This is a genomic window from Streptomyces sp. NPDC085931, assembly GCF_044540565.1.
In the GTDB taxonomy this organism is placed as follows: Bacteria; Actinomycetota; Actinomycetes; order Streptomycetales; family Streptomycetaceae; genus Streptomyces.
Genome location: NZ_JBITSK010000004.1, coordinates 395,122 through 452,792 on the forward strand (window position 1 = coordinate 395,122; position 57,671 = coordinate 452,792).

Here is a 57,671-nt window from a genome sequence, read left to right on the forward strand (position 1 = left end):
AGCGCAGGCGTCCCAGGGCCGCTTCGAGGGGGCCGCCGAGCCACCAGAGGCTGAGCATGTTGAACGCGATGTGCCAGATCTCCTGGTGCGTGAAGACCGACGTGACCATGCGGTACCACTCGCCTCCCGCCACACCCTGGGTGGGGGTGAAGGGAGCGGGCGGCCAGGCGCCGAGCAGGACGAGGTCGCCGAGGAGCGACTCGTGGACCTTGACGGCGATGAAGACGGCCAGGTTGATCCCGATGAGGATCTTCGTGAGCAGGCGGGGATCGGCGGCGATGCTGCCGCCCGCCAGCGTCCGGGGCATCGAGGCCGAGGGGGCGTGCCCGGTGCCGGAGCCGGTGCGGACGCACTCGGGGCACTGGAAACCGACGGAGGCGTCGACCATGCACTCGGGGCAGATCGGGCGCTCGCAGCGGGTGCAGCGGATGCCCGTCTCACGGTCCGGGTGGCGGTAGCACATGGGGACGCTGTGGGCGTCCTGCGGGCTGCCCGCAGCCTGCTCGTCCATGGGTTTCCCCTCGGTCGTGGTGAAAAAGCCCGCCCTGCTCATCCCTACGGATGAGCAGGGCGATTGGTTCCCTGCCAGGGCCTCGGTAGGTGCCTCAGCGGGTCTCGATCACGACGGACTCGATCACCACGTCGTTGACCGGGCGGTCGGTGCGCGGGTTCGTCTGGGTGGTGGCGATGGTGTCCACCACCTTCTGGCTGGCCGCGTCGGTGACCTCACCGAAGATGGTGTGCTTGCGGTTCAGCCACGCCGTCGGGGAGACGGTGATGAAGAACTGCGAGCCGTTGGTGCCCGGACCGGCGTTGGCCATCGCCAGCAGGTAGGGCTTGTCGAAGCGCAGGTCCGGGTGGAACTCGTCCTCGAACTGGTAGCCGGGGCCGCCGGTGCCGTTGCCCAGCGGGTCACCGCCCTGGATCATGAAGCCGCTGATCACCCGGTGGAAGACCGTGCCGTCGTAGAGCCTGTCCGTGGACTTCTGGCCCGTCTCCGGGTGCGTCCACTCCCGCTCGCCCTGGGCGAGCTCGACGAAGTTCTTGACCGTCTTGGGGGCGTGGTTCGGCAGCAGCCGGACCTCGATGTCGCCGTGGTTGGTCTTCAGGGTGGCGTAGAGCTGCTCAGCCACGATCTGCCTTCCGTTGTCTTTCTGTGACTCCCTGATCCTCGCATGGACGGGCCGCCGCGTCGCCCGACCTCCGCGCAGCGGGGGGAAACCCTCGGCGGGCGGTCGCGGAAAAGCGGTCGAGTCGTCGCGGGGCAGGGGCGCGCGGCGCCGATCCGTGGCATTGTCGACCACAAGCTCCCGTTGCCCCTTGTTCATCCGCTCTTGCACACGATCGGCACTGGATGCCGGTTTTTCCGTGACCCGGATGCCCTCCCACGCATGCCTGGTAGGGCACCCGGAGGCATGATCCGTAAAAGGGTGGAAAGTCGAAATACCGTACGCCACCGAGGAGGAGGAACCCGTGACCCGCATCGACAGCGTGCGCGCCGCGACCGGTTCGGCGAAGGACAGCGTGCTGCACGCCGCGGAAGTGGTGGCGCCCTACGCCGACACGGCCAAGGACAGGGCCGCGCACTACGCACACGAGGCGCGCGTACGGCTGGCGCCCAAGGTGACGCAGGCCGCCGGGCAGGCACGTGTCCAGTACGGCGCCCATGTGCAGCCTTATCTGGAGCAGGCCCGCTCCCATGTACCGCCGAACGTCGACCAGGCCGCCCGCGAGGCCGCCGTCCGCACGCGCAAGGCCGCCCGTCAGGCGGCGGAGTACTCCCGGCCGAAGCTGGAGCAGGCGATGGCCGCGGCCGTGCCCGTGACGACCGAGGCCGCGGCCCGCAGCGCGGCCGCGATGGCCGCGCTGCGCGGTCAGGTCTCGTCCAAGGAGATCCAGAAGCTGGTCCGCCGGCAGGAACGGCGGGCGAGGGCCGGCAAGGCCGTGAAGACACTGGTGATCCTCGGCGCCGTGGCCGGTGGTGCCTTCGCCGCCTGGAAGTGGTGGGACAAGCAGGCCAACCCGGACTGGCTGGTCGAGCCGCCCGCCGCGACCGAGGTCCCGGAGTCGGGCCGGCTGTCCGCCGTGGACGGCAGCGGCCAGTCGGCGCTGGACCCCGAGGTCCAGGCCAAGGAAGCCGAGGAGGAGGCCGCTCAGCGCGACGACCGTTCCTGAGCGTCGCCGATATCAACAGTGCGGCGGGGCGGGAGACTTGAGGGCGATCCTCGGCGTCTCCCGCCCCGCCGCACTGTTTCACGTGAAACACCCGCCGCCCTGTCGGCGAAGGCGCACGAAAAAACGCCCTCCGTGTCTGCTTTTCCGCAGCTCGGAGGGCGTTTCGAGGTGGAGCCTAGGGGAGTCGAACCCCTGACATCTGCCATGCAAAGACAGCGCTCTACCAACTGAGCTAAGGCCCCGAAGAAGACGTCCGGCCGGAGAAACCGCGTCCGGGCGGGCGTCGGAGACCAGAGTACCGGGTCACCCCCGTGGTTCCGCAAAAAGATAGGGGGTCCCCGTCGACGACCACTCTCCGTAAGATGCTCGGCGTGGTTCGCTACCGCGAACCGCCGTACTCGGGGAAGCGATGGGGAGACGCAATGGACGCCGCACAGCAGGAAGCCACCGCAAGAGCGCGGGAACTGCAGCGGAACTGGTACGGGGAGCCGCTGGGGGCGCTCTTCCGCAAGCTCATCGACGATCTTGGTCTCAACCAGGCTCGTCTCGCGGGGGTGCTGGGACTGTCGGCGCCGATGCTGTCCCAGCTGATGAGCGGTCAGCGGGCGAAGATCGGCAACCCGGCCGTGGTGCAGCGGGTGCAGCTGCTGCAGGACCTGGCGGGGCAGGTCGCGGACGGCAGCGTCAGCGCGGCCGAGGCGACCGAGCGCATGGAGGAGATCAAGAAGTCGCAGGGGGGCTCGGTGCTCAGCAACACCACGCAGACGACGAGCAGTTCGGGGGCTCCCACGGTCAAGCGGGTCGTGCGCGAGATCCAGTCGCTGCTGCGCTCGGTGGCCGCCGCGGGCGACATCATCGATGCCGCGGACACCCTCGCCCCGACCCACCCGGAGCTGGCAGAGTTCCTCCGGGTCTACGGCGCCGGCCGTACCTCGGACGCGGTCGCGCACTACCAGTCCCACCAGAGCTGATCCCGCCGCCCGGCCGCCGAAGGGGGTTCGGTAGCGGGCCCGGGGGTGAAGTGACGGGGGTGCGTCACGGTACGGACGGACACGTGGGGGCGTGTCCCGTACGGGGGACCGGCCGACGCGAAGGGGTGCAACGTCCCTCGGGAGTCCGGGACGGGGACGGCCGGAGGGGCCGGGGGAGTCTTTCGCCCGTCGAGGAGTCTTTCGCCCGTCGGGGAGTCGCAGCACTCGCCGAGGGGGAGGCAAGGGGGGAGACCACAGGGGGAGGAGCGACGTACAGCCATGGGTGAGGTGTTCGCCGGCCGGTACGAACTGGTCGACCCGATCGGACGCGGAGGCGTCGGCGCGGTCTGGCGCGCCTGGGACCACCGTCGCCGTCGCTATGTGGCCGCCAAGGTCCTGCTGCAGAGCGACGCGCACGCGCTGCTGCGTTTCGTCCGCGAGCAGGCCCTGCGGATCGACCATCCCCATGTGCTCGCCCCCACCAGCTGGGCCGCCGACGACGACAAGGTCCTGTTCACGATGGACCTGGTCGCCGGGGGTTCCCTGGTGCATCTCGTCGGGGACTACGGCCCTCTGCCGCCGGCGTTCGTCTGCACCCTGCTCGACCAGCTGCTGGCCGGGCTGGCCGCGGTGCACGCGGAGGGCGTGGTGCACCGGGACGTGAAGCCCGCCAACGTGCTGCTGGAGGCCACCGGCACCGGCCGGCCGCGCCTGCGGCTGGGCGACTTCGGCATCGCGATGCGGCTGGGCGAGCCCCGGCTGACCGAGACCAACCTGGTCGTCGGGACGCCCGGCTATCTCGCGCCCGAGCAGCTGATGGGCGCCGAGCCGGACTTCCCCGCCGACCTGTTCGCCGTGGGCCTGGTCGCGCTGTACCTGCTGGAGGGCGCGAAGCCGGACAGCAAGGCGCTGATCCAGTACTTCGCCGAGCACGGCACGCCGGGAGCGCCCAAGGGCATCCCCGAGCCGTTGTGGCAGGTGGTCGCCACCCTGTTGCAGCCCGACCCGGAGGCACGCTTCCGTACGGCGACGGGGGCCCGCAAGGCGCTCGCGGCCGCGGCGGAGCTGCTCCCCGAGCCGGGCCCGGACGACGAGCTGATCGAGATCTTCGACCAACTCGGGCCTCTGCCGAAGGGGTTCGCACCCGAGGGGCCGCTGGAACGAGCACGCGGGCTGGGGCCGGGACCGGGGGAGGACGGGCCAGGGCCCGAGGCGCGGACGAACGGCAGTTCGTCCGGCTCGCGAGCCGGGGCGGCACCGGCGAGACCGCGGCGGGAATCCCCCACGCCGTCGGGAACGGCGTCCACTGGGGCCCGGCGGCGTGCCGGCGCTCCCGGCACTCCCGGCGCAGCGAACGGCCGGCCCGCCCCGGGCGCGGAGCCCTCACAGCATGATCCCCGGCAGGCACCCGACCCGACGCCCACGCCCACTCCGCAGCCCTCCATGTCGGACACGGGCAGCTTCCACCTGCCGCCTCCGCAGCCCACGGTCACCTCCTCCCCCGCGCCGGGAGCACCCCACCAGGCACAGCCTCAACTCCCTTACCAGCAGCCCCGGTTCTCCCCCCACGACGTCACACGGCCCCGGCCCGTCGCCCAGCCGCTCCCCCCGGCCTACCCGGGCCCGCAGCCGCCTCCGGCCGACCCGCCCCGCGCCCACGCCGTCACCGCCTCGTACACCGCCCACTCCCCCCAGGCCCCGCCGGCCACGGGCGGCCAGCCCGCGTCCCGGCACCGGGCACCGCGCCCGTCCCGCCCCGGCCCTCCGGCCAAGGTGGCCGTCCCCCTGCTCCTTCTGGCTCTGGCCTGCTACGCCGTGGGCTTCTGGGCGCTGACCCGCATCTGACGCCCCGGCACGGCTACGCGGCGTTCCTGCGCCGGGCCACCAGGGTCCACACCCCCAGCCCCACGAGCACCGCGCTCCCGGTGCCGATGCCGCCCACGGCGATCACCCGCATCGCGGTGTCATCGCCCGACGCGGGCACGCCCTCCGCCGCCGCCTCCCGGTCCCGCTCCGAGACGTCGAAGACGCCCTCCGGCCGCGACTCCCCCGTGTATTCGGGCCCGCCGCGGGGCTCGCCGCCGACCTGCACGCGCAGGGTCATCCGGAACGGCCCGTTCCCGAAGCTGCCGGCGACGTCCCGCGCGAGGTGGGCGACGAGGTAGTAGGAGCCGGCGAAGCGCATCGCGTTGACCTGGGCGAGGGCGCCGTAGCGGTTGGCACGGTCGACCGGCGGCAGCGGCGGCAGGCTGCCGGAGTTCTGGTCGCCGTCGTAGCCGACGCTCACGACCGCGGCGCGGCCGCGCGCGGGGTTGTAGAGGGCCAGGTCGAGGGCGCCGGCCGCGTACCCGGTGCCGCCGGAGTCGGAGCTGCCCAGGTCGGCCGTCACCGCCAGCTGCTGGCCCCAGTCGACCGGCACCTCGTAGAAGAGCGTCTGGCCGGGCCGCATGTCGTCGCGCCAGACCCCTTGGTCGAGGGGGGTCGCCCGGGCGAAGCCGGCCCCGCCGCGGCGGCGTTCGGGTTCGCCCTGGAGCGGCTGGGGGGTGGCCGAGTTCCACACCTGGGGCGCGCTGGTGGCGCCGGTCTTCGCCGTCGGCGGCTCGGTCGTGGTGAACAGTTCCAGGTCCCAGGCGTCGGACGAGGAGCCCTCGGGGTCGGCGCGCTCGACGGACACGTAGTAGGCGCCGGCCTGCTGGCACAGCGACCTGGTGGGCGAGATCTCGCGCATGCCCCAGGCGGCGATCGGATGGGGGCTGCGAGCGGCGCCGAAGCTCGCGGTGTCGGAGGAGCAGGAGTTGCCCTCGGCGTCCTGCACGGACACCTTGAGCCCGTCGACGACCGACACGGTGCTGCCGGGGGAGGGAACGGCGGTGACGGAGACGTACGCGCTGGACGTGGCGTCGAGCACGAGACGGTAGTTGACCTTGCCGCTGCCCGGCAGGGAGCTGCGGTAGGTGGTGCCGGGCGTCAGGCGTACGGCGTCGGCGGTGCTGCGCGCTCCCTCGACGCTGCGGGCGCCTTCGGCGAAGGCGTACGGGCTCGGCGTGGCCGCCCGGGCGGAGTCACCGGCGGCCCATGCGGCCGGTACCGGTCCCACGGCGGCCGTCGTCCCCAGTACCACGGCCACGGCGCCCAGGCGCACGGCCGTCGACGACCGGCCGCACCGCGCCCCCGCACGCCGCTCGCGCGCCGTACACCACCGTCCCCTCACGCGCCACCTCTCACCGTCGCCGGACCTCGGAACCGTGAACCGGGGCCCATCCTGCCTCGCCGCGCGGGCTCACGACCGGCCCTCGGCACACAAAACCCCGACCGCGAGGCGGCCGGGGTGTGCTCGAAAGGGGTTGTCGTGACTCACGAACCCGTGGGCACGGAGTCAGTCGCCTCCGTCCACAGATCCTGCTCGGCGCGATCCGCCTGGATCTGGCGGTACACGAGGAGCCCGCCGATGGCGGCCAGTGCGACCAGGAGAAGCTTCTTCACCGCGCGACCTCGTCTTTCCTTGACGTAGGGGACCTCTGGCGCCCGACTATACACACCGACCGATACCGATCGGTGACCTGCTCCGGCTGTCAACTCCCGTCCCGGACACCGGGATAGAAGCGGAGTTCACCGCTCCGATCGGAGGGTGATCACACCCCGACGGATAGTTACTTCGACCGCTCTCCTCCCCTCTTCTGGCGTTTTCGGCCCTCTTGCGCCCATCCGGGTGGTGTTCATCGGAACATCGCCGCGCCACGAGCAGAGGTCCACCACTTCTCGCCCCCCATACACATCATGAGGAAAGTACGCAAATCGCCCAACCCGAAAGTGAGGGGCCATGGCCCGGAACAAGGTCATGAAGCTGTGGACCGCGATCGTCACCGCCTTCCTCGCCCTGTGCACGGCGCTCGGATTCATCACCACGACCGCCGCGGCGGCGGTACCGCAGACCGAGCAGAAGCGCAACGGCGAGCGCGTCCCGCACCAGCGGACGGCGCCGGCGGCCGCCCCCTGGTCCCAGGCGAGGGCCCTGCCCCCCACGATGAAGCAGCGCATCCGCGCCGAGGCCCACGGCAAGTCCCCCCGCTGCCGCCACCGCTCCCTCACGGACTCGACGGCGCCGACCACGCCCGACTGCCCCGACGACGACACGGACGACGAGGGCGACCCCGCCGCCCACCGCCTGACGCCCCTCACGCGCTGACCGCCCGGTCCCTGGTACGTCCTGGCGATCTTGCGTACCCCACGACCCACCAGAGACCCCGAAGACCCCGGCCACTCCCGGCCGGGGTCTTCGCCTGTCCCGATCACTGCGACAGCGCGGTGAGCACCACGGTGACCGCCGCGAGCACGCTGGATCCGGCAGCCGTGGCCACCGCGATCCTGGCGGCGATGGCCTGGGTAGGCCCGATCAGGGAGGGCGGATCCCGCCGTTCCAGCTTCGTGTTGCTGAGCGAGGCCCGCAGCCCGATCGACGGGCCGGCTCCGTCCACGAGAAGCACGTACGTCAGCGTCTGCCCCTTGTGGAAGGGCGTGTCCGCCGAGACGGTCACCGTGTGGTCGTCCTCACGCGCGGGAAGCACCCGCTGCGTCGCGGGCTTCGAACTGCTCTGCAGGACCGAGAGCACACGCGCGCTGGAGGTGATCTCCAGCGGCTGACCGTGGAAGTGCGCGGGCTCCAGGTCCTTGTTCCCCACGTTGCTCAGCTGCACCTCGACGATGTGCGGCCGGTCCAGCCGCTGCCCGGTGAAGGAGATGGTCAGCCGTTCCGTGTGCGCGGCGCCGTGGCTCATCAGAGGGCTGACACGGACCGACCACCGAACCCTGCGCCTCGGCCACACGGCCCGGTAGGCCAGCCACCCCACACCGATGGCCGTGGGCACGGCGAGCACCGCCGCCATGGCCCCCAGCGCCGTCCAGAACGTCTCGTCCACCGCAGCCGCCATGATGGTCATCACGGCACCAATACAGCACCCCTGCAGGGCTTCCGTCCCCTGGATACCGAAAGACCCCCGGCCCACAGGACCGGGGGTCTCTTCGCTGGTGGGGCTAACAGGATTTGAACCTGTGGCCTCATCCTTATCAGGTCGATCACAGCGTCTCTGGGGCATGGAAGGATCCGTGCTCCCCGCAGGGGTGAGGTTCGGTGGGAGTCGCCCTCGTCCGGCCCGATCCGTCGGTGTTGGTGTCAGACGCTGATGTCAGACATCACTCGCGGACTTGACAGTCCTGAAAGTCCTCAACGACTGCGACCCCGGCGGCAAGCATCCTCGCCACTACAAGCTCAGACAGTTCGTCATCACAGATGACCTCGGCCATAGGCGGATCACCCCTGCGTATCGGCAGATAGCCCATGTCGCTTCGGAAGAGGGCCCACCGTCCCCGCTCGGTGGTCCACATTTCTTCATACTCAGACAGATCTCGCTCGCTCATGAACACCCCCTGGGCGGCAGATTAGCTCGCTACCTCAACACACCACCCTCCCCAGCTCCCATCCCGTCCGCCGTCGACCCACACACCGTGGAGCGGGCGTGGTTCAGGGGCGTCAAGGTGGAGCGCGCCACTGTACGAACGACCTTGACGCCCCTGGGCCGCGTCTGCTCGGCTCTGCCTGGGTCGACGGCGGACGGGATGGGAGCTCCCCACGCACGCCACTACGGACCTGCGGGCGGAAACGGCGCCCCCTCCATCCCGGTGCCGGCCGATCCCCCGCCGGAGGCATTGCCTTGACCGGGAGCCGCTCTGTGCGGTGATCGACTCATGGCCACCGGCCCTATCCACACGTGGGCGCGCGTCGGCGCAGCGCGGGCGGAGCGGGCCGAAGGCAGGAGCGGCGCCCGCAGCGGAGCCGGGAAGCGCGCCCGGCGGAGCGGAGCGCAGCCGGGGCTTGATGAGGTAGAGAAACCTGTAACAGCTCTCGCTCTTGCCCGGGTCAAGCCGAAGGCGCGTCGGTGGTCAGGAGTCGGCTCGTGAATCCGGCTTGGCGCAGGCGCTCGTATGCCTCGCGCACGTCGGCGGGTACCGGTTGGCTGATCATGAATCCCTGCTCGGGGTAGATCATCAGTCGTTGAAGCGCACCGACCAGCATGTCGATCACCAGACGGGCGTCACCGATGGAGTCGACGTACTGGTCGAGCGTCATAGGAGTGGAAGCGCTGACGACCTCGACTTCGGGCCAGAGCTTGCGCGCGGTGGCATACGCCCGCCGCTCCTCATACGGCTTGCTGATCAGGAGTACCGAGGACACCTCGATCCCCCCCTCTTCCAACAGCTCTCGCGAGAAGCGGATGTTCTCGCCCGTGTTGCGGGCTCGCGGCTCCACGAGAACGGCCGTACTGGGGACGCCGAGCTCCAGTGCCCGTTCCCGGTAGTGGACGGCTTCACCGCGGGGCATGCGTTCCCGCGTCGTGGGGCTGGTGGCACCGGTGAACAGGAGCAGCGGGGCCATGCCGCGCTTGTACAGGTCCACTGCCGTGTCGGCCACGCCCAGGTCGTGGCTGCCGAGTCCGATGGCAACCGAGCACGGCCGGGGTGAGTGGCCCATCTGGTGGTACTCCCACACGCGCCGGGCGTCTGCCCAATCCTGCGTCGAGATCACTGCTGACCTTCCCTATCCTTCGCCGAGTCGGGCACCTTGAAGTCGTACTCCCATGCGAAGCGCGATGCCGCGTGTACCCCGATGGCGAACTCCACGACGGTGCCGTCGGCCGTGTAGGTCGTCCGATGCAGCTCGACGACCGGTTCGCCCGGCGGCAGCTGGAGCTGCTTCACCTCGTCCGGTGTGGCGGCACGGGCGAACAGTCGCTCCTTCATGTGATCGATCTCGTAACCCGCGTCGTACAGCACGCGAAATCCACCGCCGCGGCCGGCGGGCCCCGGCGTGGGGTCCACCAGTCGCGTACCTTCCACGTGCTCGGGCCGGTAGTAGCTGGTCAGCGTGTGGGTCGGCTGGTCCCCTTCCTTGACCAGTCGCGCGCGGGCGTAGACCTCGGCGCCTTCCGGTAGCCCGTGTGCGGCTGCCGCCTCCGGTGGCGCCACGACGCGACTGACCGTCTGGGTCTGCTCGTTCCGGCGGTACCCCCGGCCCGAAGCCACGCGGTCCGCGATGAAGGCGACCTCGTCGCCGTCCCGCCACTTGGCCTTGTCGTACCGGGCGATGCCCAAGCGCTTGAGGGGAACTTGCTGGCGCACGACCGTGCCGTGGCCGCGCGACGAGGTGACCAGACCTTCGGCTTCCAGCGCCTTGTAGGCGGCATGCACGGTGGCCTTGGAGCCTTCGCCTGCCTCGACAAGCTCTCTGATGTGCGGCAGTCGCTGGCCGGGGGCGTAATCACCCCTCCTGATCTGCTCGGCCAGCTTGTCTGCCAGCTCCCGCCACTTGGGCGCCATCTCGAACCCCTCTCGACAAGGTCCAGTGAAACATAGTCCTAGGACTGTTGACAGTCCTAGGACTGCGGTGCACTATCTCTCTCGGCGGCTCGCAGTCCTAGGACAGCGAGCGTCATGCAGTCCGGTTTGGGCTGCCTCGTCTTCAACGCTGGGAGAACTGATGCCGTCCTTCAAGATCGACACTTCGACTGCTGTGGTGTTCGTGGCGACCGCGCCGGTGCCGAAGCTGGCCAACGCCAAAACCGGGGAGCGGGCGATGGACCGGGAGACCGGGGCTCCGCTGTCGACGGTGGGCCTGCTGGTCTCGGACGAGGGGGAGGGGAACCTCTACCAGGTGACCATCCCGGAGACGGGCCTGCCGGAAGGGCTCCAGCCGGGCATGCCGGTGCGGGTCGTCGGGCTCAAGGCGCGGGACTGGGAGAACGAGTTCAACGGCCAGAAGCGGCACGGGATCTCCTTCCGCGCGGTCGCGATCACCCCGGCGGCCTGACCATGAGCGACTGGACGTTGTGGCTGGAGGCCACGGGGGCGTTAGCGGGGGCCGGCGGTGTCGGCTACGCCAAGGCTCGGGCTCCGCGCGTGTACTGGTCGACGGTGGGTCTGCCGCTGACGTGGGGCCGCTTCGCCTGGTCCTACCGGTCCACGATGGAGGTGTGCGGGCTGACCGTGCAGCCGACGGGGCTGCGGGCGTTCATGACCCGCAACCTGGCCCGGCGTGAGGTCCGGCCCGTCGCGCCGAAGGTCCGCCGCATCCGCCCGACCTCGACGGGCCTGCGGGTGACGCTGCGGCTGCCGGCCGGTCTGGAGCCGGTCGACGTGGCGGCGTCCTCGGAGCGGCTGCGGCACGCCTTCGGGGTGCAGTCGGTGACCGTGGCGGAGACCAAGCCGGGCTATGTCGAGCTGCGGATGACGGGCTACGACGTGCTGCGCCGGGTGCGTCTGCCGCGCAAGGCCCGGCCGCGTGACCTGGTGGTGCCGGTGGCGCTGCGGGAGGACGGCACGGTCTTCGAGCGGGACTACCGCAAGATGCCGCACGCCCTGACCCTGGGGGCGAACTCGTCGGGGAAGTCCATGTACCAGCGCAACCTGGTGATGGGCCTGGCGAAGCTCCCGGTCGGCCTGGTGGGGATCGACTGCAAGCGCGGTGTCGAGCACAGCCGGTACCTGCCCCGCCTGTCGGCGCTGGCCACCGATCCGGACATGGCCGGCCGTCTGATAGACGCGCTGGTGCTGGAGATGAGCGAACGGTTCGATCTCCTCGCCCTGCACGGGGTCTCCGACCTGTGGGACCTGCCCGAGAAGCTGCGGCCGGTGCCGCTGGTCGTCCTGGTCGACGAGGTGGCAGAGCTGTTCTTCGTCACCTCCAAGAAGGACGAAGCGGCGCGGGACCGGACCGTCATGCAGCTCGTGCGGCTGGGGCAGATGGCCCGCGCGGTCGGGATCTACCTGGAGGTGTGCGGACAGCGCTTCGGCTCCGACCTCGGCCGCGGTGCGACCGCGCTGCGGGCTCAACTCACCGGCCGTGTGGTGCACCGCGTCAACGACAAGCAGACGGCAGAGATGGGCCTGGGTGACATCGCCCCTGAGGCGGTCGTGTCCGCGACCTCGATCCGGGTGGACCGTCCCGGTGTCGCGGTGGCCGGTGACACCTCCGGTGGCTGGTCGCGCATCCGCACCCCCGAGACCACGCCGGCGCAAGCGGCGGCCGTCTGCCGGGAGTACGCCCACCTGACCCCGGACCTGCCCTTCCTGGCCTCGTTCCGCCCGCCCGTAGCGGTGCCGCCGATGCCCACCACACCGCCGTCCGTCCCGCAGCCCTAACCACTGAGGGGAGGTGAGGACGTGTTCCGCTCGATCCGCATCGATGCCGTGCTCATTCAGGCCGTGATCGCCGGTGCTCTGTCCTTCGCCCACCTGCACGACCTCGCCGAAGCGGCCGGACAGTCCGGCTGGAAGGCGTGGGCCTACCCGGTCTCCGTCGACCTGCTGTTGGTAGCGGCCTGGCGCCGACTGCGCGGCGCCCGACGGGACCGCTCGGCCTGGACGTGGTTCGTCATCGCCCTGGTCGCCTCCCTCGGCGCGAACGTCGCGACCGCCGGACTCCTCGACCTCGACCACGTACCGGCCTGGTTGCGCATCCTCGTCGCTGGCTGGCCCGCGCTGGCCTTCCTCGGCGGAACCCTCCTCGTCCACCAGCCCACCGAACCCACACCAACAGCGGCACCCGCGCCCGCGGCTTCTGCCGATCCCGCGCCGGTCATCGACCGCCCCGACGTTGCGGACGACGGACCGGAGATCGCCCCGGCCAAACCGGTCCCGGCTCTGCCGGAAGCCCCGGCCTCGGTGCCGGTGGTGCCCCCGGCTCTGGTCGACCACGCACGCAAGGTCGCCACCGAGCACCGCACCCGCACCGGGACCGACATCGACACCGCCACCCTGCGCGCTCGCCTCGGCATCCCGGAAGACCTCGCCGGCGCGATCGTCGCCCAACTCGCCTGAAAGGAGGTGGCCAGGTGCGCCCGAACCGCTTCTACGACGTGATCCGCATCGGACCCGTGAGGGTCGGCACGTTCAACAACGGCCGTGGCCAGACCCGTCACACCGCCGCCTGCACCGCCCCAGAGTGCGGCTTCTCCACCGAACACCGCGACCGCTCGGCGGCCGAACTCGCCGCCCGCACCCACCGCTGCACCTGAGAGGAGGACACCGCCATGCAGTTCCCTGAGGACCAGCTCCGCGCCGGACACATCCCCGCTGACGTCTACCGGCGGCTCCCGCCCGGCACCGTTGTGCGACGTGTCGTGATCGTGCAGGAAGCACCCCGCTCCTACACAGGGCCGATCGTGCTGACGCTCGTCGTCGTCACCGGGTCGATCGCGGTGCTGCTGGTCATCGCCTTCGTCGCCCAGGTCGTGGCCGGTGCCGCCGTCGCGGTCCTGTCGGCCACCAGCGGACTCACCTACTCGATCAACCGCGCGGCCAAGCGCCGCGCTGTCAGCAAGTAACGCCCTCCGGGGCGGCCTCGGTCGCCAAACTTCCGCCGCCCCGGACGGCTCCACCCATCCAGATCCAACGGACCCGAAAGGGAAGCCACATCATGCCCCAGCACGCCCAGAACACGCGTGTCTGCCGCGACTGCGACGGCTTCGCCACCGCCGCGATCACCACTGGAGTCCCCCGCCCGGACGGCTCTCGCGCCACTCTCCGCGTCACCTGCCCGACGTGCAAGGGCACTGGCACCGCCCGCCGTGTGCGCTCGCTGGGGGCGGTGATCAAGTGACCGACACCGCCACGATGGCGGGCCTGGACCCGGCCACCCTCACCGACGTGCTGAGGCTGGCCGGGTCTCCCGGCTTCGACCGCATCCAGGACCAGATCCGCCGTACCGGCGGCTGCACCGACCCAATCCGCCTGACCGGCTCGACCGTCACCCGCGACGCAGCCACGGGACAGGTGCTGCACTCCTACTCCACCGACACCGAGCCCGGTGGGGTCCTGCGCGTCGCCTGCGGCAACCGCCGCGCCTCCCGCTGCCCGGCCTGCGCCTGGACCTACGCGGGCGACACCTACCACCTGATCCGCGCCGGCCTCGTCGGCGACCCCGCCAAGGGCACCCCGGAGACGATCCGGGATCACCCTCGGGTGTTCGCCACGCTGACCGCGCCGTCATTCGGACCGGTCCACAACCGGCCCGGCAACCGGCCCTGTCGCTGCGGTACCTGGCACGCGGAGGACGCCCCCGAGCTGGGCACTCCGCTCGACCCGGACGCCTACGACTACGCGGGCTCGGTGCTGTGGAACAACCACGCCTCCGAGCTGTGGCGCTACTTCACGATCTACCTGCGCCGGGAGATCGCCAAGCGGGCCGGACTCACGCAGAAGGCCGCACGCGAGCAGTCGCGGGTGTCGTTCGGGAAGGTTGCCGAATACCAGAAGCGCGGGGCGGTGCACTTCCATGCCGTGATCCGCTTCGACGGCCCGGCCGGCCCCGACGACCCGCCCCCGGCGTGGGCCACCCTCGACCTGCTCACCGACGCCATTCATGCCTCTACCGCCCGCGTGAAAGTCGACGTACCCCCGTCCGGGGACCAACCGGCCCGGACCCTGCGATGGGGCACCCAGCTCGACGTACGCCCGATCCGCGCCTTCGGCGACGGCGAGGACATCACCGAGCAGGCGGTCGCCTCCTACGTCGCCAAGTACGCCACCAAAGCAGCCGAGACCACCGGCACCGTGGACCGCCGCATCGGCAACAAGGAAGCCCTGGTCCTGCTCGACGTCCCCGAGCACCCGGCCCGGCTCATCGCCGCCTGCCTCGACCTCCACCCGCTCTACCCGGACCGCAAGCTCCGCGACTGGGCCCACATGCTCGGCTTCCGCGGCCACTTCTCCACCAAGTCCCGCCGCTACTCCACCACCCTCGGCGAACTGCGCCAGGCGCGCGCCGACTACCGCGCCGCCCAGCAACGCGCCGCCCTCGGCCTGCCCGACCCCGACGACGAGGAAGCCACCACGCTCACCCTCGCCCACTGGGCCTACGCCGGCCACGGCCACACCCCCGGCGAATCCTGGCTCGCCACCAACATCCGCCGGGACATCCAGCACAACCGCGACACCGCCCGCGAGGAGCTACCCGCCTTGCTCGACCTGGAAGGAGCTGCCGCATGACCACCGCTGCTCCGGAGCTGTTGACCGTGCCCGAAGTCATGGCGCGGCTGAAAATGGGCCGGACCAAGGTCTACGACCTGATCCGCACCCATCGCCTCGTGTCCATCAAGGTCGACGGATGCCGCCGCATCCCGGACCACGCCGTCCGCGACTTCATCGCCGGGCAGAACGGGGAGGCTGCCTGATGGCCAAGCGTCGGCCCAATGGCGGTGGCACGATCACGAAGCGGTCCGATGGCCGGTACCAGGGGGCCGCCTACGTGACCGACACGGACGGCAACCGGGTGCGCAAGTACGTGTACGGCCGGACGTGGGACGAGGCGAACGAGAAGCTCGGCAAGCTCCAGGACCAGGAGCGCAACGGCATCCCGGTGCCTTCTCGGTCCTGGACGCTCGGCGTGTGGCTGGCCTACTGGTTGGAACACATCGTCAAGCCGGAACGCGAGCACAACACGTACGTGAAGTACGAGTCCAAGGTGCGGCTGTACCTGCTGCCGCATCTCGGCAAGAAGCCGCTGGTCAAGCTCACCCCGGCGCAGATCCGGGCCTTCATGGCCACGCTGGCCCGGGAGAAGGTCGGCGCCTCGGCTCGCTTCGAGGTCCTCCGCGTCCTCCGCAACGCCCTGAACCGGGCCATGCGCGAGGAGCTGGTCACGCGCAACGTCGCGCTCCTGGTCGACATGCCCAAGGTCATCAAGGACAGGGGCACGGCATGGAACGCCAGGGAAGCCATCGCCTTCCTGCGGTCGGTCCGCGCCCACCGGCTCTACGCGGCCTGCGTCCTCGTCCTGGTCCTCGGGCTCCGTCGCAGTGAGGTGCTCGGCCTGCGCTGGCAGGACATCGACTTCGAGGCCGGCCGCTTCACCCCGGTCAAGCAGGTCCAGCGGGTCAAGGGCGTCGGCCTGGTCCTCAAGGACCTCAAGACGGAGTCCTCACAAGCCGTGCTCCCGCTTCCCGAGTTCTGCGCCCGTGTCCTGGAGGAGCGGCGCGAGCTGCAAGCCCTGGAACGGAAGATCGCCGGTGAGCACTGGTCCCAGGCGCCGGATCAGGACTTGATCTTCTCCTCGGAGCACGGCGGCATGATCGACCCGGTCGGCTTCTCCCGCACCTTCGATCGGCTCGTCAAGCGCGCCGGCGTCCGCCGGATCACCGTCCGCCTCGCCCGGCACACCTGCGGGACCCTGCTCGCCTTCCTGAAGGTGCACCCCAAGGTCGCCCAGGCGATCCTCCGGCACAGCCAGATCAGCATGACCATGGACGTCTACACGCACGTGGTCGGCGACAGTGAGCGGGAAGCGGTCGGCATGCTCGCCGAGCTTCTGGAAGATCCGCTCATCGGCTGATGTCAGCCATGGATGTCAAAGACCCCCAGCCGATATCGACTGGGGGTCTTTACGCTGGTGGGGCTAACAGGATTTGAACCTGTGGCCTCATCCTTATCAGGGATGCGCTCTAACCAACTGAGCTATAGCCCCGCCGCGCTCTGCGGTGTGTGTCCCGCGCGCTGACTCCTGAAGATTAGCGCACGACATGGGCAGTCCCAAAATCGGTTGTGGGGGCGGCCACCGAGGGGCGTCACTCGTCCTCGGCGAGCGTCAGTTCCACACCGCCCACGAAGCCCGCGGACAGGTTGTAGATGAACGCGCCGAGCGTCGCGAGGGCCGTCGCGAGGACGACGTCGATGACCGCGATGATCGACGTGAACAGCAGGACGTTGGGCAGCGACAGGAAGGCCTGCAGGTCGAAGCCGTTGGACTCGTTGGAGCCGGTGGCCTCGGAGATCGTGCCGCCGACCGTCGAGAACACGCCCATCGCGTCCATGACCATCCACAGCACCGCGGCCGCGACGATCGTGCAGATGCCCAGCGCGATGGAGAGCAGGAAGCTGACCTTCATCACCGACCACGGGTCGGCCTTCGCCACCCGCAGACGCGCCTTGCGGACCCGCGGCGTGGTGCGCGCCCCCGTGCGCGGCCGCCGCACCGCTGCCGCGGCCCCCGCGTCGGCCCCGGCCGCCGCCCCCTGCTGCGCCGGATAGGCCTGCGGCGGGTGGTACGGCCCGGCCGGCTGCTGCGTCTGCCGTTCCCCCGGCAGCGGCGACGCCGGCTGCGCGGCGGCGGCCGGGTCCTGGGCGGCCGGCTGCGGCTGCGCCGGTGCGCCCGTGGCGGCCGGGCCCGCCCCGGGCTTCTGCCGGGTCCGCGAACCCCGCGTGTCCGTCACAGTTCCCCCCTGTGATCCATGCGTGTCAGGCGAGGGCGCGTCCTTGGCCGGGGACTTGATCGCCTTCAGGTTGGTCGTGTGCGGATCCGCCGCACGCGCGGCGGAGCCACGGCCGCCGCCGTCCGTCTCCGTACCCTTGGAGGTACCGGCCGGTCCGGCGCCCGTGGCTCCGCTCACGCTGACTCACTCCTCGTCCTACTCGGCCGAGGGCGCCTCACCCTCGTCCGTGCCGGTGGTCCCGGGACCCTCGGCGGTGTCGTCGACGACCACGTCGCCGTCGACCTCCTCCGCCTCGCGTCCCGCCTCGGCGTTACGAGCGATGCCCACGACGGCATCGCGCTTGCCCAGATTGATCAGTTGGACGCCCATGGTGTCACGGCCGGTTTCCCTGATCTCGTTGACTCGCGTACGAATCACACCGCCCGACAGCGTGATGGCGAGGATCTCGTCGGTCTCCTCGACCACCAGCGCGCCGACGAGGGAACCACGGTCCTCGACGATCTTGGCGGCCTTGATGCCGAGGCCGCCGCGACCCTGGACGCGGTACTCGTCGACGGCGGTCCGCTTCGCGTACCCGCCGTCTGTGGCAGTGAACACGAACGTACCGGGTCGAACAACATTCATCGAGAGCAGCTCGTCGCCCTCGCGGAAGCTCATGCCCTTGACACCCGAGGTGGCACGGCCCATGGGGCGGAGGGTGTCGTCCGATGCGGTGAACCTGATCGACTGGGCCTTCTTGCTGATCAGAAGCAGATCGTCATCGGCCGAGACGAGTTCGGCACCGATCAGTTCGTCGTCCGAGCCGTCCTCCATCGACCGGAGGTTGATCGCGATCACACCGCCGGAACGGGGCGAATCGTAATCCTTCAGAGGCGTCTTCTTCACCAGTCCCGCCTTGGTGGCGAGCACCAGGTACGGAACGGCCTCGTAGTCGCGGATCGCCAGGATCTCGGCGATGGCCTCGTCCGGCTGGAAGGCGAGCAGGTTCGCCACGTGCTGGCCGCGCGCGTCCCGGCCGGCGTCCGGCAGCTCGTAGCCCTTCACGCGGTAGACGCGGCCCTTGTTCGTGAAGAACAGCAGCCAGTGGTGCGTGGTGGACACGAAGAAGTGGTCGACGATGTCGTCTTCCTTGAGCTTCGCGCCGCGCACGCCCTTGCCGCCGCGCTTCTGGGCGCGGTAGTCGTCGGTCTTGGTGCGCTTGATGTAGCCGCCCCGGGTGACCGTGACGACGATGTCCTCCTCGGCGATCAGGTCCTCGATGGACATGTCGCCCTCGTACGGGATCAGCTTGGTCTTGCGGTCGTCGCCGTACTTCTCGACGATCGCGGCCAGCTCCGCGCTGACGATGCCCCGCTGGCGGACCGGGGAGGCCAGGATCTCGTTGTACTCGTTGATCTTCGCCTGGAGCTCGTCGTGCTCCTGGACGATCTTCTGGCGCTCCAGGGCGGCCAGCCGGCGCAGCTGCATCTCCAGGATGGCGTTGGCCTGGATCTCGTCGATCTCCAGCAGGCTCATCAGGCCGCCGCGGGCGATCTCGACGGTGTCGCTGCGCCGGATCAGCGCGATGACCTCGTCGATGGCGTCCAGGGCCTTCAGCAGGCCGCGCAGAATGTGCGCCCGCTCCTCGGCCTTGCGCAGCCGGAAGCGCGTGCGGCGGACGATGACCTCGATCTGGTGCGTCACCCAGTGGCGGATGAACGCGTCCAGCGACAGCGTGCGCGGCACGCCGTCCACCAGCGCCAGCATGTTGGCGCCGAAGTTCGTCTGCAGGTCGGTGTGCTTGTACAGGTTGTTCAGGACGACCTTGGCGACCGCGTCCCGCTTGAGCACGATCACCAGCCGCTGGCCCGTGCGGGAGGACGTCTCGTCGCGGACGTCCGCGATGCCGCCGATCTTGCCGTCCTTGACGAGGTCGGCGATCTTCTGCGCCAGGTTGTCCGGGTTCACCTGGTAGGGCAGCTCGGTGACGACCAGGCACTGGCGGCCCTGGATCTCCTCGACCTCGACCACCGCGCGCATGGTGATGGAGCCGCGGCCGGTGCGGTACGCCTCCTCGATGCCCTTGCGGCCGACGACGAGCGCGCCGGTCGGGAAGTCCGGGCCCTTGATGCGCTCCAGGAGGGCGTCCAACAGCTCCTCGTGCGAGACCTCGGGGTTCTCCAGGTACCACTGGGCGCCGGCCGCGACCTCGCGCAGGTTGTGCGGCGGGATGTTGGTCGCCATGCCGACCGCGATGCCGGCTGAGCCGTTGATCAGCAGGTTCGGGAAGCGGGCCGGCAGGACGGTCGGCTCCTGGGAGCGGCCGTCGTAGTTGTCCGTGAAGTCGACGGTCTCCTCGTCGATGTCGCGGACCATCTCCATCGACAGCGGCGCCATCTTGCACTCGGTGTACCGCATGGCCGCGGCCGGGTCGTTGCCCGGGGAGCCGAAGTTGCCGTTGGAGTCGACGAGCGGCATGCGCATCGACCAGGGCTGGGCGAGGCGCACGAGCGCGTCGTAGATCGAGGAGTCGCCGTGCGGGTGGTAGTTGCCCATGACGTCGCCGACGACGCGGGCGCACTTGTAGAAGCCGCGCTCGGGGCGGTAGCCGCCGTCGTACATGGCGTACAGGACGCGGCGGTGCACGGGCTTGAGGCCGTCACGGACGTCGGGCAGCGCGCGCGAGACGATGACGGACATCGCGTAGTCGAGGTACGAGCGCTGCATCTCGGTCTCGAGCCCGACGGGCTCGACACGCATGGCGAGGTCGCCGCCCTCTTCCGGGGTGACGGGAGTGTTCTCGTCGGTCATTGCTGGTGGGGATCCTTCCTGGTGCGGTCAGCTGAGACCGACTCAGATGTCGAGGAAGCGGACGTCCTTGGCGTTGCGCTGGATGAACTGGCGGCGGGCCTCGACGTCCTCGCCCATCAGGACCGAGAACAGGTCGTCGGCCTGCGCGGCGTCGTCCAGGGTGACCTGGCCGAGGACCCGGTGCTCCTGGTCCATCGTGGTCACGCGCAGCTCCTCGGCGTTCATCTCGCCGAGGCCCTTGAAGCGCTGGATCGAGTCCTCGCGGACGCGCTTGCCGCGCTGGCGGCCCATCTCGATCAGCGCGTCGCGCTCGCGGTCCGAGTAGGCGTACTCGATGTCGTCCCGGCCCCACTTGATCTTGTACAGCGGGGGACGGGACAGGTACACGTGCCCGGCCTCGACCAGCGGCCGCATGAAGCGGAACAGGAAGGTCAGCAGCAGCGTGCTGATGTGCTGGCCGTCGACGTCGGCGTCCGCCATCAGGATGATCTTGTGATAGCGGAGCTTCTCGATGTCGAAGTCCTCGTGCACACCCGTGCCGAAGGCCGAGATCAGCGCCTGGATCTCCTGGTTCTGCAGGATCTTGTCGATCCGCGCCTTCTCGACGTTGAGGATCTTGCCGCGGATCGGGAGGATCGCCTGGTACTGCGGGTTGCGGCCGGACTTGGCCGAGCCGCCGGCGGAGTCACCCTCGACGATGAAGATCTCGCACTTGGTGGGGTCGTTGGACTGGCAGTCGGAGAGCTTGCCCGGCAGGGACGCGGTCTCCAGCAGGCCCTTGCGGCGGGTCAGGTCGCGGGCCTTGCGGGCGGCCACGCGCGCGGTGGCGGCCTGGATGCCCTTGCGGACGATGTCGGCGGCCTCGACCGGGTTGCGGTCCAGCCAGTCGTTGAGGTGCTCGTAGACGGCCTTCTGGACGAAGGTCTTCGCCTCCGTGTTGCCCAGCTTGGTCTTGGTCTGGCCCTCGAACTGCGGCTCGCTCAGCTTCACCGAGATGATCGCGGTGAGACCCTCGCGGATGTCGTCGCCCGTGAGGTTGTCGTCCTTCTCGCGGAGCAGCTTCTTGTCGCGCGCGTACTTGTTGATCAGGTTCGTCAGCGCCGCGCGGAAGCCCTCTTCGTGGGTGCCGCCCTCGTGGGTGTGGATGATGTTGGCGAACGAGTACACGCCCTCGCTGTAGCCGCTGTTCCACTGCATGGCGACTTCGAGGGAGAGGGACTTGTCCTTGTCCTCGGCCTCCAGGTCGATCACCGTCGGGTGCACCGCTTCTCCCTTGCGGGAGTTGAGGTACTTCACGAAGTCGACGATGCCGCCCTCGTAGTGGTACGTGACCGTCTTGACCTCGGCGGTCTCGTCCGCGCCGGCCTCGTCCGCGCCGGAGGTGGCCTTCGCCGACTCGCGCTCGTCGGTGAGCTTGATGGTCAGGCCCTTGTTGAGGAAGGCCATCTCCTGGAAGCGCCGCGACAGCGTCTCGAAGGAGTAGTCGGTGGTCTCGAAGATGTCGCCGTCGGCCCAGAAGGTGACCGAGGTGCCCGTCTCGTCCGTGGCCTCGTGCTTGGCCAGCGGCGCCGTCGGCACGCCCATCTTGTAGTCCTGCGTCCAGCGGTGGCCGTCCGTCTTCACCTCGACGGAGACCTTGCTGGACAGGGCGTTCACGACGGAGACGCCGACGCCGTGCAGACCACCGGAGACCGCGTAGCCGCCGCCGCCGAACTTGCCGCCCGCGTGCAGCACGGTCAGGACGACCTCGACGGCCGGCTTGCCCTCGGACGGGACGATGCCCACCGGGATGCCACGGCCGTTGTCGACGACCCGGACGCCGCCGTCGGCGAGGATCGTCACCTCGATGGTGTCCGCGTGCCCGGCCAGCGCCTCGTCGACGGAGTTGTCGACGACCTCGTACACGAGGTGGTGCAGGCCGCGCTCACCGGTGGAACCGATGTACATACCGGGTCGCTTGCGGACCGCGTCCAGACCCTCGAGGACGGTGATGGCACTGGCGTCGTACGACGCCGTTACGGAGGCCTCGGCGACTCCGGCCGGGGCCTCGGTGGACGGGATGTTCTCGTTGGGGTTGCCGGAATCGGCCACGAAGCGCCCTTTCTGGCACAGCACGAGCCAGGCTCTGGGGGTCCCCCCTCCGGGGGAGGGTTGCCGGAGCGGCTGCGGCATGTTGCGTTGGTAAGCCTTGATCAGCGTTGCTCAGCTTTTCCCGGACGGTCCCCAGCGAGTGGGGCGGGATTGCTTCCAGTCTACCGGTAGCACTGACACTGATGGGGGTTTGCCGGTACCTGAGTCCGCATGTGCCGCCCTCGATGGGTCTTGTCCGACTCCCGATATACGGATGGGGGCTCCAAGAGGCTCACGGAGCCACTCAGCGCTTCCGGCCGTCAACCCTTGGCTACTTCGGAGTCAGGTCCCGATTCGCAACCGTGTGCGGTGCCGCGACGGGACGGCCGCGCGGGCCGGTCCGGGGCGAGAAGACGTGACGTAAGTCACCTGTAGGTGTCGCCAGGTCCCCTGCTGCCGGGGGCGCGCAGAGGGCCGTAACGGCGCGCGGGAGCGCTGGGACCGACGACCTTGATCTGCCGCACGGTGCCGTGCCCGAGGTCCTCGTTGAGCCGCGCGACGAGCACGGGCGCGAGGCGGCGCACCTCGGTCGCCCAGACCGGCGACTCGCACTGCACGACCAGGACGCGCTCGTCCTCGTCGTACCGCTGCGGGGTGCAGTGGTCGGCGAGCTTCTCGCCGACGATCTGCGGCCAGCGGCCCATCACCCCGCCCACCGCGGCCGGGGCCTCCCAGCCGCGCTCGGTGATCAGCCGGTTGATCGCGGGCCCGAGCGCCATGGGGTCGCGGCCGTCGGCGCGCGCGCCGGAGCGCAGCCCACCGCCCCGGCGCGCCTGCTTCTTCTGCTGCGCCGCGTCCCCCCGCGCGCGGGCGGCCTCCTTCGCGGCGCGCAACGCCACGCGTGCGAGGTCGACCCCCGAGGGCTCAGGCTCCTTCTTCGGCTCCTGCGTGCTCATACGCGCTCCACCGTCCCCTCGGACACGGCGAACCGCACCCCGGACAGCACATGCGGAACGTCGTCGTCCACCGCCGCGGTGACCAGGACCTGCTCCCCGGGGGCGACCAGCTCGGCGAGCCGCTCGCGCCGGCGGGTGTCGAGTTCGGCGAAGACGTCGTCGAGCACCAGCACCGGCTCGTTGCCCTCCGCCCGCAGCAGGTCGTACGAGGCCAGCCGCAGCGCCAGCGCGTACGACCAGGACTCGCCGTGGGAGGCGTAGCCCTTGGCGGGCAGCTGGCCGAGCTTGAGCAGCAGGTCGTCCCGGTGCGGTCCCACGAGGGTGACGCCCCGCTCGATCTCCTGCTTGCGGGCCTCGGCGAGCGCGGCGATCAGCTGCTCGAACAGGTCCTCACGGGTGTGCGCCTCGCCCGGCGCGGACGGCTTGTACTCCAGGGCGACCGGGCCGCCGCCGGGGGCGAGCTGCTCGTAGGCCTTGTCGGCCAGCGGCTGGAGCGTGGCGATCAGATCGAGCCGCTGGGCGAGCAACTCGGCGCCCGCGCGCGCGAGGTGCTGGTCCCAGACGTCCAGCGTGGACATGTCCATGGAACGGCCGCCGTGCCGTCGGGCGAGCGCGGCCGACTTCAGCAGGGTGTTGCGCTGCTTGAGGACCCGGTCGTAGTCGGAGCGGACCCCGGCCATGCGCGGGGAGCGGGCGGTGATCAGCTCGTCGAGGAAGCGGCGCCGCTCCCCGGGGTCGCCCTTGACCAGGGCGAGATCCTCCGGCGCGAACAGCACGGTCCGGACGATCCCCAGCACGTCACGCGGTCTGACCTGCGAGGACCTGTTGATGCGGGCGCGGTTGGCGCGGCCCGGGTTGAGCTCCAGCTCGACGAGCTGCTGCCGTTCACCCTGTCTGACCTGGGCCCGGATGATCGCCCGCTCGGCGCCCATGCGGACCAGGGGGGCGTCGGAGGAGACCCGGTGGCTGCCGAGGGTGGCGAGATAGCCGACGGCCTCGACGAGGTTGGTCTTGCCCTGCCCGTTCGGCCCGACGAAGGCCGTCACCCCCGGGTCGAGCGGGACCTCGACCCGGGGATAGGAGCGGAAGTCGGCCAGCGACAGATGCGTGACGTGCATGGTCGTTTCGCCGACCTCCCTCGGTGCTCGGTTGCTTCCGGCTACTGCTTCTCGGCTACTTCTTCTCGACCGCGTGGCCGCCGAACTGGTTCCGCAGCGCGGCGATCATCTTCATCTGGGGCGAGTCCTCCTGGCGGGAGGCGAACCGCGCGAACAGCGACGCGGTGATCGCCGGCAGCGGCACCGCGTTGTCGATCGCGGCCTCCACCGTCCAGCGTCCCTCGCCGGAGTCCTGTGCATAACCCCGGAGCCCGTCCAGGTGCTCGTCCTCGTCGAGCGCGTTCACCGCGAGGTCGAGCAGCCAGGAGCGGATGACCGTGCCCTCCTGCCAGGAGCGGAAGACCTCCCGGACGTCGGTCACGGAGTCGACCTTCTCCAGCAGCTCCCAGCCCTCGGCGTAAGCCTGCATCATCGCGTACTCGATGCCGTTGTGGACCATCTTGGCGAAGTGGCCCGCGCCGACCTTGCCGGCGTGCACCGAGCCGAAGTCGCCCGCCGGCTTGAGGGCGTCGAAGACCGGCTGCACCTTCGCGACGTTCTCGGCGTCGCCGCCGTACATCAGCGCGTAGCCGTTCTCCAGGCCCCACACGCCGCCGGAGACACCGCAGTCGACGAAGCCGATGCCCTTGGCCGCCAGCTCCTCGGCGTGCTTCTCGTCGTCCGTCCAGCGGGAGTTGCCGCCGTCGACGACGACGTCACCGGGCTCCAGCAGCTCGGCGAGCCGGTCGATGGTGGACTGGGTGGCCTCGCCCGCCGGGACCATCACCCAGACCACGCGCGGTCCGCTGAGCTTGCCCACCAGCTCTTCCAGGCTGTGGACATCGGCGAGGTCCGGGTTGCGGTCGTATCCGTAGACGGTGTGGCCCGCGCGGCGGATCCGCTCGCGCATGTTGCCGCCCATCTTGCCGAGGCCGACGAGACCGAGCTCCATCAGTTGTTTTCCTTAGGTTCGCAGGTGTCCGACGTGGCGCTGCGGCACGTGTGTGCCGCGTCCGAGCCTAATCCCGGACGCTCGCGCACATCTGTGGGCATACGCGCTCACTCGCACGCCCTCACCTGCGGCTTTACCCCCAGCCTGTGGACAGCCGGCAGGGCTCAGCCGCTGAGGCGCACCGGCATGATCAGGTACTTGTAGGCCTCGTCCGCCTCGGCGTCCAGCGCCGGCTTGCCGCTGAGCAGCGCGGGCTTGGTGGACGTCGTGAACGACAGCTGGGCGACCGGGGAGTCGATGGCGCTCAGACCGTCCAGCAGGAACGTCGGGTTGAAGGCGATCGAGATGTCGTCACCCTCCAGCTGGGCGTCGACCCTCTCCACAGCCTGTGCGTCGTCGCTGGAGCCGGCCTCCAGGATGAGCACGCCCTGCTCGAAGCTGAGCCGCACCGGGGTGTTCCGCTCGGCGACCAGGGCCACGCGCTTGACGGCCTCCACGAAGGGGGCGGTCTCGATCACGGCGACGCTGTTGAACTCGGTCGGGAACAGCGTGCGGTACTTCGGGAGGTCGCCCTCCAGCAGGCGGGTCGTGGTCCGGCGGCCGGCGCCCTCGAAGCCGATCAGGCCCTCGCCCGCGCCCGAGCCGGACAGCGCCAGGGTCACCTGGTCGCCGCTGGTCAGGGCCTTGGCGGTGTCCAGGAGCGTCTTGGCGGGGACCAGGGCCACCGCGGAGGCGTCCGGGTTCTCCGGCTTCCACAGGAACTCGCGGACCGCGAAGCGGTAGCGGTCGGTGGAGGCCAGCGTGACCGTGTCGCCCTCGATCTCGATGCGGACGCCGGTGAGGACGGGCAGCGTGTCGTCGCGGCCGGCGGCGATGGCCACCTGGGCGGCCGCGGAGGCGAAGACCTCACCGGGGACCGTGCCCGTCGCGTTCGGCATCTGCGGCAGGGCCGGGTACTCCTCCACGGGCAGGGTGTGGAGGGTGAACCGCGAGGAGCCGCAGACCACCGTCGCCCGTACACCGTCTGTGGAAATCTCCACCGGGCGGTTGGGCAGCGCGCGGCAGATGTCCGCGAGCAGGCGGCCGGAGACCAGGACCGTGCCCTCCTCCTCGACCTCGGCCTCGACGCCCACCCGGGCGGAGACCTCGTAGTCGAAGCCGGACAGGCTCAGCTGGCCGTCCTCGGCCTTGAGGAGCAGGCCGGCGAGGACAGGCGCCGGCGGACGGGCCGGGAGGCTGCGAGCCGCCCAGGCCACTGCCTCCGCGAGTACGTCGCGTTCCACCCGGATCTTCACTGTTGCCGCCTCCTGCTGTTGCCGGCGCTTCTCGCTCTGCCTGGCCCTCGTCGTCTGTCTCGGTGCCGACGGTCCCTGTGAGGGGGAGGGCACCGGGGACCAGTCTGACGCACCCCACTGACAGTAGGTGCCTCTCGGGGTCAAGTCGTGACGAGGGGCGGCCGGGCACCGGAGAGCGAGTTGTGCACAGGACCCGCTTCGAAACGGATTCCGCTCTCTCTCTAGTCGGGAGTAGTAGTAGGGCCTGTGGATACCGTGGATAACCACGTTTGCCCAGCTCAGAGCGGAAATTTTGTCCACCGGGCCTGTGGGTGGAGGCGGTGGACAACCCGGGGTCTCTGTGGAGAACGGAAAGTTCTGCACACCCCGTGCACAGGGAGGGGCGAGTTCTCCCCAGTGCCGTCCCCAGGTTTACCCACCTTTCCCACAGCCCAACCCGGCACCTTCGTGTGACGCCTTTCACTCGACGCGGTGAGGAGGCGCGTCGGGTTGCCGAACAGTGGACAGCCATGTGGAGAAGCCGCTGATCGCTGGGGACAACCGCCCCCAGCCTGTGGGCGGCCCGTGGACAACTCGGTGCACAGCCTGTGGATCACCGCTTCGTCCACAGTCTGTGGAGATCGTTCGTCCACCAATCCACAAGCGGCTGAGCTGGTCTGATGGTCTTTCGACAGCGCTGCCTGTGGACACGATCTGGACAACTTCCCGGTCCCCAGCATGTGGACGGCAGAAAGTCACCGAATCTGTGGAGGGAGGCCGTAACCCCGCGGCTATTCGAACAGCGGGGTACGGACGAGGACCGGCACGGACGTCCGCGCACATGCGCGAGGGCGCCCCCGGGAGGCTCCGGGGGCGCCCTCAGCGGCTAGCGAAGCGGCGTTCAGCCGTTCTTGATGCGGTTCGTGAGCTCCGTGACCTGGTTGTAGATGGAGCGGCGCTCGGCCATCAGATTGCGGATCTTGCGGTCCGCGTGCATGACCGTCGTGTGGTCGCGGCCGCCGAACAGCGCGCCGATCTTCGGCAGCGACAGGTCCGTCAGCTCCCGGCACAGGTACATGGCGATCTGCCGGGCGGTGACAAGGGCCCGGCCGCGGGACGTGCCGCAGAGATCCTCGACCGTCAGCCCGAAGTAGTCCGCCGTGGCGCCCATGATCGCGGTGGAGGTGATCTCGGGAGCCGAGTCGTCGCCGCCGGGGATGAGGTCCTTGAGGACGATCTCCGTCAGCCCCAGGTCCACGGGCTGCCGGTTGAGCGAGGCGAACGCCGTGACCCGGATCAGCGCGCCCTCCAGCTCACGGATGTTCCGCGAGATCCGGGACGCGATGAACTCCAGCACCTCCGGCGGCGCGTTCAGCTGCTCCTGCACCGCCTTCTTGCGCAGGATCGCGATCCGCGTCTCCAGCTCGGGCGGCTGGACGTCCGTGATCAGACCCCACTCGAAGCGGTTGCGCAGCCGGTCCTCCAGCGTCACCAGCTGCTTGGGCGGCCGGTCGCTGGAGAGCACGATCTGCTTGTTGGCGTTGTGGAGCGTGTTGAAGGTGTGGAAGAACTCCTCCTGCGTCGACTCCTTGTCCGCGAGGAACTGGATGTCGTCGACGAGCAGGATGTCCATCTCCCGGTACCGCTTGCGGAAGCTGTCGCCCTTGCCGTCCCGGATGGAGTTGATGAACTCGTTCGTGAACTCCTCCGAGCTCACGTACCGCACCCGCGTGCCGGGGTACAGGCTGCGCGCGTAGTGCCCGATGGCGTGCAGCAGGTGGGTCTTGCCGAGTCCGGACTCCCCGTAGATGAACAAGGGGTTGTACGCCTTGGCCGGCGCCTCCGCGACGGCGACCGCGGCCGCGTGCGCGAAGCGGTTGGACGCGCCGATGACGAACGTGTCGAAGAGGTACTTGGGGTTCAGGCGGGCGGTGGGCTCGCCCGGGCCGGTCGCCGGCGCGGGCTGCGCGGCCAGCGGGCCGGGCGCCCCCGTCGTCGGCAGGTTCGGGCCGACCGGGCCGCCCCGGTGCACGTGCCCCGAGCCGGCCGGCGGCTCCGGCAGCTCGCGGCGGACCGGGTCGCGCTGGTCGTAGTCGGGGCGCGCGGCCTCGTAATCGGAGCGCGGCTGCTCGTAGGAGGGGCGCTCCATGGGCTGCGGACGGTAGTCCTGCGATCCGTACGGCTCCTTGGGGGCGCCGTAGGAGTCCTGCCCGCCGTAGGCGTCCTGGGACGGTGACGCGTACGGGTCACGGTCGGGGAAGCCGAGGCGTTGCTGCTGCCAGCCGTAGTCGTCCTGCGCCGGCCGCGGCCAGGAGCCGGGCTCGGGGCGCTGGTACTCGGAGGGGTACGCCGGGCGGGCCGTCGGCAGCTGATCCGCGCGCGTGGGCGGCAACTGGTCGCCGGACGTTCCCGGCAACGGCTCGGCGCGGTGCCGGCCGTAGCCCTCGTACCCACCGTCACGGTCCTGGCGGCCGTCGTAGCCGTCGCGGTCGGGGCGGTCCGGGCGGTCGGGGCGGTTGTCGTACGCGTCACGATCCTGTCGGCCGTCGTACGTGCCGCGGTCCTGGCGGGCGTCATAGCCGTCACGGTCCTTGCGGCCGTCGCGGCCGTCGCGCTCAGGGCGGGCCTCGTATCCGTCGCGTGGCTCGTAGCCGTCGCGGTCCTGGCGGCCGTCGTACGTATCGCGGTCCTGGCGCGCGGACGGGAGCTCGGGCTCCTCGTAGCGCTGCTGGGGACGGGCGGGGGGCGCCGGCGTGGCCGGGGGCTCGCCCGCGGAGTCGTCCACGGTGATCGCGATCCGGATCGGGCGGCCGCACTCGCGGCTCAGCGTCTCGCTGACGACCGGCGCCAGGCGGCCCTCGAGCACGCCCTTCGCGAATTCGTTCGGCACGGCGAGCAGGGCCGTGTCGGCGACCAGCGCGAGCGGCTGGCAGCGCCGGATCCAGTGCTCGTCCTTCGCCTCGACCCCTTGGCCGCGGCCCTCCCCGAGGAGCTGCTCCAATACGCGTGGCCACACTGCGGCAAGATCGGCAGGTACGTCAGCCACAGGGCACGCTCTCTCACGGGTCCCTCGAAGGTGTGATCCGGGGACGGGTCGGGATGTAAATCGGGTCGGGCAGGGATAAGGGAACGAATCGGAGTCCAGTCACGGTAGTCAGGGCGGCGGGTACGGTTCAAGTTGTTGTCCCCAGCCTGTGGACAAGTGTCTCCCGGCGACTCCCGGTTTGACCGGATGGCGTAGCCGCGCGTACCGTAACCAGGTCGAGTTGTCGATGGCTGCTGCCGCCTGCCTCCGATGGGCACAGATCACTGGGGTGATCGGTCAGCGGTGCACTCGGGCGTAACTGCGAGCTACTCGTGGGCGCACGGTGACAGCCAGGACGGCACCCCGCAACCACCGATTCTTTCTGGAGCCCCCGAGTGAGCAAGCGCACCTTCCAGCCGAACAACCGTCGTCGCGCGAAGACCCACGGCTTCCGGCTGCGTATGCGCACCCGTGCCGGCCGCGCGATTCTCGCGTCCCGCCGTAGCAAGGGTCGCGCCCGCCTGTCCGCCTGATCCCGATCAGGTCATGACGTCGTGCTGCCCACCGAGAACCGGCTGAGGCGGCGCGAGGACTTCGCGACCGCGGTACGACGAGGTCGTCGGGCAGGCCGCCCGACCCTCGTCGTCCACCTTCGAAGCGGTGCCACGGACCCGCATGCGCCTGGGGAGAGCGCTCCCCCGACGCGTGCGGGTTTCGTCGTGAGCAAAGCCGTGGGTGGCGCGGTCGTGCGCAACAAGGTGAAGCGCAGGCTTCGCCACCTGATGCGCGAGCGAGTCGCCCAGCTGCCCCCCGGTAGCCTGGTAGTCGTACGAGCGCTGCCCGGATCGGGCGACGCCGACCATGCACAGCTGGCCCGAGACCTGGACGCCGCCCTTCAACGGCTGCTGGGAGGGGGCGCGCGATGAAGTACCCGCTGCTGGCTCTGATCAAGCTCTACCAGTGGACGATCAGTCCGCTGCTCGGGCCGGTCTGCAAGTACTACCCGTCGTGCTCCCACTACGGCTACACGGCCATCGACCGGCACGGTGCCATCAAGGGCACGGCACTCACGGCCTGGCGCATCCTGCGGTGCAATCCGTGGTCGCTGGGCGGTGTGGACCACGTCCCGCCGCGCAAGCGTCCGCGGTGGCACGAAATGCTGCGCAACGCGTGGCGCGCACGCAAGGGCGGGCCCTCCTCCGCCGACCCGGCCACCGAGGGACAGACTTCTCCCACAAGTCCGTCGAGTCCGTCGAGCCCGGCCGCAGAGACACCGTCCCATGCCCAAGGAGCATGATTAGTGGACACGATTGCCAGCCTCTTCAGCTTCATCACCACACCCGTCTCCTGGGTCATCGTCCAGTTCCACACGGTGTACGGCGCCATCTTCGGCCCCGACACCGGGTGGGCCTGGGGCCTGTCGATCGTGTCCCTGGTGATCCTGATCCGTATCTGCCTGATCCCGCTCTTCGTGAAGCAGATCAAGGCGACCCGGGCGATGCAGACGCTCCAGCCCGAGATGAAGAAGATCCAGGAGCGCTACAAGAACGACAAGCAGCGTCAGTCCGAAGAGATGATGAAGCTGTACAAGGAGACGGGCACCAACCCGCTCTCCTCGTGCCTTCCCATCCTGGCGCAGTCCCCGTTCTTCTTCGCCCTGTACCACGTGCTCAACAGCATCGCCTCGAACGACACCATCGGCGTGATCAACGAGAACCTGCTGCAGAGCGCGCAGAAGGCGCACATCGTCGGTGCCCCCCTCGCGGTGAAGTTCACCGACAGCTCGTCGAAGGTGGAGGCGCTCGGCGCCACCCTCACCGACGTCCGCGTGGTCACCGCCGTCATGATCATTCTGATGTCGGCGTCGCAGTTCTTCACCCAGCGCCAGCTGATGACGAAGAACGTCGACACCACGGTGAAGACGCCGTTCATGCAGCAGCAGAAGATGCTGATGTACGTCTTCCCGGTCATGTTCGCCGTCTTCGGCATCAACTTCCCCGTCGGTGTCCTCGTCTACTGGTTGACCACCAACGTGTGGACCATGGGCCAGCAGATGTACGTCATCCGCAACAATCCGACGCCGGGTTCCAAGGCACAGGCCGAGTACCTGGAGCGACTGCACAAGCACGTCACGCAGCGCGAGAAGGTCGCCCGGCGCCGCGACCGGGTCATCGTGAAGGCCATCGTCGCCAAGGGCCGGGACCGCAACGAGTACGAGCGCAAGTTCATCAACGGCCTGAGCAAGGCCGGACTCGCCGCGCAGGCCGACGGCACCGTGATCAAGAGCGAAGCCGCTGCCGCCGTCCAGGCCGAGGACGGTACGCCCACCACCACCGGTACGCCGAAGCGCCAGCAGCCCAAGCGGCAGACCAAGGCGCAGCGCCAGTCCGGCGCCCTCGCAGGTGCGAAGGCGGCCGGTGAGCAGGAGCCGAAGACCTCGCTGACCAAGTCCGACGAGCCCGAGGACGCCAAGCCCGCCGCTGCCAAGAAGGGCGGCGCGAAGCCCGCCGGCGGTACCCGCAGCAAGGCCCAGTCCGGGCAGCGCAAGGGCCCCCAGCGGCCCAAGTCCCCGTCCAAGAAGTAAGAAGGAGTCCATCCCGTGACGGAAGGCACCACCTCCGCCGCTGCCGAGGGTGCAGACACCCTGACTCGCCTGGAGCAGGAAGGCGAGATCGCGGCGGACTACCTGGAGGGTCTGCTCGACATCGCCGACCTCGACGGCGACATCGACATGGACGTCGAGGCCGACCGTGCCTCCGTCTCGATCATCAGCGACACGGGCAGCCGTGACCTGCAGAAGCTGGTCGGCCGTGACGGTGAGGTGCTGGAGGCGCTCCAGGAGCTCACCCGTCTGGCCGTGCACCGGGAGACCGGTGACCGCAGCCGTCTGATGCTCGACATCGCGGGATACCGCGCCCGCAAGCGCTCCGAGCTGTCCGAGCTGGGCGCCAAGGCCGCCGCCGAGGCCAAGAGCAGCGGCGAGGCCGTGAAGCTGCAGCCGATGACGCCGTTCGAGCGCAAGGTCGTGCACGACGCGGTCAAGGCCGCCGGCCTGCGCAGCGAGTCCGAGGGCGAGGAGCCGCAGCGCTTCGTCGTCGTGCTGCCCGCCTGATCGGCACCTGCTTTCCCCGGCCCCGTCTGTTGCGCAGACGGGGCCGAACTTTGTCAGCCTGATAGTTCTGTGGTTCTGAGGTCGGCGCCGGGTGCGCCGACGCGGTACGGAAGGACGGTCCCCCGTGACGGAGGCAGCGGAGCTTCCCCCCGCGCCCGAGCAGGCGCGTGAGGTGTTCGGCGACCGCTTCGCGGATGCGGTGCGGTACGCCGAGCTGCTCGCCGAGGCGGGCGTGCAGCGCGGTCTCATCGGTCCACGCGAAGTGCCCCGCCTGTGGGAGCGGCACCTGCTGAACTGCGCCGTGCTCTCGGAGGTCGTGCCCGAGGGGGTGACGGTGTGCGACGTCGGCTCGGGCGCCGGCTTGCCGGGCATTCCACTGGCGCTGGTCCGGGAGGACCTGAAGATCACCCTGCTGGAGCCGCTGCTGCGGCGGACCAACTTCCTCACCGAGGTCGTGGAGCTGCTCGGCCTCGACCACGTGACGGTCATGCGCGGCCGGGCCGAAGAGGTCATGGGGAAGATCCAGCCCGTGCACGTGGTGACCGCCCGAGCCGTCGCGCCTCTCGACCGTCTTGCCACCTGGGGCATCCCTCTGCTGCGCCCGTACGGCGAGATGCTGGCGCTCAAGGGTGATGCGGCCGAGGAGGAGCTGAAGAGCGCCTCGGCGGCACTGAGCAAACTGGGAGCCGTGGGAACCTCCATCCTGCATGTGGGCGAGGGCGTGGTGGACCCGATGTCCACCGTGGTGCGGGTCGAGGTCGGGGAGAGTCCTGGGGGCGTGCGCTTCGCCGCGAAGCGGGCCAAGGCGGCTCGGACGGGTCGCGCGCGGCGGCGTCGCTGATCCGTCCTGCGGACGAGACGTACTCCACACAAGCTGCCAAACCTACGCATGCCGGAGTGTCGCGGCTGTCCGGCCACGGCTGCCCTGCATCGTGTTTCACGTGAAACGTCGCTCACTGCTGCACGGCATCATCAGTCGTGGCCGCGCTGCGGCCGAACCCCGCGACCGTAATAAGCCCCTCGGTTCACTCGACGAGGGAGCCGAGTTGTCCACAGAGGTGGATTTCTCCACAGAACGCCAGGCCTCACTGGTTCACGACCCCGAAGACATGGGAGGCTCTGTTCATTGCGAGCCTGAAGTCGAGGAGAGTGAATCCTTGCGGTCCGACGCCAACATCGCGGGACCGATGACCGATCCGGTCCCCGGTCCCCGTACCGAGTCGATGGGGGCGGATGTTTCACGTGAAACACCGCCTCCGATGGACGACACTCCCATCGGTCGTGCTGCCCAACTGGCGGTGGAGGCTCTGGGCCGCGCCGGCGAGGGCCTGCCGCGGCCCGAGCAGACCCGGATCATCGTGGTCGCCAACCAGAAGGGCGGTGTGGGCAAGACGACGACGACTGTCAATCTGGCCGCGTCGCTGGCTCTGCACGGTGGCCGGGTGCTGGTGGTCGACCTCGACCCGCAGGGGAACGCGTCCACCGCGCTGGGAATCGACCACCACGCCGAAGTTCCGTCCATCTACGACGTGTTGGTGGAGAGCAAGCCGCTCTCCGAGGTCGTCCAGCCGGTTCCCGATGTGGAGGGTCTCTTCTGCGCCCCCGCCACGATCGATCTCGCCGGTGCGGAGATCGAGCTAGTGTCCCTGGTGGCGCGGGAGAGCAGACTGCAGCGCGCCATCCAGGCGTACGAGCAGCCGCTGGACTACATCCTCATCGACTGCCCGCCCTCTCTCGGCCTCCTGACGGTCAACGCGCTGGTGGCGGGTCAAGAGGTGCTGATCCCGATCCAGTGTGAGTACTACGCGCTGGAGGGCCTCGGCCAGTTGCTGCGCAACGTCGACCTGGTGCGGGGACATCTCAATCCCACCCTGCACGTGTCGACCATTCTGCTCACCATGTACGACGGCCGGACGCGTCTGGCGTCGCAGGTCGCCGAGGAGGTGCGCACGCACTTCGGCGACGAGGTGCTGCGGACGAGCATCCCCCGGTCCGTCCGTATCTCCGAGGCACCGAGTTACGGGCAGACAGTCCTGACTTACGATCCAGGATCGAGTGGTGCCCTCTCATATCTTGAGGCGGCACGAGAGATCGCGCTGAGGGGCGTGGGCATCAGCTATGACGCCACACACGCCCACATCGGCGCACAGCAGAACGACCCGAGCATGGTGGAGGGCATCCAGTGAGCGAGCGACGGAGAGGGCTGGGCCGTGGTCTCGGCGCACTGATCCCTGCCGCCCCGACAGAGAAGTCGGTGGCCCAGGCGGCGGCAGGAGGTGGTGCTTCCACGTCCCCTGCGGCAGTGCCCGTGCTGCCCAACGAGCGTGGCGTGGCCGCTGCGAAGGTAGCGACACTGCCGGCTGTTTCACGTGAAACAGAGGAACCGGCGCAGCCCGCTGCCCCGGCCATGCCCCCTGCACCGATCGGTGCGCACTTCGCGGAGCTTCCGCTCGACTCGATCACCCCGAACCCGCGGCAGCCGCGTGAGGTCTTCGACGAGGACGCGCTCTCCGAGCTCATCACCTCCATCAAGGAAGTGGGGCTCCTCCAGCCGGTCGTCGTCCGGCAGGTGGGTCCCGGCCGCTACGAGCTCATCATGGGCGAGCGTCGCTGGCGGGCCTGCCGTGAAGCCGGCCTGGACGCGATCCCGGCGATCGTCCGGGCCACGGAGGACGAGAAGCTCCTCCTGGACGCCCTCCTGGAGAACCTGCACCGTGCTCAGCTGAACCCGCTGGAAGAGGCCGCCGCCTACGACCAGTTGCTCCGGGACTTCAACTGCACGCACGACCAGCTGGCGGATCGCATCGGCCGCTCCCGCCCGCAGGTCTCCAACACCCTGCGTCTGCTGAAGCTCTCGCCGGCTGTGCAGCGCCGGGTCGCCGCTGGGGTCCTCTCCGCCGGTCATGCCCGGGCTCTGCTGTCCGTCGAGGACTCGGAGGAGCAGGACAAGCTGGCCCACCGCATCGTCGCCGAAGGGCTCTCGGTCCGTGCCGTCGAAGAGATCGTGACCCTCATGGGGTCGCGGCCTCAGAAGGCTCAGCGGCCCAAGGGGCCCCGAGCCGGGGCGCGGGTCTCTCCCGCGCTGTCCGAGCTCGCCACGCGGCTCTCGGACCGCTTCGAGACGCGGGTGAAGGTCGACCTCGGGCAGAAGAAGGGCAAGATCACCGTCGAGTTCGCCTCGATGGAGGACCTTGAGCGGATCCTCGGTTCACTCGCCCCCGGCGAGGGACCGGTCCTGCAGAAGAGTCTTCTGGAGGGCGACTCCGAGGAAAGCGAGTCCTGAGCCTCCGGACGGAGTCTCGACAGTGCATCCGAACAGAGCGGGCCGTGTCCGGTGTGTACCGGAACATGGCTCGCTCTTTCCTTTCTGGCGGTTTCGATGGAATCGCATCGTCGATACGATGCGTTCGGGCACGGCGCGATCACCCGGCAGCACCTCTGAGAGGGAGGCAGGGGCCATGCGAACGATGAGCCGCACCGGTCTGGTGAGCGCCGGTCTGGGGCTGGGAGCCGTCGGTGGGTTCATCGGCAGTCTCCTCAGGGAACGGAGTGCTCTCACAGCCGCCCGCGATGTGGCGGGCGAAGGAAGCGAGGAACAGCCTTCATGGGGCGTCGGCTTGCACCGCTCACGCTGGACAACCTTCAGGACCTTCCCCAGCGCTGTCGCTCGTGCGTCTTCTGGGAACTCGACCCGGTCAGCGGTGAGGCAGCGGTAAAGGGGGGCACGTCCGACCTGGAGAAGGAGGCCTGGATCTCAGCGGTATTGCTGGACTGGGGCTCCTGCGGCCGGGTCGTCTACGTGGACGACGTGCCGGTGGGCTTCGTGCTCTACGCCCCACCCGCCTACGTCCCCCGCTCCACGGCGTTCCCCACGAGCCCGGTCTCCCCCGATGCCGTTCAGCTGATGACCGCGTTCATCGTGCCGGGGTACCAGGGGCAGGGACTGGGCCGGGTGATGGTCCAGACGGTGGCGAAGGATCTGCTGCGACGCGGCTTCAAGGCGATCGAGGCGTTCGGAGACGCGCGCTGGAAGGAGCCTGCCTGTGTGCTCCCCGCCGATCATCTTCTGGCGGTGGGCTTCAAGACGGTGCGGCAGCACCCCACCCACCCACGGCTGAGACTGGAGCTGCGGTCCACGCTCTCCTGGAAGGAAGACGTGGAGATGGCGCTCGACCGGCTGCTGGGGGCCGTCCAGAAGGAACCGGCGCTGCGGCCGCTGTAGCGGCAGGCGTACACACGAATGGGCCGACCCGTCCGGGTCGGCCCATTCGTGTTTCACGTGAAACATGCACCGTCGGCGTGACGGCTCAGCCGTCTTACTCGGCGATGAACTCCTCCAGGTCGCGCACGATCGCGGCCTTCGGCTTGGCTCCCACGATGGTCTTGGCGACCTCGCCACCCTGGTAGACGTTCAGGGTCGGAATCGACATGACGCCGTACTTGGCGGCCGTACCCGGGTTCTCGTCGATGTTCAGCTTGACGACCTCGATCTTGTCGCCGTACTCGGAGGCGATCGCCTCGAGGGACGGCGCGATCTGACGGCACGGACCGCACCAGGCGGCCCAGAAGTCCACCAGGACGGGCTTGTCGCTCTTGAGGACGTCCTGCTCGAAGGAGTCGTCGGTCACATTCTTCAGGGTGCCGGCCACGGCGGGCTCCTTAACTGTTGGTGCGTGGGGCGGGTAGGGAGGGGTCAGACAGCGGTCTTCTCGGGCTCCGGCTGCTCCTCGTCCGCGAGAGCGGCCAGGAAGCGCTCGGCGTCCAGAGCGGCGGAGCAGCCGGTCCCGGCCGCGGTGATCGCCTGCCGGTAGGTGTGGTCCACGACGTCACCGGCACCGAAGACGCCCGGCAGGTTCGTGCGCGTCGACGGCGCGTTCACCTTCAGATAGCCCTCTTCGTCGAGGTCGAGCTGACCCTTGAAGAGCTCGGTGCGCGGGTCGTGACCGATGGCGATGAACAGACCGGTCACCGGCAGGTCCGAGAGCTCGCCGGTCTTGAGGTTGCGCAGCTTCAGACCGGACAGCTTCGGGTCGCCCTGGATCTCGGCGACCTCGCTGTCCCACACGAACGAGATCTTCGGGTCGGCGAAGGCGCGCTCCTGCATGGCCTTGGAGGCACGCAGGGTGTCGCGCCGGTGGACCACGGTGACGGACTTGGCGAACCGGGACAGGAAGGTGGCTTCCTCCATCGCGGTGTCGCCACCGCCGATCACGGCGATGTCCTGGTCCTTGAAGAAGAACCCGTCACAGGTGGCACACCACGACACGCCACGACCGGAGAGCGCGTCCTCGTTCGGCAGACCGAGCTTGCGGTGCTGCGAGCCCGTCGCCACGATGACGGCCTTGGCCCGGTGGACCGTGCCGGCCGTGTCCGTGACGGTCTTGATCTCACCGGTCAGGTCGACGGCCACCACGTCGTCCGGGACGAGCTCGGCGCCGAAGCGCTCCGCCTGTGCGCGCATGTTGTCCATGAGCTCGGGGCCCATGATGCCGTCCTGGAAGCCCGGGAAGTTCTCGACGTCGGTGGTGTTCATGAGCGCACCACCCGCGGTCACGGCGCCCTCGAACACCAGGGGCTTCAGCGACGCGCGTGCGGTGTACAGCGCCGCCGTGTAACCGGCGGGCCCGGAGCCGATGATGATCACGTTACGGACGTCGCTCACGGCTTGATTCCTCGTCTCTGGACTGCGTCGTACGGCCGGTGGGAGCTTCTCTCGGAGCTCTCACCCCACCCAACGGATCCTAAGGGGCGCGCATTCCCGCTGTGTCCGGGCACACGGAGATGCGCCCCCGTGCCGGATACCACGTAGGGGGAAGACGCGGCGCCGGCTCAGGACGAGGGGTAGGAGCGCTCCAGGAGAACCGTGCCCTTGGACGCGGAGCCCTTCTGATCCACACAGGTGGCGTCGACGACGTACGCGGTGACGCGGGTCGCGTCGGCCGCGTCAGGAAGCAGCACGAGCATGGCCTTCTTCCCTTGGTAGCGGCCGTTCTCGACAGCGAGGGCGGCATCCTCACGCCCGAGGCCGTCACGCACGCAGCCGGGCACGACGACCTCCCTGAAGACCTTGGTCTTGTTGCCGCCGGGGGCGGTCGCCGCGCCGAAGGGAGTACGTGAACCGCCGTCCCCTTCGGTCTCGCTCTTGTTTTCGGAGAGGAGATCGGAGACCTGGTTCTTCAGCTGCCCCTCGGAGAAGGTGTCCGCGGGGCTGGTCTGCCCTCCGCCTGCCGTGTCACGGGTGGGCTCACCGTCGCCGAGGGAGGACAGCAGGACGGACCCCAGCCCGAACGCGGCGACGGTGAAGACGGTGCCCAGAACGGCGATCCTGCGCCGCCCGTTCCGGGTGCGTCCCTTGCGTCCCGGGCCGGTGGTCGAGGAGCGGGGGCGTCCGGCGGGCCGGTCGGGGGAGGACGATGTTTCACGTGAAACATGCGCACCGCTGTCGTCCTGCGCGCCGGATCCGACGTCGGAATCGGCGTCGTGATCGGCACCGGCGTCGTGATCGGACTCGGCACCGTGATCGGACTCGGCACCGTGATCGGGCTCGGCTGCAGCGTCCGCGGCGGGGGCACTTGTGGAGGCGGCCGGGCTGTCCGGGGCTTCCGGGCGCGTAGCCGTCAGCAGAGCCTCCGCGGCGAGAGCGGCATCGATGCGGCCGGCGACCTCGGCGGGCATGCGCGGGGGGCCCGGCAGGGTGCCGAGCAGCCCCCGGATCTCCTCCAGGGAGGCGTACACGTCGGCACAGAGTTCACACGCGTCGAGGTGCCGCCGCAGGTCACTGCTCCGGGTCGGTGGGAGGAGGCCCTCGGCGAGGTCGGAGATCTCCGAGACATCCGGGTGCCCGGCCATGTCTGTCGTCGACGTCACGCTCGTCCACCTCCGCCCTTCGCTACGGCTGAGTCGCTCGGTCCTGTGTCCGGCGGTTCCGCTGGGAGCGGCCCCGCTGCGGGTGGGACGGCCGACTCCGGCGTCCGGTTCCGTTCCGCGCCCGTCTTCTTGCCGCTGCTCTTCGGCCGGAGGTGGGTGAGCAGCGGCAGGAGTCTGGCTCTGCCGCGTGCGCACCGGCTCTTCACCGTGCCGGTCGGTACCTCGAGGATGCGGGCCGCCTCCGCGACGGGGTAGCCCTGCATGTCCACCAGGACCAGCGCAGCGCGCTGGTCGGCCGGCAGCGTGCCCAGCGCCTCGATGAGCTGCCGGTGCAGATCGTTGCGCTCGGCGGGGGCCGAGGCGGACTCGTGCGGCTCCAGCAGCTGCTCGAGCCGCTCGGGGTCGTCGACGGGAGAGGTCTTCCGGGAGGCGGCCTTGCGGGCCCGGTCCAGGCAGGCGTTCACCGTGATCCTGTGCAGCCAGGTCGTGACGGCCGACTGGCCCCGGAAGGTGTGGGCGGCCCGGTAGGCGGAGACCAGGGCGTCCTGGACCGCGTCAGCGGCCTCCTCGCGGTCCCCCAGTGTCCTCAGGGCGACCGCCCAGAGCCGATCGCGGTGGCGTCGGACGAGCTCACCGAAGGCGTCGGGATCACCCGCGACATGCCGGGCGAGGAGTTCCTGGTCCGTGGCACCGCTGTGCTCGGCGCGGTCCCCCATGGAACCCCTCCCCTCGGTCGGCTCTCAGCCCGTGAACTTCACTTCGGTGATGGCCTGCTTGTAACCCGGGTCGCTGAAGTTCGACGGGTCGGCGCCCGAGTACGGCAGCGCCGTCAGCCAGACGAGGACGTACCGGCTCTTGAGGGGCTTGTCCACGGTGACCTTCGCGGAGGTGCCGCTCGTCGTCGTGTCGCCGAGCTTCTTCATCGAGCTCAGCGGGACGGCGGAACCGAGGGAGTCGGTCGCGTACAGCTCCACCGTCGTGTGGTCACCGCCGTACCGGAGCGACAGGGACGCGGCCGAGACCTGCTGCTCGGATCCCAGGTCGTAGACGATGCCGACGCCGGGCTTTATCACCATCTTCGGACCGTCGAGGTAGCTGTTGGTCCGCCAGCCCGTGGACGCGTCGCCGTCGTAGGTCTTGCCCACGTCGGCGGCGTGCTGGGCCTCGCCCTTGGCGACGTACTCCTCGGAACCCTTGATCGCGAGCGGCTTCGGGGCCGGGCGGTTCTTGTTCTTGTCGCCGCCCTCGTTGTTCTGCGTCTTGGTCGGGTCGTCCGACGCGCCGCCCTGGTCCATGAGGGCGTCGGCCAGCTGCCAGCTGCCGAGACCCAGGGCGGCGATCAGCAGGGCGGACACGGCCCACTTCAGCGCCTTGCCGGTGCGGCTCTGCAGCGGGGGCGGCGGGGGCGCGATCGGCTGGGCGGCGCCGGGGGCCTGGCGGCCGTAGCTGCCCTGCTGGTAGGTCGTTCGCTGGTATTCGGGCGGGGCGGTGAACGCCGGCTCCGGCGGGCGGATGCGGGGCATCTCGCCGATCGCCTTGACCAGCTCCTCGGGCGTGGTGCACGGCGACTCGTGCCGCGAGGCGGTGGCGCCGTCGTTGGCGAGGGCGCGCATGGCGAGCTCGGACAGGCCGCGGTGCACACCGGCCCGCACCTGGTCCGGTGCGATGAGGCCGATGTCCTTGGGCAGCCCCGACAGCCCGTAGGCGTCGTTCTCGTACGGCCAGCGCTGGGTGAGCGCCGCGTACAGCAGGGCGCCGATGGCCTCGGTGTCGGTGCGCTGCGGGGTGTCGGACGAGATGCCGCGCAGGGCGGCGTTGACGGCGAGGCCGCGGATGCGCCACTGGCCGGTGGAGGCACGCAGGACGGCGTTGGGGTTCAGGCGCAGATGGGCGAGGCCCTCGCGGTGGGCGGCGGCCATGGCGGCGGTGACCTGGCTGACCATCTGGTAGGCGTCGTACGGCTCCAGCGGTCCGGAGGCGAGGAGGGTGGTCAGCTCCGTGGCGTCCGGGAGCCACTCGTGGACCACGTAGACGACGTCGTTCTCCTCCACCGCGTCCAGGACCTGGACGAAGCGCGGGTCGCCGAGGAGCGCGGAGGAGCGGGCGGCGGCCAGGACGGACCGGGCCCGTGGGTGGTCCGCGGGCAGGATGTGCACACCGACGGCACGGCGGAGCTTCTCGTCCACGGCACGCCAACTGCTGAAACCGTCCAGACGGGTGACGCACTCCTCGAGGCGGTAGCGCCTGGCGAGTTTGTGACCGCTGTGCAGTTCAGGCGTCGAGGTCTTCCCGGAACCGTCGGTCCGGGGGCTCTCCTGTGCCTCGTCGCTGTCCGTGTCCCGCTCCCGGTTCTTGGCCACCCCGTCGGCCGTGGACTGGTCCGCCTGTGCGGTCAGCGACGTGTCGCCGCTGTTGTCTGCCACGTCGACGGCAGCCGTACTCCGTTCCGCCACCGTCGTTCCTGCCTCCCCATCCCATGCGCGCCGGCCGGCAGCCGTTGCGCGCCGTCCGACGCCGAAACCAATTGTGCCCACAGTCCGCCGCTATGCACGACACGCGGTGGCTGACGATGGTTGTGTGCCTGCCCCCGCCCTAGCGTCCCAGGCGTCCGCGGACCATGCCGACCAGCGAGTTGAGTTCCTCGATGCGCATGCGGCGGGCGGCGACGAAGAAGACCCCGAGCAGCACGGCACCTCCGGCGAACACCGCGACGAGCGAGCCCGCGACGCCCTGGCCCAGCGTGTGGCCGATGCCGTAGACGGCCGCGCCGCTGAGCAGGGCCGCCGGGATCGACGCGATGCACAGCCGGGCGTAAGTCCGCAGGACGCGGGCGCCGTCGAGGTCTCCGCCGAGCCGCTTGCGCAGCCGGCGCCAGGCGACGCCGACGCCGATCGCGTAGGCCAGACCGTAGGAGGCCGCCATGCCGACCACGGCCCAGCGCGGCGGGATGACGAAGTAGCAGACCGCCGAGGCGCCGGCGTTCACCGCGGCCACGATGACCGTGTTGTAGAAGGGAGTTCGGGTGTCCTCGTAGGCGTAGAAGGCGCGCAGGACCACGTACTGCACGGAGTACGGGATCAGGCCGAGGCCGAACGCCATCAGCATGTACCCCATGTTGGTGGCTTCGCTGGTGCCGGAGGAGCCGAACATCAGCGTGCACATCGGGATGCCGAGCGAGAGGAATCCGAAGGCGATCGGCACGATCGCGACGGCCGTGTTGCGCAGGCCCTGGGAGATGTCGTCCCGGACCGCGCCGCCGTCGCCCTCCGCCGCCGAGCGCGACAGACGCGGCAGCAGGGCGGCCATGAGGGAGACGGTGATGATGGCCTGCGGCAGGCCCCAGATCAGCTGGGCGTTGGCGTAGGCGGCGAAGCCGGTGCCGTCGACGGGCGAGGCCTTGCCCGCCGCGGTGGACAGCTGGATGACGATCATGGCGCCCGCCTGGTTGGCGAGGACGAACAGCACCGTCCACTTGGCGAGTGTGACGGCCTTGCCCAGGCCCTGGCCCTTCCAGTCGAAGCGCAGCCGCAGCCGGAACCCGGTCTCGCGCAGGTAGGGGATCATCGCCAGTGCCTGGACCACGAGGCCGAGCAGGACGCCGACGCCGAGCAGGCGCTGGCCCTCCGGCGGGATGGTCGCCGCCTCCATCCCGGAGTCGGCGGCCGTGCCGTAGACGTAGATGAACATGCCCAGCGTCACGATGATGACGATGTTGTTCAGGACCGGGGTCCACATCATCGCGCCGAACCTGCCGCGCGCGTTGAGGATCTGGCCCATCACGACGTGGATGCCCATGAAGAAGATCGTGGGCAGGAAGAACTGGGCGAAGGTGATGGCGACCTGGTTCGCTGCCGGATCGCTGGCGACCCCGTTGGACAGCACGCGGATCAGCAGCGGCGCGCCGAGCACCGAGAGCGCGGTGAGTCCGCCGAGCGTGACGATGACCAGGGTCAGCAGACGGTTGGCGTAGGCCTCGCCGCCGTCCTCGTCCTCCTTCATGGCGCGCACCAGCTGCGGTACGAACACGGAGTTCAGACCGCCGCCGACGGTGAGGATGTAGATCATCGTCGGCAACTGGTAGGCGACCTGGAAGGTGTCACCGAGAAGGCCGACGCCCAGGGCCGACACGATCAGCGCCGAGCGGACGAAGCCCGTGAGGCGGGAGACCATCGTGCCCGCCGCCATCACGGCGCTGGACTTCATCAGGCCCCCGGCGCGGCTCGCCTTCTTCGGGGCGGGCGCGGCGGTGGACTCCGGGGCGGAGGGCTCGTCGGTCAGCGGTGCCGTCGCCGCGGTCTGCTCCGGTGCCGCGTACTGGCCCCGCGCCATGGGCGCCGGGGACGGTCCGGGAACCGAGGGCGACTCGTAGGAGGGGTGGCCGCTGCTCTGCTGCTGGTCGCGGAAGAGGTGCGCGAACGCGTCCGGCTCCTGGCGCGGCTCGCCCGCCTGGGAGACGAGGTCGTCCACGCCGACGAACTGAGTGGTGCGGGGGTCGTCGCCGTACGGCAGGTGCCGCGTCGGGCCCTCCGGCTCGGGCGCGGGCGTCTGGGCCCACACCCGCGGGTCGGGGGCGTACGGCGACTGCGGCGGCTGGGCGTACAGCTGCTGCTGGGGCGGGTAGGTGCCCGGGGCGGGCGGCGGGTGCGCGGCACGGTCGTAGAGCGCCTCGCCGACCGGGTCCTGGGCGGCGAGGTCGTGTGCCTGGTACGGGTCCGGGGCGTAGGCGTCCTGGAGGTACATGTCCGCGGGCGGCTGCGGCGGTACCTGGCCGTGCTCGGCCGGCGAGCCCTCGGGCCCGCCCGACTCGGGGTGGCCCGGGCTGCCCGCGGCACGGCCGCGGTCACCGTCGTACGGCGCGTTCATGGTTACCCCACCTCATCGTCCCGGGCCCACCGGCCACGACATCTCAACGGTCCACTCTCTCACCCGTGCCGGACGGGTCGGCGCTTTCCGCTGCGGTGTCCGGGGCCGGGTCACTCGGCTGCTCCGGGGCGCCTGCCCGGGAGCCGGCAGTGGTCTCCTCCGTGAGACGGTCACCGGCGGTGTGCGGGTTCTGCGGGGCGCCGGCCGTTTCCTGCGGGTCGCCGGCCGCCTGCTCGGGCTCGGCGGACTCTTCCGGCTCGGCGGTTTCCCGGGCGGCGGCGCGCTTGCGCTGGGTGTACATCCGGAAACCGGCCAGGACCAGCAGCAGGAAGCCGCCGCCGATGACCAGCATCACGGTGGGGGTGACCTCGGTCACCCGCACGTCGAAGGCGACCGGGTCGCCGTAGGGCCGGCCGTCCTCGGTGTACAGCTGGGCGACCACCTTGGCCTGTCCGTTGGCGTTGGCGGACGTGGTGAACTTCACCGACTGGCTGTGGCCGCCGTTGACCGCGACGGGCTGCTCCTCGTAGGGGTCGTCGCCGATCTTGAGGCGGGTCGGGTTCTGCGACGTGAGCCGCAGCTCCAGGTGTTCGACGCCCTGCACCAGGTTGTTCTGGACGGTCACCGGGATCGTGGCGCTGCGGCCGGAGAGCTTGGTCTCCGTCTTCTTGATCAGCCTGACGCCGCCGATGAGCCCGTCGAGGTAGGACTCGATGTCGCTGCGGTAGCCCATGGCCGCGACGCCCCGGCCGCGCCAGGACGTGGACATCTCGCGGTTCATGGCCCGGCCGAACGGCGTGACCACACGGGACTGGATGGTGAGGATCACCTTGAACTTGTCGAGCTTGCCCTGGGTCCTGGCGATCTGCTCGAACGCGTCCTGTCCCAGTTCCTGCCTGCGCAGGTCACGGGGGTAGTCCGACGCCGGCGGCACCTTCGTGTTGGCGGCGGGGTCGGGCTTGGCCTTGGCGGCGTCCGCGAGGTCCTGCGACTCGGACCAGTTACCGCCCTGCAGAGCTGCCAGGGCTTCCGCCATGGCCTGCGCCTGGCTGACGGTGGGCATGCGCGGGGGAGCGACGACGACGCTGCGCTGCTTGCCGGTCTGCAGGCCCAGCGTCAGGCTCTGGGCCAGGAAGCGCTGGACGGCGAGCGTGGACGCGGAGGGCTTCGTCAGATCGGCCTGGAACGGCGTGGACATCCTGGCGTCCGCCACGACCGCCGTGGTGCCGCCGCCGATGGGCCGGGCGGCGGAGGGCGTGTACGACAGGTTGTCCTGGAGGCTGTCGCCGCGGGCGATCACCTTGTCGGCGCCGGCGGATGTCGCGACCTTCACGATCGACGGGTCGATGGCACCGTCGACGGGCCAGGCGAAGTCCGTGTCCGGCTTCACATGGAGGATCGTCTCCACCGTGTCGTCGATGACGTCGGTGGCTTCCTTGAGGTGGCTCAGCGAACCGGTGACGCGCGTGCCGTTGTGGGCGAGGGAGGCCAGGTCGGGGTCGCCGAAGGGCAGGGCGACGACTTCCTTCCCGGCGACCGCCTGCTGGAGCTCGGTCAGCCAGGTGTTGGCGAGCTTCTGGTTCCTGCCGGGGGTGGTGGTGCCGTCCGCGGCGCGAACCTCGTAGCTCCTCGTCATGGCGTCGACGGAGGCCAGCAGGTCGGGGTCGACCACCCACGTGACGTCGAGGTCCTTGCCCAGCGACACCATCTGGTCCAGGCGGCCGCCCGGGGAGATCTCCTTCGCGAGCTCCTCGTCACGGAAGACCGGTGTCTGCTGCTCGTTCGACCCGGTCTCGGCCGCCATGTGCGACGCGGAGACCAGGGGCCACAGGAACGTGGTCCTCGTCTTCGTGCCGGCTTCCTCCGGCTGCCAGGGCAGGAACGTGCGCTGGATGCCCAGGATCCGGTCCCAGGGCTGTGCGGCCGTCTCCCCGGAGAGGGTGACGCCCAGCTGGTAGACACCGTCACCGCCGAGGTCCAGCTCGTCCACCGGTACGGAGATCGCGAAGGGCTCCTCGACGCCCGGCGTGAGCGTGGGGAACTTCTCGGTGTACTTCCCGCCGACCTCTTCGCCGAGAGGACCCTGGATGTCGTCGCTCTTCTTGGCCAGGGTGTCGATGGACGAGCGGGTGTCGACCTGGGGGCCCACCCGCAGGTCGACATGGGCGTCGGTGACCGCCTGCTTGCCGTGGTTGATGACCGTGCCCGACACCGTCACCGTGTCCCCTTCGGTGGGGACGCTGGGGGTGAGCGAGTCGACCGAGACGGAGACCGAGCCCGCGCCGGAGGCCGCCTGCGGGGATTCCTGGACCGCCGCGTCCGCGGGGGCCGCGGCGGGCAGCTGGAGGAGTCCGGCCAGCAGGGGCGCACCGGCGAGCAGTGCCCCGGTGCGCCGCAGCCACCGGCGGGCAGGTGAGGCACTGGTCCCCTGGAAGTCTGCCGCGTCGGCCACGCGCTCGCCCGTCCCTCGTCGTCGTCAGTGGTCGTCGGAATGTGCGTCCACGCATGGTAACGATGCGCGCTGAGGGGAAGTGCCGCGGTCCGCCCCACAAGATCGCGGGCCGATGCCCCCCTTGCCTGGTTTGCGGCCCTATGGAAGGGAGCGGTTCTTTACCGCTCAAGGGCAGCCCTTGTGCGGGTATGCAGGGAGGTGTCCCCGCCCGATATAGGGGGCGCTGAGGGGCGCCCGGGCCACGTACCCTCTTCTTTTGTGCCGAACGCCAACGAAGAAACGTCCAGTGTCCTGAGCCAGGTGCAGCACCGCGCGGTGAGTGAACTGCTGCGGGTCGCCCCTGTCGCCGACGACCTCGCCCGCCGCTTCCAGGAGGCCGGGTTCTCACTCGCCCTGGTCGGCGGCTCGGTCCGGGACGCGCTGCTGGGCCGGCTCGGCAACGATCTCGACTTCACGACCGACGCCCGCCCCCAGGACGTGCTCAAGATCGTGCGCCCGTGGGCGGACGCCGTCTGGGAGGTCGGGATCGCCTTCGGCACGGTCGGCGCCCACAAGGATGGCTACCAGATCGAGGTGACCACCTACCGGTCGGAGGCGTACGACCGGACCTCGCGCAAGCCCGAGGTGTCGTACGGCGACTCGATCGAGGAGGACCTCGTCCGCCGTGACTTCACCGTCAACGCGATGGCCGTCGCGCTGCCGGAGAAGGAGTTCGTCGACCCGCACGGGGGTCTGGAGGATCTCGCGGCGCGTGTCCTGCGCACCCCGGGCACGCCGCAGGACTCCTTCTCGGACGACCCGCTGCGGATGATGCGGGCTGCGCGCTTCGCGGCCCAGCTCGACTTCGAGGTCGCCCCCGAGGTCGTCGCCGCGATGAAGGAGATGGCCGGACGGATCGAGATCGTCTCGGCCGAGCGGGTCCGGGACGAGCTGAACAAGCTGATCCTCTCCCCGCACCCGCGCAAGGGCCTGTCGCTGCTCGTGGACAGCGGCCTCGCCGACCACGTGCTGCCCGAGCTGCCGGCCCTGCGCCTGGAGCGTGACGAGCACCACCGGCACAAGGACGTCTACGACCACACGCTGATCGTGCTGGAGCAGGCGATGGCGCTGGAGGAGGACGGTCCCGACCTGACGCTCCGGCTGGCCGCCCTGCTGCACGACATCGGCAAGCCGCGCACCCGGCGTTTCGAGAAGGACGGCCGGGTCTCCTTCCACCACCACGAGGTGGTCGGGGCGAAGATGACCAAGAAGCGCATGACCGCGCTGAAGTACTCCAACGAGCTTGTGAAGGACGTCTCCCGGCTCGTCGAGCTCCACCTGCGTTTCCACGGCTACGGCACCGGCGAGTGGACGGACTCCGCGGTCCGCCGCTATGTCCGGGACGCCGGCCCGCTCCTCGACCGGCTCCACAAGCTGACCCGCTCGGACTGCACCACGCGCAACAAGCGCAAGGCGGCGGCCCTGTCCCGGGCGTACGACGGGCTGGAGGAGCGGATCGCCCGGCTGCAGGAGCAGGAGGAGCTGGACTCCATCCGCCCCGACCTCGACGGCAACCAGATCATGGAGATCCTGGGCGTGGGCCCCGGCCCGGTCATCGGCCGCGCCTACAAGCACATGCTGGAGATGCGGCTGGAGCACGGGCCGATGGAGCATGACGCGGCCGTCGCGGTGCTCAAGGAGTGGTGGGCCGAGCAGGAGGGCTGAGCCTGTGGAACGGGGTCATGTTTCACGTGAAACATGACCCCGAACCGAACCGGCCGGGAGCCGGAGACAGCACAAGGGGCGGTGTTTCACGTGAAACACCGCCCCTCTCCGCGTCCGCGTTACTTGTAGTCCTTCAGGCAGAGCAGGAAGTCCTTGCCGTCACCGCTCTCGGTGTAGGTGTACTGGAAGTCCTTGGCCTCGGCCTCGCACTTGCTCGACGCCAGGGTCTCCGTGAGGTACGCGCCCTCGATCTTGGCCAGCACCTTGAACTGGGCCTTGGCGTCGCTGCACTCGACGACCTCGAGATCCGGGTTGTTGTCGTTGGTGCTGCCACGGTGCATGCAGTCACCGACGGCCGCCGTGTTGGCGTCGTCCCGGCTGGTGATCCAGCCGCCGATGGCGATGCCCGCCACCGCGACGACGATCACGATGTTCTTGATGGTCTTGAAGCTCAGCTTGCGGCCGGACGGCTGCGGCGGAACCGGGGCGTACGGACCCGCGCCCTGGGGCGGGATGCCGGGCTGGCCGGGCTGCTGGGGGTAGCCGCCCTGCGGCGGGTACGGAGCCTGGGGCTGACCCGCGGGCTGGTTCTGCGCGAACGGGTTGCCCTGGGGCGGCGGAGTAGACACTTGGGGGTCCCCCTAAAAAACATGGATGAGTGACGCGAACATGTCGCGAGATAAGACCCACGTAAGGTAGCGGTCCGCACTGACAACGCAGTAGTCAGGAGTGGCTCTGTGTCATTGATGTGACACTGACTCGCGGCCAAATCGGGCCATAGCCGTAGCTACTGTCGCGTAGATAACGGCGATTGTGATCACCAGCGGCACGGATCGGCCGTCCGGCGGCAGCATCAGGGCGGCCACGGCGGCCGCCCCGACGAAGAAGACGTTGAACAGGACGTCGTAAACGGAGAAGATCCGGCCACGGAAGCCGTCGTCGACAGAGGACTGGACGATGGTGTCGGTGGCGATCTTCGCGCCCTGCGTGGTCAGGCCCAGGACGAACGCGGCGACGATCAGGGGCACGGTGGCGAACGGCAGCCCGAGAGCGGGCTCCAGCAGGGCTGCGGCTCCGGCGCACACGACGATCCAGCGGCCCGGACCGAGCCGTCCCGCGGTCCAGGGCGTCACCACCGCCGCCGCGAAGAAGCCGGCGCCCGAGACGCCCAACGCGAGTCCCAGCAGGGCGAGTCCGTCGTCCGTGGTCGAGGTGAGCGCGTACCGGCAGAGCATCAGCAGCATCACGAGCAGGGCGCCGTAGCAGAACCGCATCAGGGACATCGCCGCGAGGGCCCAGGCGGCCTCCCGGCGGGGCGGTGCGGCCAGGTGCCGTACGCCTGCCGCGAGTTCGCGCAGCGTGCCGGTGAGCGCGTCGCCGATCCGCACGCGCGCCGCGCTCCGGTCGGGGCCGAGGAGGTCGCGGCCCATCCTCAGCGTCGCCAGGGCCGCGCACAGGTACAGCCCGGCCGCCACGAGCACCACGGCGGCGTCCGAGTCCGCCACCACCAGGCGGACGGCGAAGGCGAGGCCGCCGCCCGCGGTGGCCGCCAGCGTCCCGGCCGTCGGGGAGAGGGAGTTGGCGAGGACGAGGCGTTCGGCGTCGACCACGCGCGGCAGGGCGGCGGAGAGGCCGGACAGGACGAAGCGGTTGACGGCCGTGACGCACAGGGCGGAGACGTAGAAGAGCCAGTCCGGCGCCGGGCTCAGTATCAGCAGGGCCGTCGCGCAGGCCAGCAGAGCGCGCAGCAGGCTGCCGTGGAGCAGGACCTGACGGCGCCGCCAGCGGTCGAGCAGGACGCCGGCGAAGGGGCCGACGAGCGAGTACGGGAGCAGCAGGACGGCCATCGCGGAGGCGATCGCGGCCGCCGAGGTCTGTCTCTCCGGGGAGAAGACGACGTAGGCGGCGAGCGCGACCTGGTACACACCGTCGGCGCCCTGGGAGAGCAGGCGGACGGCGAGCAGGCGCCGGAAGCCCTGGAAGCGCAGCAGTACGCGCAGGTCACGGACGACGGCCATGGGGACCAGCCTCACATACGGGGAGGGTCCCCGGGTCATACGACCCGGGGACCCTCACAGCCCTGGCAGGAGCGACTGGTTGCGGCGCGTCAGCGCTCGACCTCACCCTTGATGAACTTCTCGACGTTCTCGCGGGCCTCGTCGTCGAAGTACTGCACGGGCGGGGACTTCATGAAGTAGCTCGACGCCGACAGGATCGGGCCGCCGATGCCGCGGTCCTTGGCGATCTTCGCGGCGCGCAGGGCGTCGATGATGACGCCGGCGGAGTTCGGGGAGTCCCAGACCTCGAGCTTGTACTCCAGGTTCAGCGGGACGTCACCGAAGGCGCGGCCCTCCAGGCGGACGTAGGCCCACTTGCGGTCGTCGAGCCAGGCGACGTAGTCGGACGGGCCGATGTGCACGTTGCCCTCGCCCAGTTCGCGGTCGCGGATCTGGGAGGTGACGGCCTGCGTCTTGGAGATCTTCTTCGACTCGAGGCGGTCGCGCTCGAGCATGTTCTTGAAGTCCATGTTGCCGCCGACGTTCAGCTGCATCGTGCGGTCCAGGATGACGCCCCGGTCCTCGAACAGCTTCGCCATGACGCGGTGCGTGATGGTGGCGCCGACCTGCGACTTGATGTCGTCACCGACGATCGGGACGCCCGCCTCGGTGAACTTGTCGGCCCACTCCTTGGTGCCGGCGATGAAGACCGGGAGGGCGTTGACGAAGGCGACCTTGGCGTCGATGGCGCACTGGGCGTAGAACTTCGCCGCGTCCTCGGAGCCGACGGGCAGGTAGCAGACCAGGACGTCGACCTGCTGGTCCTTGAGGACCTGGACGACGTCGACGGGCTCCTCGGCGGACTCCTCGATGGTCTCGCGGTAGTACCGGCCGAGGCCGTCGAGGGTGTGGCCGCGCTGGACCGTCACACCGGTGCGGGGCACGTCGCAGATCTTGATGGTGTTGTTCTCGGAGGCGCCGATGGCGTCCGCGAGGTCGAGACCGACCTTCTTGGCGTCCACGTCGAACGCGGCGACGAACTCGACGTCGCGGACGTGGTAGTCGCCGAACTGGACGTGCATCAGGCCCGGCACCCTGGCCGCCGGGTCGGCGTCCTTGTAGTACTCGACTCCCTGCACCAGCGACGCGGCGCAGTTGCCCACGCCGACGATGGCTACGCGAACCGAACCCATTCCGGTTGCTCCCTGTGTGTACGAGTGAGGCCCGCGGCGGGCTCTCACGTGGCGGTGTCGTCGGGCGTATCCGGACGGGGGTCGTCCCCCGGCCGGGGCAGGACGCCCGACGCTCCAGATGTGGTGTCACGCGAGGCGGGGTCCCCGGAGGCGGGCCCCTTGAGGTCCCGTCCCGCCCGCTCGCTCTCGATGAGCTCGTTCAGCCAGCGCACCTCGCGCTCCACGGACTCCATCCCGTGGCGCTGAAGCTCGAGCGTGTAGTCGTCGAGTCGCTCGCGGGTCCGGGCCAGGGAGGCGCGCATCTTCTCCAGGCGCTCCTCCAGCCGGCTGCGGCGCCCTTCCAGTACGCGCATGCGGACATCGCGTGAGGTCTGCCCGAAGAACGCGAAACGGGCGGCGAAGGTCTCGTCCTCGTAGGCGTCGGGCCCGGTCTGCGAGAGCAGCTGCTCGAAGTGTTCCTTACCTTCCGCCGTCAACCGGTAGACGATCTTGGCGCGGCGGCCGGTCAGGGGCACGGCCTCGGACTCGTTCCCCGGTTCCTCGATCAACCAGCCGTTGGCGACCAGCGTCTTGAGGCAGGGGTAGAGCGTCCCGTAGCTGAACGCGCGGAACACGCCCAAGGACGTGTTGAGGCGTTTGCGCAGCTCGTAGCCGTGCATCGGAGATTCGCGGAGCAGGCCGAGTACGGCGAACTCGAGGATGCCGGAACGCCGGCTCATCGTCGCCTCCTCCCCGCCCGGTATGCGGGTCTCCGTCCATGTATCGCTCCGATGTCTCGGAGCGATGTGTCGAGCTGATGTATCGACTCGATACATCACGACGATAGAACGGCCTTCCGCATGCGACAAGAGGGGGTGTGGTGAACGGGATCACATCACTGATTCATCGGACACGAGTTGCCTGATTTGAGGTGAACTTCGGGGCTCGGCGGGTTTTGACGGTGCGTAGTCTGTGCGCCATGCACATCACCGGGAACCGAGTGACGCGCGAGAGCGTCGTCGTCTTCGGTGTAGTACGGGTGCATGCGGGACCGATGAATGCGGAGCCGACCGCATCCGTACTTCGGGGGGACCGGAAACCAGCCGCCGTTTCCAGGCGCGCAAGGGTGCGCCTGCCCGAGGAGTAGTCGTTCGATGAGCGAGCACCGTCGCAAACCGCCGCAGCCGCAGGGAGGCGGACGTGCCGCGGCCCGACGCGGCCAGTCCGGCTCGTCCTCCGGCCGCCGAGCGGCACCGCGAGGCGCCACCGGGTCTCCGTCCGACTCCTATGGGTCGGACTCCTACGGCTCGGGGGGGGAGGAGCGTGCGTACGGCGGCCGTGCCGAGGCCCGGCGTGCGGCGCAGAGAAGTGGGGGCGGCCGCCGCAGGGTGGCCGAACCGCCGCGAGGCGGCCGGCGTGGCGCAGCCATGGGCGCGGCCGGGGCAGCCGCCGGCCGGGGGCGGGGGCGTGGGGCCGCCGTGTCCGACAAGAAGCGGCTGATCGACTATCCGCGGGCCGGCAAATACGGCTGGCAGCGCTGGATGCCGTCCTGGAAGCTCGTCTCCGGCCTGTGCATCGGCTTCTTCGGCAGCCTGGTGGCCGTGGCGGGCATCGGCTACGCCATGGTGGGCGTCCCCACCGAGGAGAACGCGGCGGCCCGGTCGCAGAACAACGTCTACCTGTGGTCCAACGGCCAGCAGATGGTCGCGACGGGCAGTGGCCAGAACCGGCAGAACGTCACGATCGACCGGATCCCGAAGGCCATGCAGGACGCGGTGATCTCGGCCGAGAACAAGACCTTCTACGAGGACTCGGGCGTCGACCCCATGGGCATCGCGCGAGCCCTGGCGAACATGGCGCGGGGCGGTGACACCCAGGGCGGCTCCACGATCACCCAGCAGTTCGTGAAGAACACGTACCTGAGCCAGGAGCAGACGGTCTCCCGCAAGTTCAAGGAGATGTTCATCTCCATCAAGGTGGGCACGAAGCTCGGCAAGAAGGAGATCCTCCAGGGCTACCTCAACACCTCGTACTACGGGCGGGGCGCCTACGGCATCCAGGCCGCCGCGCAGACGTACTACGGCAAGGACGCGCACCAGCTCGAGCCGAGCGAGTGCGCCTTCCTCGCGGCGCTGCTCAAGGGCCCGACGTACTACGACCCGGCGGGCAACGAGAGCCTGGACCCGGCGGCGAGCAGGGACGCCAACCTCAAGCGGTCCAAGGAGCGCTGGGCCTGGATCCTCGAGCAGATGCACAACGACGACAAGCTCACGGACGAGCAGTACCAGAAGGCGATCAAGAGGTACCCCACGCCGCAGGGCCGCAAGGCCACCAAGGGCATGACCGGTCAGATCAGCTACCTGGTGGACACGGCCAAGAAGTACGTCCTGAACCACTCCAACATCACGGAGCAGCAGTTCGACCAGGGCGGCTACCAGATCAAGACGACCTTCGAGAAGAGCAAGGTCGAGGCCTTGGCCAGGGCCGTGAAGAAGATCGAGAAGGAGAAGCTGGACCCGGAGAAGCGCGAGCTGGACAAGCACGTCCAGTTCGGCGCGGCGTCGGTGAAGCCCAAGGACGGTGCGATCGTCGCCCTCTACGGTGGTGCCGGCTACGAGAACGGCCACTTCAACAACAACGCGGACACCTCGGGTGTCCCCGTCGGTTCGACGTGGAAGCCGTTCGTGCTCGCCGCGGCCATGGAGCACGGGACCTACCGCAGTGACGGTCCGCTCTCGCCGATGAGCAAGTACAACGGCAACGACCGTCTGAAGGTCCTGAACAACGACGGCTCGTACGTCCTGAAGAAGGACAACACGCCGTTCCTGCAGAAGAACGAGAGCGACCGCGCCTGGGGCTACATCACCCTTCGCAAGGCGATGGAGCAGTCCGTCAACACGCCGTTCGTGCAGCTCGGCATGGACGTGGGGATGAGGAACGTGCGGGACGTGGCCGAGAGGGCCGGCATCCTGGACGGCAGCTTCGCCACGCTCAACCCGTCGTTCGCGCTCGGTACGTCCACCCCCAGCGCGATCCGCATGGCCGACGCCTACGCGACGTTCGCCGCCGCCGGCAAGCAGGCCGCTCCGTACTCGGTGACCAGCGTCAAGTTCAACGGTGAGGAGATCGGCGGCTTCACCAAGCCGAGGATCACGCAGGCGATGCCCGAGAACGTGGCCAACAACGTCACGGACGTCCTGGAGAACGTCATCCAGAACGGCACGGGCCAGAAGGCGCTGGCGCTGGGCCGTACGGCGGCCGGCAAGACCGGTACGACGGACGAGAACAAGTCGGCCTGGTTCGTCGGCTACACGCAGCAGCTGTCGACCTCGGTCGCGATGTTCCGTGAGGATCCCAAGAGCGCCAAGCTGCTCTCCATGAACGGCACAGCGGGTGAGAAGTCCATCCACGGTGGTGACGTCCCGACGCTGGTGTGGACCGAGTACATGAAGGCCGCGCTCAAGGGCGAGCCCGACCCCGGCTTCCCCGCCGCCGAGCCGATCGGCGACGTCCAGGACGCGGTCGGTGCCCCGTCGCCCACCCCGACCCCCAGTGAGCAGCCGAGCGAGACGCCGAGCGAGACGCCGAGCGCCACGCCCAGCGAGACGCCGACCTCTCCCTCGCCCACGCCGAGCGACACCTGTGGCTTCTTCGGCTGTGAGGAGGAGAACGGCGGCCAGAACGGTGGCGAGGACAACGGGGGCACGGACGGAGGAGCGAGTACCGAGCCCAGCCCGACCGGTACCGACCTGGACGGCGGCAACACCAGAGGCAATGGCAACGGGGGCATCTTCGGAGGCCCCGCCGGATAGCCGACCGATCGCCCGGCTTGGGTGTTTCACGTGAAACACGCTGTTTCACGTGAAACAAGGGCCGCCGTACCTTCCCGGGTACGGCGGCCCTCGACGTTTTTCCGGACCCGTACGGCAGGATGTGCGACATGCCCAGCGCAGAAACGACGCCAGCGAGCGTCCACGAGCCGGACCCGGTGCGGCCGACGCACGAGGACAAGGTCGCCGCGGCCGGCAGCGAGCTGATCGGCGGCCCGCTCGGGCGGCGCGCCCTGCTCGGGGCGTCCTGGTGGACTCCCGTCCGGGTGATCGCCCTGGTGGCGATCGGGATGTTCGCCCTCGGCCTGGTCCAGAAGGCGCCCTGCTACAACGGCGCCTGGTTCTTCGGCGCCAGCTCCCAGTACACGCACGCCTGTTACTCGGACATTCCGCACCTCTACCAGGGGCGCGGTTTCGCCGACGGGCTCGTGCCGTACTTCGACCGGCTCCCCGGCGACATGCAGTACCTGGAGTACCCGGTGCTGACCGGCGTCTTCATGGAGGTCGCCTCCTGGCTCACGCCCGGCAGCGGCACCATCCAGGACCAGGAACAGTGGTACTGGATGGTCAACGCCGGGATGCTCATGGTCTGCGCGTCCGTCATCGCCGTCTGCGTGACCCGCACTCACGCCCGGCGCCCCTGGGACGGCCTGCTGGTCGCCCTGGCACCCGCCTTCGCGCTGACGGCGACGATCAACTGGGACCTGCTGGCGGTCGCTCTGACGGCCGCCGCGATGCTGATGTGGTCCCGCGGCCGCTCCCTGGCCTTCGGCGTCCTGCTGGGGCTGGCCACGGCCGCCAAGCTGTACCCCTTCCTGCTGCTCGGGCCGCTGCTGGTGCTGTGCTGGCGCGCCGGCCGCTGGCGCGAGTTCGCCACGGCCGTGGGCGGCGCGGTCGTGGCCTGGATCGTCGTCAACGGTCCGGTGATGCTCTTCGCCTTCGAAGGCTGGTCGAAGTTCTACACGTTCAGCCAGGAGCGGGGCGTCGACTTCGGCTCGTTCTGGCTGATCATGGCCCAGAACTCGGACGACCCACTTGCCACCGACACCGTCAACACCCTGGCGACGCTGCTGATGCTGGTGTGCTGCGCGGGTGTCGCGGCCCTCGCGCTGACCGCTCCGCGCCGTCCGCGGTTCGCCCAGCTCGCCTTCCTGATCGTCGCGGCGTTCATCCTCACCAACAAGGTCTACTCGCCCCAGTACGTGCTGTGGCTGGTGCCGCTGGCCGCCCTCGCCCGGCCCAAGTGGCGGGATTTTTTGATCTGGCAGGCCTGCGAGGTGGCGTACTTCCTGGGGATCTGGCTGTACCTCGCGTACACGACCAGCGGGGACGCCCACAAAGGGCTGCCCACCGACGGCTACCACTGGGCCATCGCCCTGCATCTGCTGGGCACGCTCTACCTCTGCGTGATGGTCGTACGCGACATCTTCCTGCCGGAGCGCGACCCGGTGCGCCGGTCGGGCGACGACGACCCCTCGGGCGGGGTCCTCGACGGCGCCGAGGACGTGTTCGTCCTCGGTCCCGCGGCCCGCTCCCGCCGGCAGGCGGAGGCCCATGCCGCGGGGACGCCCATCGAGTGGGGCAAGCGGGACGCCGCGGGCGGTTCGCTCTGAGCGAACGCAGCGCGGCGTAGGCGCCGGTCATGCGGAAGGCCGTACAGGGAGACCCTGTACGGCCTTCTCGTCGGCGTGTGGCGGTCAGCGGTCCACGAGCCGGTCGAACTGCGTGGTGGTGTGCCGCAGATGGGCCACCAGCTCGTCGCCGACCTTCGGCTCGGGCGCGTCCGCGGGGACGAACAGGATCGACACCTGCATGTGCGGCGGTTCGGCGAACCAGCGCTGCTTGCCGCCCCAGACGAAGGGAGAAAGGTTCCGGTTCACCGTCGCCAGGCCGGCGCGGGCGACGCCCTTGGCGCGCGGCATGACCCCGTGCAGCGCCTTCGGGGCCTCCAGGCCCACCCCGTGCGACGTTCCGCCCGCCACGACCACCAGGAAGCCGTCGGAGGCGGCCTTCTGTTGCCGGTAGCCGAAGCGGTCGCCCTTGGCGACGCGCGTGACGTCGAGGACGGCGCCGCGGTACTCGGTGGCGTCGTGGTCCCCCAGCCAC

At 69.8% G+C, this 57,671-nt stretch carries 52 protein-coding genes and 2 tRNA genes (2 of these 54 only partly in view); 25 read left to right on the forward strand and 29 right to left on the reverse strand.

The window, feature by feature from the left end; genetic code table 11:
- Together ACIGAN_RS10540 and ACIGAN_RS10545 are read right to left on the reverse strand one after the other, a co-directional pair.
- Positions 1-511 carry the 5' portion of a rhomboid family intramembrane serine protease gene (locus ACIGAN_RS10540; protein ID WP_399856663.1) on the reverse strand. The gene continues 380 nt to the left of window position 1, outside the view, so only the first 511 of its 891 coding nucleotides appear in the window; its start codon is at positions 509-511; the stop codon falls past the left edge of the window.
- Between the two features lie 94 nt (positions 512-605).
- Complete coding sequence (locus ACIGAN_RS10545) at positions 606-1,133, reverse strand: peptidylprolyl isomerase (protein WP_010032607.1); 528 nt, start codon at positions 1,131-1,133, stop codon at positions 606-608.
- A 340-nt stretch (positions 1,134-1,473) separates the two neighbouring features.
- Here ACIGAN_RS10545 and ACIGAN_RS10550 point away from each other — a divergent pair, with 340 nt between their 5' ends.
- The gene (locus ACIGAN_RS10550; protein WP_365736416.1) at positions 1,474-2,175 is read left to right on the forward strand and encodes a DUF5324 family protein; all 702 of its coding nucleotides are present in this window, start codon (positions 1,474-1,476) and stop codon (positions 2,173-2,175) included.
- 169 nt (positions 2,176-2,344) lie between these two features.
- Here the strand turns inward: ACIGAN_RS10550 and ACIGAN_RS10555 are convergent.
- Positions 2,345-2,417 (reverse strand) — tRNA-Ala (locus ACIGAN_RS10555).
- A 180-nt stretch (positions 2,418-2,597) separates the two neighbouring features.
- Here ACIGAN_RS10555 and ACIGAN_RS10560 point away from each other — a divergent pair.
- Positions 2,598-3,146: a helix-turn-helix domain-containing protein gene (locus ACIGAN_RS10560; protein WP_067018270.1), complete on the forward strand. Its 549-nt coding sequence runs from the start codon at positions 2,598-2,600 to the stop codon at positions 3,144-3,146.
- 279 nt (positions 3,147-3,425) lie between these two features.
- Positions 3,426-4,991 (forward strand): protein kinase domain-containing protein, encoded by a 1,566-nt coding sequence (locus tag ACIGAN_RS10565; protein ID WP_399856665.1) that lies wholly within the window; start codon positions 3,426-3,428, stop codon positions 4,989-4,991.
- A 13-nt stretch (positions 4,992-5,004) separates the two neighbouring features.
- Here the strand turns inward: ACIGAN_RS10565 and ACIGAN_RS10570 are convergent, their stop codons facing one another.
- A complete protein-coding gene (locus ACIGAN_RS10570) occupies positions 5,005-6,357 on the reverse strand; it encodes a hypothetical protein (protein WP_399856667.1) in 1,353 nt (450 codons plus the stop codon).
- A gap of 143 nt (positions 6,358-6,500) precedes the next feature.
- On the reverse strand, positions 6,501-6,629 hold the full coding sequence (locus ACIGAN_RS10575) for a DLW-39 family protein (RefSeq protein WP_003999697.1): 129 nt from the start codon (positions 6,627-6,629) through the stop codon (positions 6,501-6,503).
- Between the two features lie 337 nt (positions 6,630-6,966).
- Here ACIGAN_RS10575 and ACIGAN_RS10580 point away from each other — a divergent pair, with 337 nt between their 5' ends.
- Positions 6,967-7,332, forward strand: coding sequence for a DUF6344 domain-containing protein (locus ACIGAN_RS10580; protein WP_399856669.1), 366 nt, complete (start codon positions 6,967-6,969; stop codon positions 7,330-7,332).
- Between the two features lie 103 nt (positions 7,333-7,435).
- On the opposite strand, the gene ACIGAN_RS10585 is transcribed toward ACIGAN_RS10580, so the two are convergent.
- The 3 genes from ACIGAN_RS10585 to ACIGAN_RS10595 all read right to left on the reverse strand — a co-directional run bounded on the left by ACIGAN_RS10585 (position 7,436) and on the right by ACIGAN_RS10595 (position 10,517).
- Positions 7,436-8,083, reverse strand: a complete 648-nt coding sequence (locus ACIGAN_RS10585) for a hypothetical protein (RefSeq protein ID WP_399856671.1) — start codon at positions 8,081-8,083, stop codon at positions 7,436-7,438.
- A 977-nt stretch (positions 8,084-9,060) separates the two neighbouring features.
- Positions 9,061-9,726 (reverse strand): YdcF family protein, encoded by a 666-nt coding sequence (locus ACIGAN_RS10590; RefSeq protein ID WP_399856673.1) that lies wholly within the window; start codon positions 9,724-9,726, stop codon positions 9,061-9,063.
- Positions 9,723-10,517: a GntR family transcriptional regulator gene (locus ACIGAN_RS10595; RefSeq protein ID WP_365829858.1), complete on the reverse strand. Its 795-nt coding sequence runs from the start codon at positions 10,515-10,517 to the stop codon at positions 9,723-9,725. Before ACIGAN_RS10595 ends, ACIGAN_RS10590 begins: the two co-directional genes overlap by 4 nt.
- Before the next feature lie 160 nt (positions 10,518-10,677).
- Between ACIGAN_RS10595 and ACIGAN_RS10600 the strand changes: the two genes are divergently transcribed.
- The 9 genes from ACIGAN_RS10600 (at position 10,678) to ACIGAN_RS10640 (ending at position 16,527) form a co-directional block, all read left to right on the forward strand.
- Positions 10,678-11,007, forward strand: coding sequence for an SCO3933 family regulatory protein (locus ACIGAN_RS10600; protein ID WP_031018264.1), 330 nt, complete (start codon positions 10,678-10,680; stop codon positions 11,005-11,007).
- Between the two features lie 2 nt (positions 11,008-11,009).
- Positions 11,010-12,338 carry an FtsK/SpoIIIE domain-containing protein gene (locus ACIGAN_RS10605; RefSeq protein ID WP_399856675.1) on the forward strand — a complete coding sequence of 443 codons (1,329 nt, stop codon included), beginning with the start codon at positions 11,010-11,012 and terminating at the stop codon, positions 12,336-12,338.
- A gap of 21 nt (positions 12,339-12,359) precedes the next feature.
- Positions 12,360-13,016 (forward strand): DUF2637 domain-containing protein, encoded by a 657-nt coding sequence (locus ACIGAN_RS10610; RefSeq protein WP_399856677.1) that lies wholly within the window; start codon positions 12,360-12,362, stop codon positions 13,014-13,016.
- A gap of 14 nt (positions 13,017-13,030) precedes the next feature.
- Positions 13,031-13,213: a mobile element transfer protein gene (locus tag ACIGAN_RS10615; RefSeq protein ID WP_093764424.1), complete on the forward strand. Its 183-nt coding sequence runs from the start codon at positions 13,031-13,033 to the stop codon at positions 13,211-13,213.
- A gap of 15 nt (positions 13,214-13,228) precedes the next feature.
- Positions 13,229-13,522, forward strand: coding sequence for a hypothetical protein (locus tag ACIGAN_RS10620; protein WP_399856679.1), 294 nt, complete (start codon positions 13,229-13,231; stop codon positions 13,520-13,522).
- Positions 13,523-13,614: 92 nt separating this feature from the next.
- Positions 13,615-13,797 carry a hypothetical protein gene (locus ACIGAN_RS10625; RefSeq protein WP_399856681.1) on the forward strand — a complete coding sequence of 61 codons (183 nt, stop codon included), beginning with the start codon at positions 13,615-13,617 and terminating at the stop codon, positions 13,795-13,797.
- The gene (repSA, locus tag ACIGAN_RS10630; protein WP_399856683.1) at positions 13,794-15,185 is read left to right on the forward strand and encodes a replication initiator protein RepSA; all 1,392 of its coding nucleotides are present in this window, start codon (positions 13,794-13,796) and stop codon (positions 15,183-15,185) included. Before ACIGAN_RS10625 ends, repSA begins: the two co-directional genes overlap by 4 nt.
- The gene (locus ACIGAN_RS10635) at positions 15,182-15,370 is read left to right on the forward strand and encodes a helix-turn-helix domain-containing protein (RefSeq protein ID WP_399856685.1); all 189 of its coding nucleotides are present in this window, start codon (positions 15,182-15,184) and stop codon (positions 15,368-15,370) included. Before repSA ends, ACIGAN_RS10635 begins: the two co-directional genes overlap by 4 nt.
- A gap of 74 nt (positions 15,371-15,444) precedes the next feature.
- Positions 15,445-16,527, forward strand: a complete 1,083-nt coding sequence (locus tag ACIGAN_RS10640; RefSeq protein ID WP_399856687.1) for a tyrosine-type recombinase/integrase — start codon at positions 15,445-15,447, stop codon at positions 16,525-16,527.
- A gap of 55 nt (positions 16,528-16,582) precedes the next feature.
- On the opposite strand, the gene ACIGAN_RS10645 is transcribed toward ACIGAN_RS10640, so the two are convergent.
- The 9 genes from ACIGAN_RS10645 to dnaA form a co-directional block, all read right to left on the reverse strand.
- Positions 16,583-16,659, reverse strand: a tRNA-Ile gene (locus ACIGAN_RS10645).
- 100 nt (positions 16,660-16,759) lie between these two features.
- Positions 16,760-17,581 (reverse strand): DUF3566 domain-containing protein, encoded by an 822-nt coding sequence (locus tag ACIGAN_RS10650; protein ID WP_365088578.1) that lies wholly within the window; start codon positions 17,579-17,581, stop codon positions 16,760-16,762.
- A gap of 18 nt (positions 17,582-17,599) precedes the next feature.
- On the reverse strand, positions 17,600-20,194 hold the full coding sequence (gene gyrA, locus ACIGAN_RS10655) for a DNA gyrase subunit A (protein ID WP_365088577.1): 2,595 nt from the start codon (positions 20,192-20,194) through the stop codon (positions 17,600-17,602).
- Positions 20,195-20,236: 42 nt separating this feature from the next.
- Positions 20,237-22,309, reverse strand: coding sequence for a DNA topoisomerase (ATP-hydrolyzing) subunit B (gene gyrB / locus ACIGAN_RS10660; RefSeq protein WP_365736582.1), 2,073 nt, complete (start codon positions 22,307-22,309; stop codon positions 20,237-20,239).
- Between the two features lie 380 nt (positions 22,310-22,689).
- Positions 22,690-23,220: a DUF721 domain-containing protein gene (locus ACIGAN_RS10665; RefSeq protein WP_399856690.1), complete on the reverse strand. Its 531-nt coding sequence runs from the start codon at positions 23,218-23,220 to the stop codon at positions 22,690-22,692.
- Positions 23,217-24,338, reverse strand: coding sequence for a DNA replication/repair protein RecF (gene recF / locus ACIGAN_RS10670; protein ID WP_399856692.1), 1,122 nt, complete (start codon positions 24,336-24,338; stop codon positions 23,217-23,219). Before recF ends, ACIGAN_RS10665 begins: the two co-directional genes overlap by 4 nt.
- A gap of 55 nt (positions 24,339-24,393) precedes the next feature.
- Entirely contained in the window at positions 24,394-25,269 is an 876-nt protein-coding gene (gene gnd / locus ACIGAN_RS10675; RefSeq protein ID WP_365736434.1) for a phosphogluconate dehydrogenase (NAD(+)-dependent, decarboxylating), read from the reverse strand.
- Between the two features lie 164 nt (positions 25,270-25,433).
- Entirely contained in the window at positions 25,434-26,564 is a 1,131-nt protein-coding gene (gene dnaN / locus ACIGAN_RS10680) for a DNA polymerase III subunit beta (protein ID WP_365088572.1), read from the reverse strand.
- Positions 26,565-27,444: 880 nt separating this feature from the next.
- Positions 27,445-29,589: a chromosomal replication initiator protein DnaA gene (gene dnaA / locus ACIGAN_RS10685; protein WP_399856695.1), complete on the reverse strand. Its 2,145-nt coding sequence runs from the start codon at positions 29,587-29,589 to the stop codon at positions 27,445-27,447.
- 374 nt (positions 29,590-29,963) lie between these two features.
- On the opposite strand from dnaA, the gene rpmH reads away from it, so the two are divergent.
- The 9 genes from rpmH (at position 29,964) to ACIGAN_RS10730 (ending at position 36,902) form a co-directional block, all read left to right on the forward strand.
- Positions 29,964-30,101: a 50S ribosomal protein L34 gene (rpmH, locus tag ACIGAN_RS10690; protein ID WP_003956500.1), complete on the forward strand. Its 138-nt coding sequence runs from the start codon at positions 29,964-29,966 to the stop codon at positions 30,099-30,101.
- 21 nt (positions 30,102-30,122) lie between these two features.
- Positions 30,123-30,494, forward strand: coding sequence for a ribonuclease P protein component (gene rnpA, locus ACIGAN_RS10695; protein ID WP_078650725.1), 372 nt, complete (start codon positions 30,123-30,125; stop codon positions 30,492-30,494).
- A complete protein-coding gene (gene yidD / locus ACIGAN_RS10700; protein WP_365736438.1) occupies positions 30,491-30,865 on the forward strand; it encodes a membrane protein insertion efficiency factor YidD in 375 nt (124 codons plus the stop codon). The genes rnpA and yidD overlap by 4 nt, the downstream gene beginning before the upstream one ends.
- Before the next feature lie 3 nt (positions 30,866-30,868).
- Positions 30,869-32,152, forward strand: coding sequence for a membrane protein insertase YidC (yidC, locus tag ACIGAN_RS10705; protein ID WP_365736440.1), 1,284 nt, complete (start codon positions 30,869-30,871; stop codon positions 32,150-32,152).
- Positions 32,153-32,167: 15 nt separating this feature from the next.
- On the forward strand, positions 32,168-32,680 hold the full coding sequence (locus ACIGAN_RS10710) for a Jag family protein (RefSeq protein ID WP_020273088.1): 513 nt from the start codon (positions 32,168-32,170) through the stop codon (positions 32,678-32,680).
- A 124-nt stretch (positions 32,681-32,804) separates the two neighbouring features.
- Complete coding sequence (rsmG, locus tag ACIGAN_RS10715) at positions 32,805-33,521, forward strand: 16S rRNA (guanine(527)-N(7))-methyltransferase RsmG (protein ID WP_365088568.1); 717 nt, start codon at positions 32,805-32,807, stop codon at positions 33,519-33,521.
- Positions 33,522-33,789: 268 nt separating this feature from the next.
- Positions 33,790-34,866: a ParA family protein gene (locus tag ACIGAN_RS10720; RefSeq protein WP_351350395.1), complete on the forward strand. Its 1,077-nt coding sequence runs from the start codon at positions 33,790-33,792 to the stop codon at positions 34,864-34,866.
- Entirely contained in the window at positions 34,863-35,963 is a 1,101-nt protein-coding gene (locus ACIGAN_RS10725; RefSeq protein WP_399856698.1) for a ParB/RepB/Spo0J family partition protein, read from the forward strand. Before ACIGAN_RS10720 ends, ACIGAN_RS10725 begins: the two co-directional genes overlap by 4 nt.
- A 321-nt stretch (positions 35,964-36,284) precedes the next feature.
- Entirely contained in the window at positions 36,285-36,902 is a 618-nt protein-coding gene (locus ACIGAN_RS10730; RefSeq protein WP_365088566.1) for a GNAT family N-acetyltransferase, read from the forward strand.
- Between the two features lie 94 nt (positions 36,903-36,996).
- Here ACIGAN_RS10730 and trxA read toward each other — a convergent pair whose 3' ends face one another.
- The 7 genes from trxA to ACIGAN_RS10765 form a co-directional block, all read right to left on the reverse strand.
- Positions 36,997-37,329 carry a thioredoxin gene (trxA, locus tag ACIGAN_RS10735; RefSeq protein ID WP_010032728.1) on the reverse strand — a complete coding sequence of 111 codons (333 nt, stop codon included), beginning with the start codon at positions 37,327-37,329 and terminating at the stop codon, positions 36,997-36,999.
- A gap of 44 nt (positions 37,330-37,373) precedes the next feature.
- Positions 37,374-38,342 (reverse strand): thioredoxin-disulfide reductase, encoded by a 969-nt coding sequence (gene trxB, locus ACIGAN_RS10740; RefSeq protein WP_309093697.1) that lies wholly within the window; start codon positions 38,340-38,342, stop codon positions 37,374-37,376.
- A 167-nt stretch (positions 38,343-38,509) separates the two neighbouring features.
- Complete coding sequence (locus ACIGAN_RS10745; RefSeq protein ID WP_399856701.1) at positions 38,510-39,547, reverse strand: anti-sigma factor family protein; 1,038 nt, start codon at positions 39,545-39,547, stop codon at positions 38,510-38,512.
- Complete coding sequence (sigM, locus tag ACIGAN_RS10750) at positions 39,544-40,263, reverse strand: RNA polymerase sigma factor SigM (RefSeq protein WP_399856703.1); 720 nt, start codon at positions 40,261-40,263, stop codon at positions 39,544-39,546. The genes ACIGAN_RS10745 and sigM overlap by 4 nt, the downstream gene beginning before the upstream one ends.
- A 24-nt stretch (positions 40,264-40,287) precedes the next feature.
- Positions 40,288-42,000, reverse strand: a complete 1,713-nt coding sequence (locus ACIGAN_RS10755; RefSeq protein ID WP_399856705.1) for a protein kinase family protein — start codon at positions 41,998-42,000, stop codon at positions 40,288-40,290.
- A gap of 139 nt (positions 42,001-42,139) precedes the next feature.
- Positions 42,140-44,410 (reverse strand): murein biosynthesis integral membrane protein MurJ, encoded by a 2,271-nt coding sequence (murJ, locus tag ACIGAN_RS10760; protein WP_365736453.1) that lies wholly within the window; start codon positions 44,408-44,410, stop codon positions 42,140-42,142.
- Between the two features lie 43 nt (positions 44,411-44,453).
- Positions 44,454-46,862, reverse strand: coding sequence for a DUF6049 family protein (locus tag ACIGAN_RS10765; protein WP_399856707.1), 2,409 nt, complete (start codon positions 46,860-46,862; stop codon positions 44,454-44,456).
- Positions 46,863-47,120: 258 nt separating this feature from the next.
- On the opposite strand from ACIGAN_RS10765, the gene ACIGAN_RS10770 reads away from it, so the two are divergent.
- On the forward strand, positions 47,121-48,566 hold the full coding sequence (locus ACIGAN_RS10770) for a CCA tRNA nucleotidyltransferase (protein WP_399856709.1): 1,446 nt from the start codon (positions 47,121-47,123) through the stop codon (positions 48,564-48,566).
- A 119-nt stretch (positions 48,567-48,685) separates the two neighbouring features.
- On the opposite strand, the gene ACIGAN_RS10775 is transcribed toward ACIGAN_RS10770, so the two are convergent.
- The 4 genes from ACIGAN_RS10775 to ACIGAN_RS10790 form a co-directional block, all read right to left on the reverse strand.
- Complete coding sequence (locus ACIGAN_RS10775; protein WP_365736459.1) at positions 48,686-49,195, reverse strand: LppU/SCO3897 family protein; 510 nt, start codon at positions 49,193-49,195, stop codon at positions 48,686-48,688.
- Between the two features lie 111 nt (positions 49,196-49,306).
- The gene (locus tag ACIGAN_RS10780) at positions 49,307-50,584 is read right to left on the reverse strand and encodes an MFS transporter (RefSeq protein WP_399856711.1); all 1,278 of its coding nucleotides are present in this window, start codon (positions 50,582-50,584) and stop codon (positions 49,307-49,309) included.
- An 89-nt stretch (positions 50,585-50,673) separates the two neighbouring features.
- Entirely contained in the window at positions 50,674-51,756 is a 1,083-nt protein-coding gene (locus ACIGAN_RS10785; RefSeq protein ID WP_365088557.1) for an inositol-3-phosphate synthase, read from the reverse strand.
- 44 nt (positions 51,757-51,800) lie between these two features.
- Positions 51,801-52,475, reverse strand: coding sequence for a PadR family transcriptional regulator (locus ACIGAN_RS10790; RefSeq protein ID WP_365736463.1), 675 nt, complete (start codon positions 52,473-52,475; stop codon positions 51,801-51,803).
- A gap of 801 nt (positions 52,476-53,276) precedes the next feature.
- Here ACIGAN_RS10790 and ACIGAN_RS10795 point away from each other — a divergent pair.
- The gene (locus ACIGAN_RS10795) at positions 53,277-55,547 is read left to right on the forward strand and encodes a transglycosylase domain-containing protein (RefSeq protein ID WP_399856814.1); all 2,271 of its coding nucleotides are present in this window, start codon (positions 53,277-53,279) and stop codon (positions 55,545-55,547) included.
- Positions 55,548-55,666: 119 nt separating this feature from the next.
- Positions 55,667-57,178: a glycosyltransferase family 87 protein gene (locus ACIGAN_RS10800; protein ID WP_365088555.1), complete on the forward strand. Its 1,512-nt coding sequence runs from the start codon at positions 55,667-55,669 to the stop codon at positions 57,176-57,178.
- An 84-nt stretch (positions 57,179-57,262) separates the two neighbouring features.
- On the opposite strand, the gene ACIGAN_RS10805 is transcribed toward ACIGAN_RS10800, so the two are convergent.
- Positions 57,263-57,671, reverse strand: the final stretch of a protein-coding gene (locus tag ACIGAN_RS10805) for an alanine racemase (protein ID WP_399856714.1). 623 nt of this gene lie beyond the right edge of the window; the window shows 409 of its 1,032 coding nt (coding positions 624-1,032); the start codon falls outside the window, past its right edge — the gene reads right to left on this strand; it ends in the stop codon at positions 57,263-57,265.

Excerpts from the sequence above, each read along its gene's own strand:
- ACIGAN_RS10605 (WP_399856675.1), top strand. The coding sequence starts at position 11,010 with ATGAGCGACTGGACGTTGTGGCTGGAGGCCACGGGGGCGTTAGCGGGG.
- gnd (WP_365736434.1), bottom strand. The coding sequence starts at position 25,269 with ATGGAGCTCGGTCTCGTCGGCCTCGGCAAGATGGGCGGCAACATGCGC.
- ACIGAN_RS10790 (WP_365736463.1), bottom strand. The coding sequence starts at position 52,475 with ATGAGCCGGCGTTCCGGCATCCTCGAGTTCGCCGTACTCGGCCTGCTC.
- ACIGAN_RS10800 (WP_365088555.1), top strand. The coding sequence starts at position 55,667 with ATGTGCGACATGCCCAGCGCAGAAACGACGCCAGCGAGCGTCCACGAG.
- ACIGAN_RS10600 (WP_031018264.1), top strand. The coding sequence starts at position 10,678 with ATGCCGTCCTTCAAGATCGACACTTCGACTGCTGTGGTGTTCGTGGCG.
- murJ (WP_365736453.1), bottom strand. The coding sequence starts at position 44,410 with ATGAACGCGCCGTACGACGGTGACCGCGGCCGTGCCGCGGGCAGCCCG.
- ACIGAN_RS10720 (WP_351350395.1), top strand. The coding sequence starts at position 33,790 with ATGGGAGGCTCTGTTCATTGCGAGCCTGAAGTCGAGGAGAGTGAATCC.
- ACIGAN_RS10620 (WP_399856679.1), top strand. The coding sequence starts at position 13,229 with ATGCAGTTCCCTGAGGACCAGCTCCGCGCCGGACACATCCCCGCTGAC.
- ACIGAN_RS10785 (WP_365088557.1), bottom strand. The coding sequence starts at position 51,756 with ATGGGTTCGGTTCGCGTAGCCATCGTCGGCGTGGGCAACTGCGCCGCG.
- ACIGAN_RS10580 (WP_399856669.1), top strand. The coding sequence starts at position 6,967 with ATGGCCCGGAACAAGGTCATGAAGCTGTGGACCGCGATCGTCACCGCC.
- ACIGAN_RS10780 (WP_399856711.1), bottom strand. The coding sequence starts at position 50,584 with ATGGCCGTCGTCCGTGACCTGCGCGTACTGCTGCGCTTCCAGGGCTTC.
- recF (WP_399856692.1), bottom strand. The coding sequence starts at position 24,338 with ATGCACGTCACGCATCTGTCGCTGGCCGACTTCCGCTCCTATCCCCGG.
- ACIGAN_RS10565 (WP_399856665.1), top strand. The coding sequence starts at position 3,426 with ATGGGTGAGGTGTTCGCCGGCCGGTACGAACTGGTCGACCCGATCGGA.
- ACIGAN_RS10635 (WP_399856685.1), top strand. The coding sequence starts at position 15,182 with ATGACCACCGCTGCTCCGGAGCTGTTGACCGTGCCCGAAGTCATGGCG.
- ACIGAN_RS10730 (WP_365088566.1), top strand. The coding sequence starts at position 36,285 with ATGGGGCGTCGGCTTGCACCGCTCACGCTGGACAACCTTCAGGACCTT.
- ACIGAN_RS10665 (WP_399856690.1), bottom strand. The coding sequence starts at position 23,220 with ATGAGCACGCAGGAGCCGAAGAAGGAGCCTGAGCCCTCGGGGGTCGAC.
- ACIGAN_RS10595 (WP_365829858.1), bottom strand. The coding sequence starts at position 10,517 with ATGGCGCCCAAGTGGCGGGAGCTGGCAGACAAGCTGGCCGAGCAGATC.
- yidD (WP_365736438.1), top strand. The coding sequence starts at position 30,491 with ATGAAGTACCCGCTGCTGGCTCTGATCAAGCTCTACCAGTGGACGATC.
- ACIGAN_RS10560 (WP_067018270.1), top strand. The coding sequence starts at position 2,598 with ATGGACGCCGCACAGCAGGAAGCCACCGCAAGAGCGCGGGAACTGCAG.
- ACIGAN_RS10795 (WP_399856814.1), top strand. The coding sequence starts at position 53,277 with ATGCCGTCCTGGAAGCTCGTCTCCGGCCTGTGCATCGGCTTCTTCGGC.
- ACIGAN_RS10585 (WP_399856671.1), bottom strand. The coding sequence starts at position 8,083 with ATGACCATCATGGCGGCTGCGGTGGACGAGACGTTCTGGACGGCGCTG.
- sigM (WP_399856703.1), bottom strand. The coding sequence starts at position 40,263 with ATGGGGGACCGCGCCGAGCACAGCGGTGCCACGGACCAGGAACTCCTC.
- gyrA (WP_365088577.1), bottom strand. The coding sequence starts at position 20,194 with ATGACCGACGAGAACACTCCCGTCACCCCGGAAGAGGGCGGCGACCTC.
- ACIGAN_RS10625 (WP_399856681.1), top strand. The coding sequence starts at position 13,615 with ATGCCCCAGCACGCCCAGAACACGCGTGTCTGCCGCGACTGCGACGGC.